58 protein-coding genes, 4 pseudogenes and 2 riboswitches are annotated in these 54587 nt (G+C 39.2%); of the genes and pseudogenes, 28 read left to right on the forward strand and 34 right to left on the reverse strand.

Annotation, left to right across the window (positions count from 1 at the left end):
* Positions 1-184 precede the first annotated feature (184 nt).
* From V757_RS19375 to gcvP, 6 genes are all read left to right on the forward strand, one after another.
* Entirely contained in the window at positions 185-703 is a 519-nt protein-coding gene (locus tag V757_RS19375; protein ID WP_023950184.1) for an OmpA family protein, read from the forward strand.
* Positions 704-900: 197 nt separating this feature from the next.
* Positions 901-1446, forward strand: coding sequence for a Panacea domain-containing protein (locus V757_RS19380; RefSeq protein WP_023950185.1), 546 nt, complete (start codon positions 901-903; stop codon positions 1444-1446).
* 2 nt (positions 1447-1448) lie between these two features.
* Positions 1449-1820 carry a hypothetical protein gene (locus tag V757_RS19385; RefSeq protein WP_023950186.1) on the forward strand — a complete coding sequence of 124 codons (372 nt, stop codon included), beginning with the start codon at positions 1449-1451 and terminating at the stop codon, positions 1818-1820.
* Positions 1821-2097: 277 nt separating this feature from the next.
* A riboswitch (glycine riboswitch) is annotated at positions 2098-2185 on the forward strand.
* A gap of 15 nt (positions 2186-2200) precedes the next feature.
* A riboswitch (glycine riboswitch) is annotated at positions 2201-2279 on the forward strand.
* A gap of 45 nt (positions 2280-2324) precedes the next feature.
* Positions 2325-3422, forward strand: a complete 1098-nt coding sequence (gene gcvT, locus V757_RS19390) for a glycine cleavage system aminomethyltransferase GcvT (protein ID WP_031274326.1) — start codon at positions 2325-2327, stop codon at positions 3420-3422.
* Positions 3423-3492: 70 nt separating this feature from the next.
* On the forward strand, positions 3493-3864 hold the full coding sequence (gene gcvH / locus V757_RS19395) for a glycine cleavage system protein GcvH (RefSeq protein ID WP_023950188.1): 372 nt from the start codon (positions 3493-3495) through the stop codon (positions 3862-3864).
* Between the two features lie 30 nt (positions 3865-3894).
* On the forward strand, positions 3895-6768 hold the full coding sequence (gene gcvP / locus V757_RS19400; protein WP_023950189.1) for an aminomethyl-transferring glycine dehydrogenase: 2874 nt from the start codon (positions 3895-3897) through the stop codon (positions 6766-6768).
* Positions 6769-7037: 269 nt separating this feature from the next.
* On the opposite strand, the gene V757_RS27930 is transcribed toward gcvP, so the two are convergent.
* Entirely contained in the window at positions 7038-8096 is a 1059-nt protein-coding gene (locus tag V757_RS27930) for an Rpn family recombination-promoting nuclease/putative transposase (RefSeq protein WP_081710651.1), read from the reverse strand.
* Between the two features lie 1013 nt (positions 8097-9109).
* Between V757_RS27930 and V757_RS19415 the strand changes: the two genes are divergently transcribed.
* The 4 genes from V757_RS19415 (at position 9110) to V757_RS19425 (ending at position 12679) form a co-directional block, all read left to right on the forward strand.
* Positions 9110-10297, forward strand: coding sequence for a porin (locus V757_RS19415; protein ID WP_023950194.1), 1188 nt, complete (start codon positions 9110-9112; stop codon positions 10295-10297).
* 141 nt (positions 10298-10438) lie between these two features.
* The gene (gene tadA / locus V757_RS19420) at positions 10439-11032 is read left to right on the forward strand and encodes a tRNA adenosine(34) deaminase TadA (RefSeq protein WP_342664077.1); all 594 of its coding nucleotides are present in this window, start codon (positions 10439-10441) and stop codon (positions 11030-11032) included.
* Positions 11010-12260 (forward strand): LD-carboxypeptidase, encoded by a 1251-nt coding sequence (locus tag V757_RS0113715; protein WP_023950196.1) that lies wholly within the window; start codon positions 11010-11012, stop codon positions 12258-12260. The genes tadA and V757_RS0113715 overlap by 23 nt, the downstream gene beginning before the upstream one ends.
* A gap of 62 nt (positions 12261-12322) precedes the next feature.
* A complete protein-coding gene (locus tag V757_RS19425; protein WP_023950197.1) occupies positions 12323-12679 on the forward strand; it encodes a hypothetical protein in 357 nt (118 codons plus the stop codon).
* 64 nt (positions 12680-12743) lie between these two features.
* Here V757_RS19425 and V757_RS19430 read toward each other — a convergent pair whose 3' ends face one another.
* The 6 genes and pseudogenes from V757_RS19430 to tnpA all read right to left on the reverse strand — a co-directional run bounded on the left by V757_RS19430 (position 12744) and on the right by tnpA (position 15661).
* Positions 12744-12998 (reverse strand): YfhL family 4Fe-4S dicluster ferredoxin, encoded by a 255-nt coding sequence (locus V757_RS19430; RefSeq protein WP_023950198.1) that lies wholly within the window; start codon positions 12996-12998, stop codon positions 12744-12746.
* A 15-nt stretch (positions 12999-13013) separates the two neighbouring features.
* Positions 13014-13517, reverse strand: coding sequence for a pantetheine-phosphate adenylyltransferase (coaD, locus tag V757_RS19435; protein WP_023950199.1), 504 nt, complete (start codon positions 13515-13517; stop codon positions 13014-13016).
* Between the two features lie 42 nt (positions 13518-13559).
* Complete coding sequence (rsmD, locus tag V757_RS19440) at positions 13560-14162, reverse strand: 16S rRNA (guanine(966)-N(2))-methyltransferase RsmD (RefSeq protein WP_023950200.1); 603 nt, start codon at positions 14160-14162, stop codon at positions 13560-13562.
* A gap of 246 nt (positions 14163-14408) precedes the next feature.
* Positions 14409-14792, reverse strand: coding sequence for a HepT-like ribonuclease domain-containing protein (locus V757_RS19445; RefSeq protein ID WP_023950201.1), 384 nt, complete (start codon positions 14790-14792; stop codon positions 14409-14411).
* Positions 14789-15085: a nucleotidyltransferase family protein gene (locus tag V757_RS19450; protein WP_023950202.1), complete on the reverse strand. Its 297-nt coding sequence runs from the start codon at positions 15083-15085 to the stop codon at positions 14789-14791. The genes V757_RS19445 and V757_RS19450 overlap by 4 nt, the downstream gene beginning before the upstream one ends.
* A gap of 158 nt (positions 15086-15243) precedes the next feature.
* Positions 15244-15661: pseudogene (gene tnpA / locus V757_RS19455) on the reverse strand (IS200/IS605 family transposase).
* Between the two features lie 81 nt (positions 15662-15742).
* Between tnpA and V757_RS29175 the strand changes: the two are divergent.
* From V757_RS29175 to ftsY, 3 genes are all read left to right on the forward strand, one after another.
* On the forward strand, positions 15743-15955 hold the full coding sequence (locus V757_RS29175) for a helix-turn-helix domain-containing protein (RefSeq protein WP_245586967.1): 213 nt from the start codon (positions 15743-15745) through the stop codon (positions 15953-15955).
* Positions 15883-17013 carry an RNA-guided endonuclease InsQ/TnpB family protein gene (locus V757_RS19460; RefSeq protein WP_245586970.1) on the forward strand — a complete coding sequence of 377 codons (1131 nt, stop codon included), beginning with the start codon at positions 15883-15885 and terminating at the stop codon, positions 17011-17013. Before V757_RS29175 ends, V757_RS19460 begins: the two co-directional genes overlap by 73 nt.
* A gap of 150 nt (positions 17014-17163) precedes the next feature.
* Complete coding sequence (gene ftsY / locus V757_RS29180) at positions 17164-18813, forward strand: signal recognition particle-docking protein FtsY (RefSeq protein ID WP_023950205.1); 1650 nt, start codon at positions 17164-17166, stop codon at positions 18811-18813.
* A gap of 146 nt (positions 18814-18959) precedes the next feature.
* Here the strand turns inward: ftsY and V757_RS19465 are convergent, their stop codons facing one another.
* From V757_RS19465 to V757_RS19475, 3 genes are all read right to left on the reverse strand, one after another.
* Positions 18960-20738: a CYTH and CHAD domain-containing protein gene (locus tag V757_RS19465; protein ID WP_023950206.1), complete on the reverse strand. Its 1779-nt coding sequence runs from the start codon at positions 20736-20738 to the stop codon at positions 18960-18962.
* Positions 20739-20992: 254 nt separating this feature from the next.
* On the reverse strand, positions 20993-22516 hold the full coding sequence (gene glpD / locus V757_RS19470) for a glycerol-3-phosphate dehydrogenase (RefSeq protein WP_023950207.1): 1524 nt from the start codon (positions 22514-22516) through the stop codon (positions 20993-20995).
* Positions 22517-22539: 23 nt separating this feature from the next.
* Positions 22540-23013 (reverse strand): MarR family winged helix-turn-helix transcriptional regulator, encoded by a 474-nt coding sequence (locus tag V757_RS19475; protein WP_023950208.1) that lies wholly within the window; start codon positions 23011-23013, stop codon positions 22540-22542.
* Between the two features lie 274 nt (positions 23014-23287).
* Between V757_RS19475 and ribBA the strand changes: the two genes are divergently transcribed.
* From ribBA to V757_RS19505, 7 genes and pseudogenes are all read left to right on the forward strand, one after another.
* On the forward strand, positions 23288-24265 hold the full coding sequence (gene ribBA / locus V757_RS19480) for a bifunctional 3,4-dihydroxy-2-butanone-4-phosphate synthase/GTP cyclohydrolase II (protein WP_390621558.1): 978 nt from the start codon (positions 23288-23290) through the stop codon (positions 24263-24265).
* 13 nt (positions 24266-24278) lie between these two features.
* Positions 24279-24431 (forward strand): annotated as a pseudogene (locus V757_RS29920) (bifunctional 3,4-dihydroxy-2-butanone-4-phosphate synthase/GTP cyclohydrolase II); the annotation flags it as partial.
* Between the two features lie 69 nt (positions 24432-24500).
* A complete protein-coding gene (gene ribH, locus V757_RS19485; protein ID WP_023950209.1) occupies positions 24501-25022 on the forward strand; it encodes a 6,7-dimethyl-8-ribityllumazine synthase in 522 nt (173 codons plus the stop codon).
* 15 nt (positions 25023-25037) lie between these two features.
* Entirely contained in the window at positions 25038-25487 is a 450-nt protein-coding gene (nusB, locus tag V757_RS19490) for a transcription antitermination factor NusB (RefSeq protein WP_023950210.1), read from the forward strand.
* Positions 25488-25501: 14 nt separating this feature from the next.
* The gene (gene thiL, locus V757_RS19495) at positions 25502-26512 is read left to right on the forward strand and encodes a thiamine-phosphate kinase (RefSeq protein ID WP_023950211.1); all 1011 of its coding nucleotides are present in this window, start codon (positions 25502-25504) and stop codon (positions 26510-26512) included.
* A 30-nt stretch (positions 26513-26542) separates the two neighbouring features.
* On the forward strand, positions 26543-27076 hold the full coding sequence (locus V757_RS19500) for a phosphatidylglycerophosphatase A family protein (RefSeq protein WP_023950212.1): 534 nt from the start codon (positions 26543-26545) through the stop codon (positions 27074-27076).
* Between the two features lie 98 nt (positions 27077-27174).
* A complete protein-coding gene (locus V757_RS19505; protein ID WP_023950213.1) occupies positions 27175-27711 on the forward strand; it encodes a CinA family protein in 537 nt (178 codons plus the stop codon).
* Here the strand turns inward: V757_RS19505 and pyrF are convergent.
* The 12 genes and pseudogenes from pyrF to V757_RS19555 form a co-directional block, all read right to left on the reverse strand.
* The gene (gene pyrF / locus V757_RS19510; RefSeq protein WP_023950214.1) at positions 27659-28513 is read right to left on the reverse strand and encodes an orotidine-5'-phosphate decarboxylase; all 855 of its coding nucleotides are present in this window, start codon (positions 28511-28513) and stop codon (positions 27659-27661) included. The genes V757_RS19505 and pyrF overlap by 53 nt on opposite strands.
* Positions 28514-28516: 3 nt before the next feature.
* Positions 28517-28903: a diacylglycerol kinase gene (locus tag V757_RS0113735; RefSeq protein ID WP_031274349.1), complete on the reverse strand. Its 387-nt coding sequence runs from the start codon at positions 28901-28903 to the stop codon at positions 28517-28519.
* 367 nt (positions 28904-29270) lie between these two features.
* Complete coding sequence (gene groL, locus V757_RS19515) at positions 29271-30914, reverse strand: chaperonin GroEL (RefSeq protein WP_023950216.1); 1644 nt, start codon at positions 30912-30914, stop codon at positions 29271-29273.
* 68 nt (positions 30915-30982) lie between these two features.
* Positions 30983-31271 (reverse strand): annotated as a pseudogene (locus tag V757_RS19520) (co-chaperone GroES).
* Positions 31272-31506: 235 nt separating this feature from the next.
* Positions 31507-32523 carry an amino acid ABC transporter substrate-binding protein gene (locus V757_RS19525; RefSeq protein ID WP_023950217.1) on the reverse strand — a complete coding sequence of 339 codons (1017 nt, stop codon included), beginning with the start codon at positions 32521-32523 and terminating at the stop codon, positions 31507-31509.
* Positions 32524-32739: 216 nt separating this feature from the next.
* Positions 32740-32904: an AbrB family transcriptional regulator gene (locus V757_RS29185; RefSeq protein ID WP_245586968.1), complete on the reverse strand. Its 165-nt coding sequence runs from the start codon at positions 32902-32904 to the stop codon at positions 32740-32742.
* Positions 32905-32908: 4 nt separating this feature from the next.
* Positions 32909-33793 carry an AbrB family transcriptional regulator gene (locus V757_RS19530; protein WP_245586969.1) on the reverse strand — a complete coding sequence of 295 codons (885 nt, stop codon included), beginning with the start codon at positions 33791-33793 and terminating at the stop codon, positions 32909-32911.
* A 30-nt stretch (positions 33794-33823) separates the two neighbouring features.
* A complete protein-coding gene (locus tag V757_RS19535) occupies positions 33824-35347 on the reverse strand; it encodes a tripartite tricarboxylate transporter permease (RefSeq protein ID WP_023950218.1) in 1524 nt (507 codons plus the stop codon).
* Positions 35344-35787, reverse strand: coding sequence for a tripartite tricarboxylate transporter TctB family protein (locus V757_RS19540; protein WP_023950220.1), 444 nt, complete (start codon positions 35785-35787; stop codon positions 35344-35346). The genes V757_RS19535 and V757_RS19540 overlap by 4 nt, the downstream gene beginning before the upstream one ends.
* Before the next feature lie 86 nt (positions 35788-35873).
* Positions 35874-36881, reverse strand: coding sequence for a Bug family tripartite tricarboxylate transporter substrate binding protein (locus V757_RS19545; RefSeq protein WP_031274352.1), 1008 nt, complete (start codon positions 36879-36881; stop codon positions 35874-35876).
* Positions 36882-36979: 98 nt separating this feature from the next.
* Positions 36980-38389 carry a sensor histidine kinase gene (locus tag V757_RS19550; protein ID WP_023950224.1) on the reverse strand — a complete coding sequence of 470 codons (1410 nt, stop codon included), beginning with the start codon at positions 38387-38389 and terminating at the stop codon, positions 36980-36982.
* A complete protein-coding gene (locus V757_RS19555; protein WP_023950226.1) occupies positions 38382-39068 on the reverse strand; it encodes a response regulator in 687 nt (228 codons plus the stop codon). Before V757_RS19555 ends, V757_RS19550 begins: the two co-directional genes overlap by 8 nt.
* Positions 39069-39450: 382 nt before the next feature.
* On the opposite strand from V757_RS19555, the gene V757_RS27460 reads away from it, so the two are divergent.
* On the forward strand, positions 39451-39972 hold the full coding sequence (locus V757_RS27460; protein ID WP_023950228.1) for a copper chaperone PCu(A)C: 522 nt from the start codon (positions 39451-39453) through the stop codon (positions 39970-39972).
* A gap of 89 nt (positions 39973-40061) precedes the next feature.
* On the opposite strand, the gene V757_RS19560 is transcribed toward V757_RS27460, so the two are convergent.
* The 10 genes and pseudogenes from V757_RS19560 to V757_RS19605 form a co-directional block, all read right to left on the reverse strand.
* A complete protein-coding gene (locus tag V757_RS19560; RefSeq protein ID WP_023950230.1) occupies positions 40062-40886 on the reverse strand; it encodes an alpha/beta fold hydrolase in 825 nt (274 codons plus the stop codon).
* A 52-nt stretch (positions 40887-40938) separates the two neighbouring features.
* On the reverse strand, positions 40939-41550 hold the full coding sequence (gene ybgF / locus V757_RS19565) for a tol-pal system protein YbgF (protein WP_023950232.1): 612 nt from the start codon (positions 41548-41550) through the stop codon (positions 40939-40941).
* Positions 41551-41691: 141 nt separating this feature from the next.
* A complete protein-coding gene (gene pal / locus V757_RS19570) occupies positions 41692-42180 on the reverse strand; it encodes a peptidoglycan-associated lipoprotein Pal (protein ID WP_023950235.1) in 489 nt (162 codons plus the stop codon).
* A gap of 39 nt (positions 42181-42219) precedes the next feature.
* A complete protein-coding gene (tolB, locus tag V757_RS19575; RefSeq protein WP_023950236.1) occupies positions 42220-43485 on the reverse strand; it encodes a Tol-Pal system beta propeller repeat protein TolB in 1266 nt (421 codons plus the stop codon).
* 107 nt (positions 43486-43592) lie between these two features.
* Positions 43593-44066 (reverse strand): annotated as a pseudogene (tolA, locus tag V757_RS28885) (cell envelope integrity protein TolA); the annotation flags it as partial.
* Between the two features lie 202 nt (positions 44067-44268).
* Entirely contained in the window at positions 44269-44619 is a 351-nt protein-coding gene (locus V757_RS28890) for a hypothetical protein (RefSeq protein WP_023950242.1), read from the reverse strand.
* 196 nt (positions 44620-44815) lie between these two features.
* Entirely contained in the window at positions 44816-45259 is a 444-nt protein-coding gene (locus V757_RS19590) for an ExbD/TolR family protein (RefSeq protein WP_023950244.1), read from the reverse strand.
* Between the two features lie 5 nt (positions 45260-45264).
* Positions 45265-45954, reverse strand: a complete 690-nt coding sequence (tolQ, locus tag V757_RS19595; RefSeq protein WP_023950247.1) for a protein TolQ — start codon at positions 45952-45954, stop codon at positions 45265-45267.
* Between the two features lie 5 nt (positions 45955-45959).
* Complete coding sequence (gene ybgC, locus V757_RS19600; RefSeq protein ID WP_023950249.1) at positions 45960-46385, reverse strand: tol-pal system-associated acyl-CoA thioesterase; 426 nt, start codon at positions 46383-46385, stop codon at positions 45960-45962.
* 39 nt (positions 46386-46424) lie between these two features.
* Entirely contained in the window at positions 46425-48167 is a 1743-nt protein-coding gene (locus V757_RS19605; protein ID WP_023950251.1) for a proline--tRNA ligase, read from the reverse strand.
* 63 nt (positions 48168-48230) lie between these two features.
* Here V757_RS19605 and V757_RS19610 point away from each other — a divergent pair, with 63 nt between their 5' ends.
* From V757_RS19610 to V757_RS19630, 5 genes are all read left to right on the forward strand, one after another.
* Positions 48231-48833 (forward strand): RNA pyrophosphohydrolase, encoded by a 603-nt coding sequence (locus V757_RS19610; RefSeq protein ID WP_023950253.1) that lies wholly within the window; start codon positions 48231-48233, stop codon positions 48831-48833.
* A 5-nt stretch (positions 48834-48838) separates the two neighbouring features.
* On the forward strand, positions 48839-50215 hold the full coding sequence (mnmE, locus tag V757_RS19615) for a tRNA uridine-5-carboxymethylaminomethyl(34) synthesis GTPase MnmE (protein ID WP_023950255.1): 1377 nt from the start codon (positions 48839-48841) through the stop codon (positions 50213-50215).
* Positions 50216-50378: 163 nt separating this feature from the next.
* Positions 50379-50759 (forward strand): hypothetical protein, encoded by a 381-nt coding sequence (locus tag V757_RS27470; protein WP_023950257.1) that lies wholly within the window; start codon positions 50379-50381, stop codon positions 50757-50759.
* 12 nt (positions 50760-50771) lie between these two features.
* Complete coding sequence (locus V757_RS19625) at positions 50772-51080, forward strand: cell division protein ZapA (protein ID WP_023950259.1); 309 nt, start codon at positions 50772-50774, stop codon at positions 51078-51080.
* Between the two features lie 342 nt (positions 51081-51422).
* Positions 51423-52145 (forward strand): SIMPL domain-containing protein, encoded by a 723-nt coding sequence (locus V757_RS19630; RefSeq protein WP_023950261.1) that lies wholly within the window; start codon positions 51423-51425, stop codon positions 52143-52145.
* Here the strand turns inward: V757_RS19630 and lgt are convergent.
* A complete protein-coding gene (gene lgt, locus V757_RS19635; protein ID WP_023950263.1) occupies positions 52108-52902 on the reverse strand; it encodes a prolipoprotein diacylglyceryl transferase in 795 nt (264 codons plus the stop codon). The two genes, V757_RS19630 and lgt, sit on opposite strands and share 38 nt — an antisense overlap.
* A gap of 110 nt (positions 52903-53012) precedes the next feature.
* Here lgt and V757_RS19640 point away from each other — a divergent pair, with 110 nt between their 5' ends.
* Positions 53013-53351, forward strand: a complete 339-nt coding sequence (locus tag V757_RS19640; RefSeq protein ID WP_031274368.1) for a c-type cytochrome — start codon at positions 53013-53015, stop codon at positions 53349-53351.
* A gap of 104 nt (positions 53352-53455) precedes the next feature.
* A complete protein-coding gene (msrA, locus tag V757_RS19645; protein WP_023950267.1) occupies positions 53456-53983 on the forward strand; it encodes a peptide-methionine (S)-S-oxide reductase MsrA in 528 nt (175 codons plus the stop codon).
* 289 nt (positions 53984-54272) lie between these two features.
* Here msrA and V757_RS27935 read toward each other — a convergent pair whose 3' ends face one another.
* Positions 54273-54536, reverse strand: coding sequence for a LysE/ArgO family amino acid transporter (locus V757_RS27935; protein ID WP_147628851.1), 264 nt, complete (start codon positions 54534-54536; stop codon positions 54273-54275).
* Between the last annotated feature and the right edge of the window lie 51 nt (positions 54537-54587).

Here is a 54587-nt window from a genome sequence, read left to right on the forward strand (position 1 = left end):
GAGGTGGGATAGCGAAGCGGAGAATCTGACCAGCAACAGTCCCTGCGGACTGTTGAGCGCAGATTATTTCTGAGCCACTTACTAGTGGCGAAGTGGGGTAGCGAAGCGGAGAATCTGACCAGCAACAGTCCCTGCGGACTGTTGTTTATTAAACCTAATTTAATTTTTTTCAAGGAATTGGCCTATGAAATTATCTAGACTAGCAATTAGCTTAGTAACAGTGAGTGCATTATCAGCGTGTGTTAATTTAAAAGATGTTGATAATGATTGGTGTGGACCAGAATCGCAGCCAGTAAAACAAGAACAAGTAACATTAGCGGCAGATGCCTTATTCCAATTTGATAAATCAAACCCAAGTGATTTATTAGCAGAGGGGAAGAAGACCTTAGATGAGTTAGTGACGAAGATTACAGAAGGTTATGCGACAGTAGATCGAATTGATTTAGTGGGGCATACCGATAGATTAGGTACAGAGGCGTATAACTATAACTTAGGGTTAAATCGAGCCAAGACAGTGAAAGCGTACTTAGAGCAAGGAGGTATTAGTGCCCCGATTTCTGTGGCGAGTGCAGGCGAGAGTCAGCCGGTGACCAAAGACTGTGTGGGAGAGAGAGCAACACCAGCCTTAACAGCATGTTTACAACCTGATCGCCGTGTGACGGTGGCTATTACGGGTATTCGTAAACCAACAGCTAAAAAATAATAAAAGTAATCTTTGATATTCTCCCCATGCAGGGGCATGGGGCTTTCATCTCATAACTTTAATTTTGTATAGTTTTTTAATTCTTACTTAAAATCTACACAGCTTATTGAATACAATTATTAAATATTAATTGGATAATGAATGTTATAATTAGCTCTAATTTGGAGGTTACGTAACAATCACAGGAGCATCTATAAATGCTAAGCGTAAGAGATGTAGCTGACTTTTTTCTTTCACCTGTTGATGAAGAGGATGGAGAAGCTACCATATCTAATCTCAAACTACAAAAATTATTATATTATGCACAAGGATATTCATTAGCCTTGTTTGGTCAAAAGCTATTTGATGAAAACATATCATGTTGGACTCATGGTCCAGTAGTTGAATCTATATACCATCAATTTAAAATTTATGGGAGTAGTCCCTTACCCGTTGCTCATATAGAAATGAATAAATATAATGACGAGCATCTATATATTCTTAACCGTGTTAGGCGAGAATATGGGCAATTTACTGCTTGGAAATTGCGTGATATGACTCATGAAGAATTACCTTATCTAAGTACTCCTAACGGTGGTGTTATTAATACAGCGTGCATCAAAGAGTTTTTTATTAATAAACTTTCCAATGATAACTTTAACTTTGATTTAGAGAGAATGAAAAAGCGTGTTGAAGGAGACTTTGTCAAAATGCCAGATACACAAGATAAAGATTCATTCATGCAATGGGTTAAGAGTTTTTAATTATGTCCATTTCTGTTTTTTTTGGTACGCTCTTTTTAAAAGAAATGAAAAACTTCCCTCAAGAAGATATTATAAAGATTGGGGATTTTGCGAGGCATGTGGCTAGCAGTGGTTTTTTTGGACTTCCTGGAAAAAACAAGATGTCTGATAATGTACCCAAGAATGATCCTAATTGGTTATACAAAGTTAAATACGCTCAAGATTATAATCTTTGGCACTACCATATAGGTATTCCAAAATATAACAATGGAAACTCAGGACATCTTACATCTGAATATGTTTTGCACTATATAAAAGGCGATGGATACATTAAGATTGTTGATATGACAGCCCATCCTCCAATGATACTCCCGAAAATAGAATACTTAAAATAAATAATACTTTTAATTATTGCTTAACAAGGTGCACCAAGTGGAATAGTATCCTTCGCACGTAGACATAGTATTTAGTCAGGAAAGGATGTTATCAACAGATTATTGAGCAGGAAGAGTAATTATTGTGGTGCCTTTTCAATCCACTGAAATTTTTTGATGAAAAGATAAAAACACGCTATTATTGTGATAGAAATTTAAAAAAGACTGAGTATTTTCCCTTAACATTTTCAGCTGCAAACAAAGAAACTACCCTTTGAGTTATACTTACGCTACCTATTAAATAGTTGCAGGAGAGAGCAGTTTTTTCTGCCACCGAAGGCGCAATTCACCCAGAATCGCTCAGGTAAATGCACGGCAAACTATTTGCTTTTTTACATAGCAGTAGGTACTCTGGAGAGACTTGTTAGCAAGCGCCGAAGGTGATTTAAAACTCTCAGGCACCAGGACAGAGGGGTGAATACACACGTTTATGTGACTCCTATTCTTTTTGCTAAAGGTGCTTTATTGTCCTCTGCTTCGTTAAAACATACTGCTTTATATCAGGCACATCTCGACTTAAATGCCAAAATGGTCGATTTTGGTGGTTGGGAAATGCCTATTTCTTATGGATCTCAAATCGAAGAACATCATGCTGTGCGCAAAAATGCAGGCATTTTTGATGTATCTCATATGTTAAATGTAGACATTATTGGTGATGGTGCTTATGAGTTCTTGCGTCATCTAATTGCTAATGATGTTAGCAAAATCACTGGCACGCCAGGCAAAGCACTTTATTCTTGCATGTTAAACGAGCAGGCGGGCATTATTGACGATTTAATTGTGTACTTTTTCTCTGAAAATAAGTGGCGTGTTGTCGTGAATGCGGGAACAGCAGAAAAAGATTTAGTTTGGATGAAAATGCAATCCGCCGATTACAACGTGGTCATTACCCCTCGTTTTGATTTATCTATGGTAGCGGTACAAGGTCCAAAAGCAAGAGAGATTCTTTGGCAAGTACGTCCCGAATGGAAAGCATCCGCAGAAAATTTAAGCCCTTTTGTAGCGGCATTAATTAATGACGATACGATGGTGGCACGTACTGGTTATACGGGTGAAGATGGTGTAGAGATCGTGTTGCCAAGTCATGACGTGGTTAAATTATGGGAAGATTTGATTGCGGCAGGTGTCCAAGCTAGTGGTCTAGGCGCTCGAGATACTTTACGTCTTGAAGCGGGTATGAACCTATATGGTCAAGATATGAATGAAGATACACAGCCATATCAAGCGGGATTAGCATGGACGGTCAGTTTAAAGGATGAATCGCGTCAATTCGTTGGTCGTAAAATTTTAGAAGAGTTGCCTGTACGTAACGCTTTCTTAGGTATTAAATTACTTGATCGTGGTGTGATGAGAGCTCATATGAAAGTGCGAGGTGAGAGTGGTGAAGGCGAGATTACAAGTGGAACTATGTCACCGTCTCTAGGTTTTTCAGTGGGATTTGTTCGTATGCCAGAAGGTGCTAAGGCAGGAGATTCAGTCGAAGTAGAAATTCGTGGAAAATGGATTCCTGCGGTTTTAACCACATTACCTTTTGTCCGTAATGGCAAAGCATTAATTGCGTAAAGAATTTTATTATTAATTTAAATTTGAAATATGTCGCGTGTGCAACGTGGCTAAATCTTAGGAGTTAAAAATGAGTTTACCTGAAGATCGTAAATATACAGCATCACATGAATGGGTTTTAAAAGAGGGTGATGTATTCTTAGTTGGAATTACTTTCAATGCCCAAGATCAATTAGGCGATTTAGTATTTGTAGGTGATGCACAAGTTGGATCAACATTAGCGGCAGGTGAAACGGCTGCTGTTGTTGAATCTGTAAAAGCAGCGTCTGATATTTATGCACCAATTGCTGGTGAAATTACTGAATTCAATACTGCATTAGAAGATAATCCTGCACTGATTAATGAAGATCCTTATGCTAACTGGATTTTTAAAATCAAACCAAGTAATCCTGCAGATGTAGATGGTTTATTAAGTGCTGCTGATTATGCTGCTCAAGCCTAATTAATTTAAGTATAAAATTTTGGAATAATCATGTTGCACACACATATTGAACAAACAGAAGAATTTATTGGTCGCCATATTGGTCCTAATGAGGCTGAACAGGCAAAAATGCTAGAAGTGGTTGGTGCGGACTCTCTTGATGCATTAGTCAAAGAGATTGTGCCTAATAATATTCTGCTTAATGAGGAATTAGATTTAGATCCTCCGGCCTCAGAAGCTGAAATTCTAGCTGAACTACGTGAAGTAGCTAGTCAAAATCAGGTATATAGAAATTTTATCGGCCAAGGTTATTACGGCACTTATACACCGAATGTCATTTTACGTAATATTTTGGAAAATCCAGCGTGGTATACCGCGTATACACCATATCAACCTGAGATTTCTCAAGGGCGCTTAGAGGCATTGTTAAATTTCCAAACAATGGTGACAGATTTAACCGCATTAGAAGTGGCTAATGCTTCTTTATTGGATGAGGGAACGGCGGCTGCAGAGGCAATGACATTAGCTCGTCGTGCATCTAAATCTAAAAGTAATGTATTCTTTGTATCTAAAAATATTCATCCGCAAACATGGGAAGTAGTGCGTACCCGTGCTGAGCCGTTAGGTATTGAGGTAGTACAAGGTGATGAAGCAGAGGGTCTGCCAGAGTGCTTTGGTGTTCTTTTACAATATCCTCATAGTTTAGGTGGTGTGGTTGATTATACTGAGTTGGCTGAACAGGCTCATGCTCAACAAGCTATTGTTGCGGTAGCAACGGATTTATTGGCTCTAGCTGTACTTAAAGCACCGGGTGAGTGGGGAGCTGATATTGCGATTGGTACGACACAACGGTTTGGGGTACCATTTGGTTTTGGTGGTCCTCATGCAGGCTTTATGGCGTGTAAAGATGCGTTAAAACGTACCATGCCAGGTCGTTTAGTGGGTGTATCTGTGGATGCACAAGGCAAAAAAGCACTACGTCTAGCACTACAAACTCGTGAACAACATATTCGCCGTGAAAAAGCAACATCTAATATTTGTACGGCTCAAGTATTGCTTGCTGTGATGGCGAGCATGTATGCTGTTTATCATGGTGCCAAAGGTATTCGTCGTATTGCAGAGCGTGTATTTTCTAGTACTTATGTATTAAATAAAGCATTAGAACAATTAGGCGTTAAGGTAGTTAATCAATCATTCTTCGATACGCTACAAATTGAGTCAGAATATGCTGACAAAATATTAGGTATTGCCCTAGAAGAAGGGATTAATTTACGTAATGTTAGTAAAAACAGTGTGTCTATTTCATTAGATGAAACAACAACCTTATTCGATGTTCAAGAGCTAGTCGATATCGTTGCAGAAGCGATTAACGCTGAAACAATTGATATTAATGACTTAGCTGAACAATTAGTTGATATTGTTGTGCCAGCAGAGTTTGCACGTAAGAGTGACATCTTAGTTCATCCTATTTTCTCAAGCGTAAGTTCTGAAACAGATATGTTGCGTTATCTTCGTCGCTTATCAGACAAAGATTTGGCACTAGATCGCTCAATGATTCCATTGGGCTCTTGCACAATGAAGTTAAATGCAACGGCAGAGATGATCCCAATTACATGGCCAGAATTTGCTAATATCCATCCTTTTGCACCTGATGATCAGGCAACAGGTTATGAAGTATTGTTTGAGCGCTTAAGTGAAGCATTATGCGAGATCTCTGGTTATGATGCGGTGAGTTTACAACCTAACTCAGGTGCTCAAGGAGAATATGCTGGTTTGCTAGCTATCCGTGCGTATCACAAAGCAAATGGTCAGGAGCAACGTAATATATGTTTAATCCCATCATCAGCGCATGGCACTAACCCAGCATCTGCAGCATTAGCAGGTATGGATGTTGTGATTGTTGCTTCAGATGACCATGGTAATGTGGATGTTGAGGACTTAAAGGCCAAGATTACTCAAGTAGGCGATTGTTTGGCGGCATTGATGATTACTTACCCATCAACACATGGGGTATTTGAGGAACGTATCGTTGAGATTTGTGACTTGATTCACCAAGCTGGTGGACAAGTGTACTTAGACGGTGCCAATATGAATGCTATGGTAGGCTTAGCTAAACCAGGCGTATTTGGATCTGACGTATCACATTTCAACTTGCATAAAACATTTAGTATTCCTCATGGTGGCGGTGGTCCTGGTGTTGGTCCTATCGGTGTACGTGAACATTTAGCACCCTATTTACCGGGTATTGTGGACGAACAAGGTCAGTTAGATAAAGACTCTGTAGGACCTGTTGCCTCAGCACCGTTCGGCTCAGCAGGTGTATTACCTATTTCCTATGTTTATATTGCGTTAATGGGAGCTGAAGGTCTTAAAAAAGCAACACAGATGGCATTATTAAATGCTAACTATATCGCAACACGTTTAGCACCATATTATCCAATTCTATACAGTGGTCGTAATGGTCGTGTGGCTCATGAATGTATTCTTGACTTGCGAGCTATTAAAGATACCTCTGGTATTACAGTTGATGATGTGGCAAAACGCTTAATGGATTTTGGTTTCCATGCTCCTACAATGAGCTTCCCGGTTGCTGGCACATTAATGGTCGAACCTACTGAATCAGAAAGCTTACAAGAGCTTGATCGTTTCGTTGAAGCAATGATCACTATTCGCAAAGAAATTGAACAAGTAGAAAAAGGTGAAGTGGATGCTCAGGATAATGTGCTGAAAAATGCACCACATACAGCAGAAACATTGTTAGCTACAGAGTGGACTCATGGCTATAGCAGAACAGATGCAGCTTATCCAGCAGGAGTCAATCCCGCTACAAAATATTGGCCACCAGTATCTCGTGTTGATAATGCTTATGGTGATCGCAATCTGGTTTGTACATGCCCTCCAATTGAGTCATATCAATCAGAGTAGAATTATCATACGTTATTGGGAATGATGAAAAATGGGTTAGTGAGGACTAACCCATTTTGTTTGAGAGGTAGAGGAATAGTGGTACTTTCGGCGTGCAGGCGTTTATTTATTGGTCATATGATGAGAAGGAAAAGCCTGCACGTCAAAATAAAAAACGAGATGATGGCAATAGGCTGAATAGGTGCTATGAATAAGCAAATGGGTTAGTGAGGACTAACCCATTTTGTTTGAGAGGTAGAGGAATAGTGGTACTTTCGGCGTGCAGGCTTTTATAGCTTATCAATAATTTCTAGGGGTAAGCCAGTGACATCGTGGATAAGAGCAATATCTGTACCACGGGCTTTTAGTTTTTTAGCGGTAGAGATCATAGCCTCATGCGAACCTTCTTCTCTGCCTAGTGCTAAGCCTTCTTCTTTCCCAATATTAATCCCTTCCTGAATCCCTTTTTCTTTGCCTTCATTATATTTAACATCAAGGGAAATCATATGATTCCAATGGTATTTATTCTGGCGAATAAAGTCCTCCACTTGTTGAGCAGTCATGTTGGCGACATTGGCTTTGCGAAAGATTTCTCTAAAGGTATCGTCAGTAATAAATTGATGTGGCATGGTTTTCATCTCTCCAAGGAATTTAATGAAATATAGCCAAGTGTGTAGGCGACTGTTCTGATAGTCTAGCGTATTTTTCTGGATTTTGGGTAGTTCCAGAAAAATTAAGTTGAGTTTATGACTAATTGGGTGATGGGTCTCGGTATCGATGAGGGAAGCATGGGTAAAAAAGGGTTCTTTAGGAAACTGAATAAAATTAATAAAGGAGATGACGTAGACGGGATCAAAAGGGTGATGCCAATTCTCACCGACTTTGATTTGTTTATTTAAGGCAGTGACGGCATAGGCTAAGGTACGATCAATATAGTGGGGGTGGTCGATATTCTGCACTTCGATAATGAGGTGAGTGTTATCAGAGGTGGTGCAGTAGATATCGAAGATGACGTTGCGGTTATCGAGGGATTCACCGATTTGTTCGGTGTTGTTGAGGTGCAGATCAATAATCGGGGGTTCTTTATCGGCGAGGATGGTGTTGAGAAGGTCGATGAGGAGGTGCTTATGGTCGAGCTGACCGAACATCCATTTAAAGACCCAGTCTTGAGTGAGGTCAAGGTGGGTAAAGGGGAGGGAAGAGGCGTCAGCGGTGCTCGCAGTTGGATTGGCGGTAGAAGAGGCGAACGCTGAGGAGGGAGGTGCTGTAGGGTCAGATGTGACGGTAGCAGCTGGAGATGGTGGCGTAGAGTTAGTAGAGGAAGGGGAAGGTTTTTTTCGAGAGGTCATGATGAAATCCTACTAGGTTTAGTGAGAAAGATTTCATGCTAAAGGGAGCGGACGTAATGTCCTATTGGACAAAACTATTCTGTCATACTAGACAAATAACAAAAGTTAAGATCTATATTCCATTCATCGTTATATTCTTTATAGTGGAATAATTTAAATAGTCATTGCTAGTGTTACTGTTAAAAGTTAACAGCGAGGGCAGTTTAAAGCGAGCGGATAGTGAATCATGAATCGTTATATATTATCTATAAAGATTTATGATGCATATGCATAGATAAGGATAGCTTTGATAGGACATCAAACACTAAATGTATAAAACGATAAAAATCTAAAATGCTAAAAATCTAAAATGCTAAAAATGATGTCGCTACAATCACAACAACACAAAGAGTTAGTTTATATCTAAGATAAGTGAGCATAAGTAAATTGGATTCTGTGGCACCTACATATGACTAGTGGCTAAAATGCTTTAATTTAACCTACTAATTAAGCTTGAATAAACTAAGCTTGAATAAACTAAGCTTGAATAAACGCTATATGACTCTAGTGGACTAAAGGGCTAAGGTACAAAGGCAGTTAAGCACTAAGGGCACTAAGGATCCACAATTTAACTCAGCCACTTACGTCATACTGTCGTACATAAACGACACACTATCAACTAAATGCTTCAATAACATAATTGATGACTATTTCTTGCGTATAATGAATTTATAAGAAATCAAACTTAAAGTGATTTCTTAAGAATTTGAGCAAACAAACAGGCGAAAGCTACTGTTGGAAACAAGCATCAAATTATGAGTTTTTGTAGTATAAAAACATCAAAAAGTGGTTTTAAAGCGACAAAATTAGGCAAAAAAACCACAGAATGCAAACTTTCTTAACGTTGGTGCTAGTCAGTTGCTCAAAAATTTGATGCAATAACCATAACTTCCCTTTGTGGAAAATTTTCGAGAAAGGTTGATTTACTTCTTAATCACTTTTCAGATTAATCAAAAATCTTACGGAGATTTCAAATGAAAAAGACATTATTAGCTGCTGCTTTAGTTGCTGGTTTTGCTGGTGTAGCTCAAGCTGAGTCATCAGTTACATTATACGGTTTAGTTGACGCTGGTTTAGGTTACAGCGAGAAAAAAACAACTACTGAAGGTAGTTCTACAAAATTACGTGAAATTGGTGCAGTAACCAACATTAAAAATGGTAGCCGTTGGGGTTTAAAAGGTACTGAAGACTTAGGTAACGGTACTGCTGCTATCTTCCAATTAGAATCTGGCTTCGATCCAGCAACTGGTCACTCTGAACAAGCTGAAACATCAACACTAACAGTAAAAGATAAAGCAGGAAACGAAGTTGGTACAACAAAAGTTAAACAAGGTCGTTTATTCGGTCGTAAAGCTATCATCGGTTTAACTGGTGAAAGCTGGGGTACATTCACAGTAGGTCGTCAATACAACGTAGCTGACGATTTAGTATCTGGTATTGATCCATTTGGTACAGGTTGGGGTAATGCTGGTGCTGGTTCTACTTTTGGTGATTCAATCTCTGCTCGCCAAAGCCCAACATTCAAATACTTATCTCCAAACTATGACGGTTTCAAATTCGGTGTAGGTTTTGGCTATAACGACGAAAAAGAAAGTGCAAATGGCAATCAAACTGGTAAAAAATCTTCTAAAATTGCAACAGCTGGTGTTGGTTATAACAACGGTGGTTTAGAAGTTGGTGCTTCTTTTGACTACGACAGACAAAAAGCTGAAGGTGATTTAGGTGAGCAAGATCGTACAGCTAAAGCATGGACAGTAGCTGCTGCTTATGACTTTAACCCAGTTAAAGTAGCTTTGGGTTATGGTCAACAACGTGACGGCGTAATCAATGGTAAATTTGGTTTAGCTGATTCTGCTTACGGATTGAAAGCTTGGGATACGCGAGGTCTTCGTGCTCAATCTTGGTTCGGTGGTTTAACTTTCAAAGCTAGCGAAACTAGCAAAATCATCGCTGGTTACCAAGGTGGTCGTATCAAACATAACGACTTCGACGGTGTGCGTATCAATACACACGTATGGAGCTTAGGTTACCAACAAGACCTATCTAAACGTACTCACGTTTATGTGTTAGGTTCTTATGGTCAATCTAAATGGAAACAAGAAAACAATGACCAAAAAGTTCGCTTCACTCAAGCAGTTGTTGGTTTACAACACCGCTTCTAATTGTTTCGCATGACATAGTGCATGCTTAACAATTGCCGAAAGGCTACACAGCCCCCTAGCTTAGGCTAGGGGGTTTTGCTTTGTTTGTAGTAAAATAACAGTATTTTCTAGCGTAGCTAGGGTACGAATGTTAGTCATGATATGGATTATAGTTGTCAATCTTCTGGAATAAACACTTCTTGTACGATGGTTAGTGCTAACGACACTGTTAACATTGCTTATGCTAATAATGATGGTAGTAATGATAACGGCAGCAGTAACCATTACTATATGCGTCAGGCGTTAGAGCAAGCTTATCTTGCTTATCAGCAAGGAGAGATTCCTGTGGGTGCCGTTGTGGTTTCTGCTAATGGTGAAATCATTGGAAAAGGGTATAATCGTACTATTATGGATGCTGATCCTACAGCACATGCCGAAATCATGGCATTACGTATGGCTGCCAAGGCAATGGGTAATTATCGCTTAACGGGCTGTAAGCTGTATGTTAGCCTAGAGCCTTGCATGATGTGTCTAGGTGCCATATTGCATTCTCGTCTTAGTGAAATTGTTTTTGCAGCTAGAGATGTCAAAACAGGTGCTTGCGGTGGTGTGATTGATATACATGCTAATCATCAGTTAAATCATCAAACACGCGTGAGTATGGGAATTTTGCAAGAGGAAAGCACCGCTTTGCTACGCCAATTTTTTAAAGAACGTCGACAAGGGAAAAATCATGTCAACACCAACAAAGTCTGATGAAAAACAATTAGAGCAACGTTTGAATGATGCTCAGATTCTTTTTGATGAGGCGGATGATGTGCCGATTAGTAAACAGTATGACCATAAACTAGGTCTTTATTTGATTTCTCCCTCTGGTTATTTAGCTGAACCAGAGCGTCTTTATATTGCCAAGCGTAAACTAAACTCTTTAGGTTTCAACGTCAAAATAGACAAAGCAGCAGATGGGCAGTTTTCACGTTTTGCCGCTCCAGATGAGGAGCGTGTGAAAGCATTTAATCGTGCGGCTAAAAGTAAATGTGAGATCGTGATGGCAACGCGTGGTGGTTATGGTCTCACTCGTATTTTGCACAAGATTGATTGGAAATTTCTTGAGGCAAATCCTAAGACTTATGTTGGTTATAGTGACTTTACTGCCTTTAATTTGGCACTCTTAGCGAAGACAGGCTTGCCAAGCTTTACAGGACCGAATGCTGTGGGTGATTTTGGTGGTAATGAGGTCAATGACTTAATCGCTGATATTTTTGTCGAGGTAATGCGTGGTGAGCTAGAGGTATTAAGCTTTATTTCACCTGATTCAGACCCTGTGGATGCAGAGGGCATTTTATGGGGAGGTAATCTGGCTATGGTTGCCTCTTTGGTGGGGACCCCCTATTTGCCGGCTATTAAAAAAGGGATTTTATTTTTAGAAGATGTGAGTGAGCATCCTTATCGGATTGAGAGATTATTGACTCAATTACTGCATGCAGGCATTCTAGAAAAGCAGAAAGCGATTGTATTAGGTGATTTTACAGATTACAAAATCACTAAAACGGACCATGGATTTGATATGCCAGATGTCATTAAATGGTTGCGTAGCCAGATTAATATACCAATTATCACAGGATTACCTTATGGGCATGGCGAGATGCGTGTGACCCTTCCTATAGGGAAAAAAGTAGGTATTGCAACAGAAGATGGGATGGCATATCTAGTTATTGATAAGCACGATCATGAGCATGAAGTATATGAGGGTAATTATGCTCAAACAACAGAGGCATCATCTATAGATGAAGATTATCCTATCTCTGATAATGAGGTTGAAGAGGCAGAGACACAGCCTGTAGGTAAAAAATCTAAAAAAAGTGATAAAAAATCAGCTATGGCTACTGATGATACACGTAATGAATCGGAAGAGTTTATCAAAGAGAAAAGCAAAAAAGATAAATCATCAAAGCAGCACAAAAAGTCTAAGAAGAATAAGTGAGGATGTGACAAGGTATAGATAGGCGTAGGGAAGGTGGTAAAGACAACTATAGGAGAGACTTAATGAAGCAACACAGTCAAAAGCTCTTAACATTGTTATTGGTGACAAGCTTAGTCACCGCTATGCCGTCTGCTCATGCTATTAAGTTATATGGTCAGTTTGATCAAGGGCTTAGCTACCAACATCAGAGTAGACAAGGGCAAGTGAATGGCATTCCCTTTTCTACTAATCAGCATAGCATTGGCGTACAGTCTTTCAAAGACCAAAGTTATGTCGGTATTTATGCCGAAGAGCCACTTGGCAAGGGAAATAAAGTCTTTATCCAATTAGAGCATGAACTTGGTGACTTTACGCCGTCAGGGCTTTCACCTAAAGGCGGCGAGGTCTTTGATAAAGCTGTGATTGGTATAGGTGGATAGTTCTCTTTCTATTACTGTAATCACATAGTCAATGTTAGAGAATTTTTCTCAGGACAAGGGGAAGTTATTTTTTCTGTTGCTGTAATAGCTTAAACTTTTCCATTAATTGCTCTGGTGTTTCATTCCACTCAGGGTGGGGTGAAATACAGTCTACAGGACAAACTGCCATACACTGTGGCTCGTCATGATGCCCTACACACTCAGTGCATTTTTCTGGTTCAATGATATAAATTTCTGGTCCCATGTAAATGGCATCATTGGGGCATTGCGGTTCACAAACATCACAGTTGATACATTCTTCACTAATAGTTAATGCCATGGTACTACCTTAAGATTACTTAGAAGCTTCTTGTTGTTTACGGGCAGCAACTTTTTCATTGAGCCAACGTTCAACAGAAGGGAATACAAATTTACTGACGTCCCCACCCAAAAGTGCAATCTCTCGCACAAACGTGCCAGAAATAAATTGGTATTGGTCTGAGGGTGTCATAAAGAGAGTTTCAACATCGGGTAATTGGTAACGGTTCATTCCAGCCATTTGAAATTCATATTCAAAGTCTGATACGGCACGTAGCCCACGAATAATCACACGTGCATTTTCTTGGCGCACAAAGTCTTTTAATAAACCGTCAAACGTTTTAATGACAACGTTAGGATAGTGTCCTAACACTTCATTAGCAATTTTTAAGCGTTCATCAAGAGAGAAGAAAGGGTTTTTTCCTCGACTTGCCGCTACACCTACAACGACTTGATCAAAGATACCAGATGCTCGGCGAACAAGGTCTTCATGACCACGTGTAATTGGGTCAAAGGTTCCAGGGTAAACAGCAGTTAACATAGGGTTTCTCTCTTAAGCTTTGTTAATACTTTATTATAAACCTTATTCAGATGTTTCATATTGAAATAGATGAAAATAAACCATACCCGCTTTAGAAGAACGAATACAAGTAAAAGGAGCTTCAAGGGTTTGTGCCTTTTCTGATTCAATATAGACTAATCCATTAGGTTTAAGAATCTGTGGTAAAAAAGGTTTGACTTGCTCAAGTAAAGTCGTGTTAAAGGGAGGGTCTAATAAGACTAAGTCAAAACGCGATGCATCCATACGATTAAGAACAAGCATGGCATCATGACTATGAATACGCACAGTGGTTAAATTATATTTATCGCGAATAGTACGCAAGTGTCGCAATGCCTCAGGATTAGACTCTACCATTTGAACATGACCAACACCTCGAGATGCCGCTTCAAAGCCTAATGCCCCAGACCCTGCGAATAAATCTAATACCGATTTATCGTGATATTGTCCTTGCCAGAGGTGATGTATCCAGTTGTATAAGGTTTCACGGACACGATCAGGTGTTGGGCGTAAACCGGGGACATTAGCTACAGGAATAAGCGTGCGTTTTAACTCTCCTCCAATAATACGCACTTTGGTAGTGGGATTGTTGGGGGAAGGTTTGCTAGAGGGGTGGTGTTGCTTCATACTTAATAAAATTTTATAGATAAGGTATTATAATCCCTCAATCTGAGAATAAGCTCTTTTTTGATGTTGTGACGAGTAGTCTTTCAGAGTAATTGTTACTTAGTTAGTTAAGTAGTTAATATTCGACTAAATCCTTGCAGACAGAAAACTTTAGAGCTTTACTTTATTGGCGATGTGATGGATACCACGGGGGAGTTAGTAGGCTAGAAGTATTATCATCAGTGCATAGGTATGGCAATTTTATACTTATATTTCCATTTCTGGATCTGGCGGAGTTTGATGTAGCGACTTAACTAGCTTATTAATGACAATTTGTAAATCGGGAATATCTGTTTTAGCAGTAGCATAAATTAATGTTAAGCTGACATCTTCATATTGATGAGTAATAAAATTTCTCATGGTTTTTGATAGTTTAAAAATCTCTTCAATATCTTTAAATTTATCCTTTTGATTTAGAAGTCTACCTGCATTTTCACCAAGAATAATAAAATTTAGCTGGGTTGCTTGTCGTTTAGCTTTATCTTTAACAAATGCTTCATAGGTTAAATTATGAGTATGTTCTAAAATATCATTTATAGCTTGTTGCATATACTGTAAATAGATTAAGCTTTTATCATTATCTAAACTCATAGCAATATCGTCTCATTATTGATTTTTTCACTAAGCTTTCCTTTAAAGCTATGGGAGTCAATTAAATCAATTTTGAGTTGTGGAAACAACTCTTCTAAATCATTTTGCAAGCGAGCTATAGCAAATAGACTAGTGAAAGGTTTGATATCAACTAAAATATCTAAATCACTTCCTTCATGGTCATCACCTCGGGCAACTGAGCCAAAAATTCTAGGGTTAATTGCAAAAGGGTAACGAGAAAATATCCTTTTAAGATCTTGCATTTTCTCAGCAAGTAGAAGGGATGGTTTCATATATAGCCTCCACTTTAAGCTGTACTCGTATTAGTATACCCGAATAAAAATACTTACCAAAGCCCATATATAGTCATTTTTATCAGTCCGTGCCGTAAAACCCCGTCCTTCAGGGCGGAGATATAAGGCACAAACGCCGTTAGCCGTTTCAAACCTAACTAATCAGGTGTTTGTTGTTGCTCGATATATTGACGAATAATCGAAATCGGTGCACCACCGCAACTGCCTGCAAAATAAGATGGTGACCAAAGCTGATTACCCCAGAGTTTTTTGCGGATGCTCAGGTAGTTTTTCTTTCTAATCATTCGGCTTGACACACCTTTTAAGCTGTTCGTCAGCGTAGATACCACCACTTTAGGTGGGTATTCAACAAGTAAATGAACGTGATCGTCTTCACCATCAAACTCGACGAGTTTCGCTTCAAAATCATTGCAGACACTTTCAAAAATCAATCTAAGATTGTCTAAGATCGCTTTTGTGAAAACATTACGGCGGTATTTTGTTACAAAGACTAAGTGAACGTGCATATTAAAACACACAATGTCCTCCGTGTCTAATTTCAGTTTCTTTTTTCATAGACTAAGTGTAGAATGTAGGAAAAAAATCACATTCTAAACCTTGTCAATGCAGTTACGCAAAGCCTTTAAGTTCGAGATAATGCCAAATGGCGAGCAAATCCGCAGCATTAAACAGTTCTGTGGTTGTTCTCGTTTTGTATTTAATCGGGCGTTGGCTTGGCAAAATGAGCAGTACGAGCAAGATAACAACTTCAGTTTAGTTACACTAAAATCGCTAATCTGCTTCCCCAATGGAAAAAAGAGCTACAGTGGCTCAAAGAATGCCATTCCCAAGTGCTTCAACAGTCGTTAAAAGACTTGGAAAGTGCGTTTAAAAACTTTTTTCAACAGTGTGCCGATTTCCCAAAATTCAAGAAAAAAGGCTTAAAAGAGAGCTTTCGCTTTCCGCAAGGTTGCAAACTTGAGCAACAAAATAACCGCTTGTATCTGCCCAAAATTGGCTGGGTTCGCTATCGTAATAGTCGTGATGTCGTGGGTGAAATCAAAAACGTCACCGTTAGCCAAAAGTGTGGTCGCTTTTTTGTGAGTATTCAAACCGAATTTGAATATAAAATACCGACACATAAAGGCGGTGAAATCGGCATAGATATGGGTATTATTCGTTTCGCCACGCTTTCAAGCGGAGAGTTTTTTGAACCATTAAATGCGTTTAAAACCTATAAAGGTAAGTTAGCAAAACTTCAACGCCAACTTAAAAACAAGGTTAAATTTAGCCGAAATTGGCAGAAATTAAAGGCGAAAATTGCCAACTTACACCATAAAATCGCAAACTGCCGTAAAGACTTTTTGCACCAAACTTCAAGCAAAATCAGCAAAAACCACGCTATGATCTATGTTGAAGATTTACAGGTGTCGACTATGTCAACATCAGCCAAAGGCGATGCTGAACAACCTGGCAAAAATGTCAAACAAAAATCAGGTTTAAACCGAGCGATACTCGATCAATCTTGGTTTGAGTTCCGCCGTCAGTTAGACTACAAAACGCAATGGCAGGGTGGTTTTTTAGTAGCTGTTCCACCGCAAAACACAAGCCGAACTTGTCCTTGTTGTGGTCATATAGCCAAAGAAAATCGCCAAACGCAAGCCAGTTTTGAATGCGTAGAATGTGGCTACACAGAAAATGTCGATGTGGTTGGGGCATTAAATGTATTAGAGCGTGGACGAGCAATCGTTCACGCATCAACTATCAGGGCAGGACATGTCCGCAGAGCTTGTGAAGTGAACTTCATTGGAGGTCAGCAACAAGAACCCACCGAAAGTAGCTCATTGCTTGCAATGGGAGCTAGTAGGAATCCCCGTCCTTTGGTGCGGGGAGGATGTCAACCTATCAGCAGGCTTCTGTTAGTGTAAGTATAGTAATCTCATAATTACTCCTCCAGCTCAGGAGATTCTTGATTTAACAATAATCTAACGTATTATAATAATCAGCATATCTGATTCCTTATGAAGTAAGGTTAAAATACTGGTTATTAGTAAAGTTTTTGAGAGAGAGTAAACACTATGTTTGGTTTTTTTAAGCGTTGGCGTTCAGGTGATAAGGATAAAGAAAAACTTGAGCACCAGCAAAATGCTGAGCTGGAGGCGGTAGAGTCAGTACCTGTTGAACAGGAAGAGGTAGCAACGGCAACGGTAATTACACAAGAAACGCCTATTAGCCAAACGGTAGAAACATCTCCCTCTACGATATTGGAGGTAACGCCTGATCCTATTGAGATACCTTCACCAACGCTAATTCCTGAGCCTACTATCAATACTGTGACTAATTTACCTACGGTGGATAGTCAATTACAAGAAGAACAGGACGGGAAAGTACATATACATGTCACACTCAATGAGATGGCGGGTACGATTAGTGATGAGGAATTGGAAGCGGCTGCTCTAGCAGAGATTCCTGAAGATAGTCCGTTGCGATATGAGTCAACTAATCATACTGAGACGGATGAAGATCAAGATGACAATGAGAATACGGGCATCGCTAAACATAGTGAGCCGCAATCTGACGTAGCCATACAATCTGATGTAGCACAAATACCAGTAGAGGTGACTCAAACCACAGAAGTAGTAGAACCTGTAGCAGATGTTATTCAGACTCAAGAAGTCGTATCAGAGATAGAATCTCCTCAAGCGACTGAAGTAGAGCAACAAGCAATAAGCATACTTGATCATGGTGATGAGTCTGTTAGCGGTGGTGAGGAAGTCATTGAAGAGGTCATTCACAGTGCTACGCCTGTGGCAGAAAAAGCATCTTGGTTAAGCCGTCTTAAAAAAGGGTTATCAAGAACAGGGTCTAGCATCAGTGCGATTTTTGTGGGCGTTAAAGTTGATGAAAATCTTTTCGAGGAATTGGAAACGGCGTTAATTATGTCGGATGCTGGACTTGAAGCGACACAATCATTACTGAGCAAATTACGTAGCAAGGTCAAAAAAGAACGCTTGGATAATGCAGCAGATGTGAAAAAAGCCTTGCATCAGTTATTGACGGAACATTTAAAACCACTAGAGAAGCGTTTTATGCTTGACCAGGATATTACTAATGTAGTGATGATTGCAGGGGTTAATGGTGCAGGTAAAACAACATCGATTGGTAAATTAGCGCATCATTTTCAAGAGAGTGGGGCGAGTGTGTTATTGGCGGCTGGTGATACATTCCGTGCTGCCGCAAGAGAGCAGTTAATGGAATGGGGGTCACGAAACAATGTTCACGTGATTTCTCAAGACGGAGGTGATCCAGCTGCCGTGGCATTTGATGCGGTCAATGCAGGTAAGGCACGCAAAATGAATGTTGTGATGGTGGATACAGCAGGACGCTTACCTACCCAAACTCATCTCATGGAAGAGCTCAAGAAAATTAAACGTGTAATTAGTAAAGCAGATAGTAGCGCTCCCCATGAGGTACTCTTAGTGGTTGATGGTAATACAGGACAAAATGCTTTAGCACAAATTCGTGCTTTTGATGCTGTATTAGGCTTGACGGGACTAGTAGTTACCAAACTAGATGGAACAGCCAAAGGTGGAACATTAGCTGCTGTAGCGGCAGGAAGCCAAGGTGTAAGACCTATACCTGTTTATTGGATTGGTGTCGGTGAAAAATTACATGACTTACAACCATTTGTGGCGAGCGAGTTTGCGAGTGCGTTATTGGGTGAATAGTGTAATTTACTAGTTAATTCAAATTTATAATAGTGATATTTATCATAGTGACATCACTTGATATATCGCAAGAAGTACAAAAAGGGGAGCCATATTAAAATAATATAGCTCCCTTTTTTTTGTTGAAGTATAAATTCTTTTAACTATTAACTAAACTGAATCTTACGAGGAAGTTCTTTAAGTACCTTATCTGAGTCTTTTTTCAAACGGCTAATTTGAGCAGATAACCAACCCACGGCAAACCAAGCTTCTGGATACTTGTGCGTAATACTAGAAAAGTAACTTAATGCCGTAGAGCAGTCATTTAATTGTCCAAATACTTCCTGAGCATTCGCTAATTTTTTGACATAATTGTTTAGACTAGCATGTCCCTCTAGACCTTCATAAACATTTAGCCCATAACGCATACGTTTGATTTTTTTACGTAGATCATGATATGACTCAATGTCAGAGCGATCATTCTTTTTCCAATGATGAACAATACTGTTATTCCATTTATTTAAACGTTTTTCTAAAATTTTACGTAAAGAATACTGATTTAATTGACTAGGAACGAGAGGGATAATATCTAAAAAAGGTCTATCTAGTGTTGTTTGTGTTGGCACAGGTAGAACACTAATGTCATCATTATTCGTCGTAGAAACGGTATTGTTTTGTTCTTTATCGCTTACAATATCAGTTGTAGTAGATGAAGCTTGCTGATTTTCAAGCATCACAGATTCTGCCGATGGGCTTACTTCGGCTAAGGCAGCAGTTGATGTTGTCTCTGAGACTATTTCGTCCTCTTTTTCGTTAGATGCTTTTTCTGGTATAGGGTCAGTGTTAGGTGCAGTGGCTACCCAAGCTAATAACTTAACTAAAAAGGTTTGGAAATCTACATCACGAGCTAGTTCGGAAGCTGTTCTTCCTTGATAATGATCAAGCTCAAGATGTGGCATACCAGCTTTTTCTAGAGGTGGCATAATGGTTTCTAACATGACATCTGTATCACGTGTTGCCCCAAAGTTACCTAGAAATACCTTTAATTCTTGTCTAAGAGACTCGTCTGGTAAGTGGGCATAGCCGTCTAATAGTTTCCAATTGGAGGCTAGGCGTCGCATCCCAATGCGTAGCTGGTGTACATGTTCAGGCTTGGCAACTGTCATCACATCTCTAGTATCTACTTCAGCTAGATAAGCCGCATTAAGTGCCATTTGCTCTAGGCATTCTTCGGTTAGACGACAAAGTGCTTGAGTAGCGTTTAAATGCTTGGGTAATGTATAATTGACCGCTTTGCGCTCTGCCCAAAAACGTTGTGTTTCTTGTTGTTCAACGATTAATTGGTGCTCATTATCAGTGGTATTGATTTTGTGCATCATATTAGCGAGTGCATCGCCACGATGAGATTTACTACGTGTATCTAGTATAAGTTGATAATCATTTAACCAACGTAATCCCAAATCGAACATTGCTTCGATACTGCCAGATTTAAGCTCAAACTCTACTTCGTTAATGGGCAATTCTAGGCGTCCAGCACGAACAACACCTGTATCAAATGCAATTTCTACTGTGCCTTTTTTGGTGCGTTGTTTTTTAAACAGACGAGTAACATCTGTTTCATAACGCAACTCTAATGGTTGTGTTAGGTTGGCTAGCACGGCTTCTGCCACAGTGCCTGCGTAAAGGCTTAAATCTAGTACAGGACCTGGGCGATGATGGTTTAGCTCAACGCGGCTTAAACTATTTGCACCAGCCATTTTTAATGTTTGAACCCAATCAGTGCCTTCTTGACGTAAACGAATAGCGACCTTAGCTTTGGCTAATTGACGATCACTGGTATCAAAATACATAGCACGCAATGTAATACTTTCTGCTTTTTCAAGGGCTTTTTTAATTTTTAAGCGGCTTTGCGGAGGGATATGTAATTTAAGTTCTTGTTCAGACATGGGATATTTTCAGAAATTGACAATGGCTTAATCTTACCATTTAAACTATAACAAGGGGGTGTCAATAAGAGTTTTACTTATATTGGTAACAAACTTGTCATATTATTTGTGTAAAATATATGTCCTTTTGTAAGGGGTTTTGGTGTGAGTCCCTTATCTTGCCAAGCGTAGGATAAAAAGAAAACCTAGCTAACATAGTGTCCAATAGGCTAATGTGTTAGCTAGGCTATAACTAAGCTAATGCTTTATAGTGTTTAGTTAAGTGTATGATGTTGTGTCAAATAATTGCTTAACTCTTGGGTTTGCTCTGTGGTTAATAATAAACCCAAACGAGTGCGTCGCCATAGTATATCTTCAACCGTAGTTGCCCACTCATGGTTAATGAGGTAATTGACTTCATTTTCATATAAATCATGACCAAAATGACGTCCCATATCCTCTTTGCTTTGGCATAAAAAATCACGACTTAATGTACCATAAGCTTTGCTATAGCGTAGACTTAGTGCTTCGGATAGCCATGGGTACTCTTGTCGAAGTTGCTGTGCAAATGTTTCTGGGCTGTCAATATTTCCCCCTGGAAGCTTTTCTGTTGCTGTCCAAGCTTGTGATTTATGGGTAAAGGGAGCAAGTTTTTCTAGTGCGTGCTCGGCTAAACGGCGATAAGTGGTAATTTTGCCACCATAAATGGAGAGTAGAGGAGGTTGTTGACTACCGTTGCCACCACTTAAATCAAATACATAATCACGAGTGACCGCTGAAGCTGATCCTGTGCTGTCATTATATAAAGGTCGGACACCAGACCAAGAGGAGACAATATCAGTACGGGTTAACGGTTTATCAAAATACTCGTTAATCAATGTGAGGAGATAATCTGTTTCTTCGTCACTAATGGCTACCTTATTAACATCACCTTTATAGTCAATATCTGTTGTACCAATCATGGTGAAATGGTCTCGGTGAGGTGTTGCAAATACTATTCGATTATCTTTGTTTTGCAAAATATAGGCATGATTACCCGGGTAAAATCTTGGTACAACAATATGACTACCTTGAACAAGGCGTAATTTATTACCCTCCTGCTGTGGGCGAATTAATTGGTCTAACTGTTCTACCCAAGGACCAGCGGCATTGATTAGAATATTTGCACTAACCGTAAAATTAGGCTTGTTTTCTGGTGTGATAGTGATAGACCAGTGTTGATTAGTATGATCAACAGCCGTTACTTGGTGTCTTGTCAGTATAGTTGCACCATGTTGTTCAGCGCTTTTTGCATTCAGAATAACTAGGCGAGAATCATCTACTTGGCAGTCTGAATAAATAAATCCTTTGGTATATTTGGATTTTAAGGCTGCTCCATAATCGTTGTTCTTACTTAATGGAATGAGAGAAGAACCCGGTAATCGATCAGAACGTTTAGCTAAATGATCATATAAAAAAAGTCCACAACGGATCATCCATGCAGGACGTAAATGAGGTTCATGAGGAAGCACAAAACGTAGTGGTTGAACCAGATGAGGGGCAATATTTAATAGTGTTTCACGTTCGGAAAGTGCTTCACGAACCAATCTAAACTCATAGTGTTCTAAATAGCGTAGACCACCATGGATAAGTTTGCTACTGGCGGATGATGTAGCACTGGCTAAATCATTTTTTTCACAAACAAGGACTTTTAACCCACGACCAGCAGCATCTCTGGCAATACCGACTCCATTGATGCCACCACCGATAATACAAATATCATAGTGTTGCTGAGCATTTGGTTCTGATGTTTTTATCATATAAAACTGGTTATAAAAAAGTATTAATTAAGACTAATGGAAAGGGTCTTTTTCAAATCACTGAGTGATTTTTGTAGTTTTTTAGTATTGGTTTCCGAAAACTGGCTGAAGGCTTCTTGGATATATGCATCATAGGCTTTTTGCATTTTGTTAAATGCTTTTGTTCCTTTGGGAGTTAAGCGAACAAATGTGCTACGACGATCTTCTGTACTAAGAATGCGTTCAATCAGCTCTTCTTTTTCCAGTTGTGTTGTGATTGTCGTAATATTGCCATTGCTTACCATTAGGCGAGAAGAAAGTTCTCCCATTTTTAAGCCATTTTTTTGTCCAGCCAACTGTGCCATTAAATCATATCTCGGTAAAGTGACATTAAATTGTTGGCGCATTTTATCGCGAACGTAATTTAGAACTAGATTGTGACAGGCTTGCAGACGCAACCAAAGCGCTAAAGATTGGTTTGATTTTTCGGTAATTCGGGTTTCTACATCAAATATCATCACATGTCTCCTTGGTAATAGGAACTAAGCCACTCTTAAGTTGTTTAATTGTATGAATAAAAGAATGTATAAAAAATCAAGCATAAAACTTTTATGCTTAAACGAGTTTGATTATAAACCTTTTTTGTGAAGTTTAAATAGCATGTTTAAGACAATCATCATAGTTAATTCCCCGATAACAAAACATTAAGGTGAAAAATCAAAGGATTATTCGCTCGAAAAGGGGTAAAATGACGGCTTATTAGTGAAAAAATATCCAATATTGGGAATTAACATGAGTTCAGCAGAAGAAATGTCTAGTGATTATCAAATTGCTAGTGTCAATGAGATTGTAGAAGAACTACGCCAAGGTCGCATGGTCATTTTAGTGGATGAGGAAAATCGCGAAAATGAGGGCGATTTATTAATGGCCGCTGATTTTATTACACCAGAAGCGATTAATTTTATGGTGACGCATGCGAGAGGGTTGGTATGTTTGACCTTGACTCATGAGCGTTGCCAGCAATTAGATTTGGCCATGATGACAAACAAAAATGGCTCTGGGTTTGGCACTAATTTTACCTTGTCAATTGAAGCTGCAGAGGGTGTGACAACGGGTATTTCTGCTGCTGATCGTGCTCATACAATTAAGGTAGCGGTAGCGGCTAATGCTAAACCAACAGATATTGTTCATCCCGGGCATATTTTCCCTGTGCGTGCCGTGCATGGTGGGGTATTAATCCGTGCAGGTCATACTGAGGCGGGTTGTGATTTAACTAAAATGGCGGGTTTAACGCCAGCAGCGGTGATTTGTGAAATCTTAAAACCTGACGGCACGATGGCTCGTTTACCAGATTTGATTGAATTTGCTAAGCAACATCAACTAAAGATAGGTACTATTGAAGACCTCATCCAATATCGCAGTGAACATGAATCTATGATTCAACGTATCTCTGAGAAATCGCTTAATACCCCTTGGGGTGAGTTTAAAGCAGTGGCTTATCGTGATAAGGCATCAGGAGCACCACATATTGCGTTAGTACATGGCGATATTAGTGCAGATAAAGAAACACTTGTACGTGTGCATGAGCCAGTTACTGCATTGGACTTCTTGGATTGTGACAGCATTGCACATAGTTGGACAATGGATAAGGCATTAAAACGCATTAAGCAAGCAGAGCGTGGTGTGGTTGTTTTATTAAATGCCCAAGGATCTGAACATCGCTTATTGTCACGCTTAGAAGCCTGGAATGATGCTCAACCAAGCACATAAAAAAGTGGCTGAACGATATGATTTGAGAACGTATGGTGTAGGCGCACAAATCCTACGAGATTTAAATGTAGGTCAAATGCGTTTATTATCAGTTCCTCGTAAAATGCCAAGTATGTCTGGTTACTCCTTAACTGTGACTGGATTTGAAACTGATGAATTAGAGTGATTTGTCATAAATTTGATGTGATAAAGCGAGTATAATAGCCACAATATTCACTTGATAAAGGAATCGACCATGAAACCATATACTTTAGAACCTAATCGCAACGGTGAGGGATTACATATCGGTATCGTATGCGGACGTTTTAACGAAGAAATCGGTTATGCAGAGCTTAACGCTTGTTTAGATGAATTAGGTGAGCTAGGGGTTGATGAAAGCCAAATTATGGTGGTCACAGTTCCTGGTGCTTTGGAGATGGGCTTAGCCTTACAACAAATGGCATTAAGCTATGAGTTTGATGCATTGATTGCATTAGGTGCGGTGATTCGTGGTGAAACTTATCATTTTGAAGTTGTGAGCAACGAGAGTGCTGCGGCGATTACACGCGTTGGTTTAGATATGAATATTCCTATCGCAAATGGCATATTAACATGTGAGACTGATGAGCAAGCCCAAGAGCGTGCCGAAACCAAAGGTCGTGATTGTGCGGTATGTGCAGTAGAAATGGCGAATCTAGTCGAAGCATTAATTCCAGAGTCTGATGATGACGAGGAATATGATGACGATGATGATTACGAAGATGAAGACGAAGAATAAATAATTAGGAAAAAAATGGCAATAAAAAGTAGAAGTGCTCGTCGTAGAGCGCGTGAGTACGCTTTACAAGGTATTTATGCGTGGATAGTAAGTGGTTGTGTGCATCAAGAGAAAGGTGCCATTGATGCACATATCCGCTCTGATGAGGAATTTGCATCAGCGGATGAGGGATGGTACAAAACGATACTTTATGGTGTGTTTGATCAAGCGGGTCAATTAAGAGAAAAGTTCTCTCGCTTTATTGATCGTCCAGTTAATGAGCTGTCACCGATTGAACATGGGGTATTGTTATTGGCAACATTTGAACTATCTGAGTCAGTGGATGTCCCTTATAAAGTTGTCATTAATGAGGCGGTAGAATTGACCAAAGAGTTTGGTGGTACCGACGGGTTTAAATTTGTTAATGGTGTTTTGGATAAATTAGCGGCCGAATTACGGCCCATTGAAGTGAATGCTAAGTCATGAGGACCACTTCAGGAATGAGTGGTGAATTTGATTTAATCAAAAAATACTTTTCACGAGTCAGTGCACAACAGGCTCACTCTAGACACCAACAAGTGTTGCTAGGAGTAGCTGATGATTGTGCACTTTTTACTTGTACAACAGGCAAAACAATAGCAACAAGTAAAGACTTATTATTAGAAGGTCGTCACTTTTTTTCTGATGTAGATCCTTATCGCTTAGGGCATAAGTCGTTAGCTGTTAATTTATCAGACTTGGCAGCTATGGGAGCAAAACCAATAGCCTGTTTATTAGGCTTAGGTTTACCTCGCCTAGATGAGGCATGGTTATCTGCCTTTGCGGATGGTTTTTATCACCTATCTGAGCAATTTGCTTGTCCCTTAATTGGTGGTGATACAACGCGCAGTGATAAGGGTATTATCATTAGCGTGACTGTTTTTGGTGAGGTGAGCCCACCCTATTTAATGCGTAGTCAAGCAAAAGAAGGGGATGTGATTTGGGTAAGTGGCGAGTTAGGTGCGGCACATATAGCGTTACAACTCTTGTCTAAGGCAGTAGAGGCACCTTTAGCTTATGATGAACAACAATTATTGAACAGTACAAGAGGGGCATTAGAGCAGCCAATGCCAAGAGTGTTGCTAGGTCAAGCGTTAAATGGTATTACCCATGCCATGATTGATATTTCAGATGGCTTAATCCAAGATTTAGGACATATGCTCCAGCAAAGTCAGGTATCAGCTTGCATTTATGAAAAACAGTTGCCCGTCAGCCCTCTGATTAAGTCCTTACCATTGGCAGTTATCCGAGAGGCGGTCTTATCAGGCGGAGATGTCTATGAGTTATGTTTTACGGCACCAGCCAGTAAGACTGATAATATTCAGCAAATAGCTAAACAATTGGCTATTCCAATCACAGCGATTGGTACAATTCTTCCAAATACTTCTAATGATAAAAATAAACTGATAGTATTAGATGAAAATAATAGTGAAATAAATATGCAGTACAAAGGGTTTGACCACTTTGCGTAATTGATTATTTAATGATTAATGAGAAAATATATGCAGCAAGACAATCAACATATAGAGACTAGTGAAACGGTGTTTACGCCTAGTTTTTCTTGGATGAAGCAATCAATAATTCGTTGTATTGGTTTTGGGTTTGGTGCAGGACTTATTAAAAAAGCCCCGGGTACATGGGGGACATTATGTGGGTGGTTGCTTTGGACCATTATTAGTTATGTGATTAGCAATGATTTTATTTTGGCATTGATTATTTGTATTGGCTTTGCGGTAGGTATTTATGTTTGCCAACGTCTTCAATTAGATATGCAAGAACATGACCACGGTGGTATTGTTTGGGATGAAATTATTGCTTTTTGGTTGGTTTTATTTGTGATGGCACCACAATTGTCTTTTGCATGGCAACTATTTGCTTTTGTAGTATTTCGTTTCTTTGATATTGTTAAGCCTTGGCCAATTAGCTATGTCGATGCTAAATATCAAAATGGATTTGGCGTGATGTGGGATGATATTGTCGCTGCCATTTATAGTCTATTCATTATTGCGATTGCTGTTCGAATTATCGGCGTATAAACGTTTTGTATAAGATAGTTTTAGTCTCTTCCTTTGTTAAGTAGGAGAGTAGGATTGTTTCGTCAGAATTTGTTTAACGTATAACAAAGGATATCGCTATGGAACACAATGTATTAAGTCACTTGTCTTTGCAAGTAGGTGACTGTTTAAAGCGCCACAACGCTATCTTATCGGTTGCTGAGTCTTGTACGGGTGGATTATTGGCATCTACTGTCATTGAAACAGCAGGATCAAGTCAGTGGTTTGATCGTGGATTTGTCACTTATACTAATCAAGCTAAGCAAGATTTATTAGATGTAAAAAGTATAACTCTTGAGACCTTTGGTGCAGTCAGTGAAAATACAGCCGCAGAGATGGTGAGAGGGGTATTAACTAATATTCAATCATCTTCTGGGTACCAAACAGGACGCTTAGATATAGCGATAAGTGTGACTGGTATTGCTGGACCAGATGGTGGTAGCCCGGCTAAACCCGTAGGAATGGTTTGTTTTGGAATTGGTATATTGTCGAATTATCAACAACTAATTCGCACTACAACCCAGTTTTTTAAGGGGAATCGTAGTGCGATTAGGCAACAATCGGTTAAGTTTGCGCTAGAGCAGGTACTAGCGATAGACTATGACGGGCTTCGTTAATAGCATCTCTTGTTGAAGAGGCTACTTTTGTCGCCGCTTCTCTCCAATCGGTTCCTGCACTTGCATAGAGAATAGCTCGTGATGAGTTAATCAATACGCCTGTTGTTTTAGAATTGCAACCTGCCAATACTGTATTTAAAATATCACCGCCTTGGGCGCCAATTCCGGGGATTAAAAGTGGCATATCATCGCCAATTACTTGACGCACTTTAGCGATTTCCTCAGGGAAGGTGGCGCCAACGACTAAGCCACATTGTCCAGTTGGGTTCCATTTCTCGGCGACTAAACGGGCAACATAGAGATAAAGAGGAGTACCGTCTTCTAGCTTAGCAAACTGTAGGTCAGACCCGCCTAAATTTGAGGTACGGCACAGGATAATAACCCCTTTGTCATCCCAAGCTAAGTAAGGCTCAATAGAATCTAAACCCATATAAGGATTTACTGTTACTGCATCTGCTTTGTATCGTAAAAAAGCCTCTTTGGCATAATGTTCTGCAGTTGTACCAATATCACCTCGTTTGGAATCTAAAACGATAGGGAGGTGAGGATAGTTTTTATTGATATATTGGCAAATACCAGCTAATTGGTCTTCAGCACTTTCAGAGGCAAAATAAGCAATTTGAGGTTTAAAGCCGCAAGCATATGGCGCTGTTGCATCAATAATATTTACGCAGAAATCATAAATTGCATGCTTATTATTTTTAACCTCTTCAGGAAAGCGATTGACATCAGGATCTAATCCTATCATCAACAAAGAGTTGTTTGTTTGCCAAGCATGATTAAGTTTGTCAGTAAATTTCATGATTTATAAGAATACTCGTTTAATAACAAAATAAGCCCAAGTAATGGCGACTAGAGATAAGCATAAAAAGATAGCAGCACTAGCCATATCTTTTGCTCGACCAATATACTCATCGTACTCATTGCTAATGCGATCTGCCAATGACTCAATAGCTGAGTTTAATAATTCAATGGCTAAGACGATAAATAACGTTGCCAAAAGAAACAAAACCTCAAGTGGTGTTTGTCCTAAAAAAAACGCAACTGGTGTTAACACAAGGCAGAGGAATAACTCTTGTCTAAAAGCCGCTTCAAGCTGAAAAGCTGCTTTGAAACCTTGAAATGAATAACGGGTTGCATTCCAAATTCGCTTTATACCCGGTTTACTTTTAAAGGGATTTTCTGTGGTCATGTATAAAAAATTATTAATATTTTTCAGTTGGCTTATTTTAAGACATTCGACTGTTAATATGGCTGAAATTAGCGCAAAACTAAAAAAAGAAAATTTATTCATAAAAAAAGACACAGATTGCAAAACAATCTGTGTCTTCTTCTATCGTTGAGGAGTGAATTTCGGCGTGCAGATTTTTTTATGTATGATGAGTGAGTGATTTTTTCCTGCTTAAAAAAAATCTGCACGTCAAAACTAAAAATATAGATTGGAAAATCTAATCTATATCGTGTGCAAAAAATTTATCGAAAAAAGACACAGATTGCAAAACAATCTGTGTCTTCATGCTGAAGGGGGTTCAGCGGGTAAAACTAGCTAAGGCTTTGAATTAGAAGCCCATGCCGCCCATACCACCCATGCCACCCATATCTGGCATTGCAGGAGCAGGTTTGTCTTCTACAATTTCAGTAACAGCGGCTTCAGTTGTTAATAGTAAGCTTGCAACAGAAGCAGCATTTTGTAGTGCTGTACGAGTTACTTTTGTTGGGTCTAATACGCCTTGTTCAACTAAGTCACCGTATTCACCAGTCGCTGCATTGTAACCAAAGTTACCTTTACCTTTAACTACTTCATTTACCACAACACTTGGCTCTTCACCAGCGTTGGCTACGATAGTACGTAGAGGAGCTTCGATAGCACGAAGGATTAATTTGATACCTGCGTCTTGATCAGCATTTGAACCTTTAACAGCAGCAATAGCGTCTTTTGTACGTAGTAAAGCAACGCCACCACCAGGAACAATACCTTCTTCAACAGCAGCACGAGTAGCGTGTAAAGCATCTTCTACACGAGCTTTTTTCTCTTTCATTTCAACTTCAGTTGCTGCACCAACACGAATAACAGCAACACCACCAGCTAATTTAGCTACACGCTCTTGTAGTTTTTCACGGTCGTAGTCAGAAGTCGCTTCTTCGATTTGACGACGGATGTGTTTAACACGAGCCTCAATATTTTCTACAGTGCCGTAACCATCAATAATGATTGTGTTTTCTTTACCCACTTCGATACGTTTAGCTTGACCTAATTGTTCAAGAGTTGCTGTTTCTAAAGAAAGACCTGTTTCTTCAGAAATCACTGTACCGTTAGTAAGGATAGCGATATCTTCAAGCATTGCTTTACGACGATCACCAAAACCAGGTGCTTTAACAGCAGTAGTTTTTAAGATACCACGAATATTGTTTACTACTAATGTTGCTAATGCTTCACCTTCAACGTCTTCTGCAATGATTAATAGAGGACGGCTAGTTTTAGCAACTTGCTCTAATAGAGGTAATAGGTCACGGATGTTACTAATTTTTTTGTCAAAAATTAGTACGAATGGGTCATCAAGAGCAGCGATTTGTTTTTCTTGATTGTTGATGAAGTATGGAGATAGGTAACCACGGTCAAATTGCATACCTTCAACAACGTCTAATTCATTTTCTAATGATTTGCCGTCTTCAACAGTGATTACACCTTCTTTACCAACTTTATCCATTGCATTAGCGATGATTTCACCGATTGATGTATCGCTATTTGCAGAGATAGACGCAACTTGTGCAATTTCTTTAGAAGTTGAGCTTGGACGAGATAATTTGTGTAACTCTTCAACAGCTACTGCAACCGCTTTATCAATACCACGTTTTAGGTCCATTGGATTGATACCTGCAGCAACGTATTTTAAACCTTCTTCTACGATAGCTTGAGCTAATACAGTCGCTGTTGTAGTACCGTCACCAGCGTTGTCAGATGTTTTAGCCGCAACTTCTTTTACTAATTGCGCACCAATGTTTTCAAATTTGTCTTTTAATTCAATCTCTTTAGCAACAGAAACACCGTCTTTTGTTACTGTAGGAGCGCCGAAAGAACGTTCTAGTACAACGTTACGACCTTTAGGACCTAATGTTGTTTTTACAGCATTAGCTAAAATGTTTACACCACGTACGATACGTGTACGAGCATCATCACCAAAAAATACTTGCTTTGCAGCCATGTTTGATTCCTTTAAGATTGCTTTGATTGTTCAAAGCGATAAATTAATTTTTAAGTTAAAAGCAGAAATTAAGCAAATACAGCTAAGATTTCTTCTTCACGAACAACTAATAATTCTTCGCCATCAACTTTAACAGCTTGACCAGCGTATTTACCAAATAACACTTTGTCGCCAACTTTTAAGTCAACAGGGATAATTTGACCGTTATCGGCTTTTTTGCCTGGGCCAACAGCAATAACTTCACCTAAGTCTTGTTTCTCTTCTGCGCTACCTGCAAGGATAATGCCAGATTCTGTAGTTTTTTTTGTTGTCAACACGTTTGATAATAACGCGATCTTGTAATGGACGTAATGACATGGAAAGCTCCTGGTTGTCAAAAAATAAGTATAAAAAATTTTTCTGGATTAGGTTTAGCACTCTAACCCCTTGAGTGCTAATTATAGGGGTGATTTTTGACATTTCAAGGGGGTATGATTAATTTGTTACATTTTTAATACTTTTCTCTTCTTAAATAAGAAGAGTGAATATAAAAGGCTCTATCTTTATCTCAAGATAGAGCCTTACTTTTTAATAAGATACCAATCTATGAAGATTAACGTACTGGTAATCCGTAGTGTAAACCACCGTTAGTCCATAAATTATTTAGACCACGAGGGATTTTTAAAGGACTATTTTGACCTACATTGCGGTCGAAACTTTCACCATAGTTACCGACTTGCTTAATTAGGTTATAGGCCCATTTTTCATCTAAGCCTAAGTTTTTACCGGAGCCTTCAGTTACACCAAGTAAGCGTTGAATATTTGGGTTAGTACTTTTTAATTGTTCATCTACATTCGCACTAGTCAAACCAAGCTCTTCGGCATTTAGCTGTGCTTGAAGTGTCCATTTTACAATGTTGTACCATTGATCATCCCCTTGACGTACAAAAGGACCTAAAGGTTCTTTAGAAATTAACTCTGGTAATACTTCGTAATCGTCTGGATTAGAGAGGCGAGAAATACGGATAGATGCTAGACCTGATGCATCTGTGGTGTATACATCACAGCGACCAGAAGCAAAAGCATTGACGACTTCATTGAATTGATCAAAGACAACAGGGGTGTATTTGATATTGTTTGCACGAGCCCAGTCTGCCATAGTATTTTCATTAGAAGTACCTGTTTGCATACATACTGTTGCACCATCTAATTCTTTGGCACTTTTAACACCTAATTTTTTAGAGACTAGGAAGCCCTGACCGTCATAGAAATTAACACCAGGAGATTGGATGCCCAAAGCTGTATCTCGTTGTTGAGTAACTGTTGTATTGCGAGTTAATACATCAATTTCACCTGACTGTAGTGCCGTAAAACGCTGTTGAGAGTTCAAAGGTACGTTTTTAAACTTTGTGGCATCCCCAAAAACAGCTGCCGCTATTGATTTACATAAATCAATGTCTAATCCTTTCCATTCACCTTTGTCATCAGGAGCAGAAAAACCAGCAAATCCTGTTGTTGTACCACAAACTACATGCCCACGTTGTTTAACAGTGTCTAATGTTGATGCTTGAGCATGTGTGCTCGCTAAGACGAGAGCAATACTCGCTAGTGTAAAATGGATTTTTTTCATGAAAAGCCCCTATCAGTAATCGTAAGTATTAGACAATAAAGTATTCTACTTTATAACGGCAAGATTTTTTATACGAAAATTTTATATAAATATAGCAGAAAAAATAAGATATCTAAAAGAAACTTTTAGGCTAGAAGGGGGATTTTATGAGTAAAGTTTTTGGGGTTATATAAATAGACAGGATATGTTTGTTTAGGATATAAATGTTCTGTTAATCTATTCAAACCATTTAGCTAGGAACTTATACATTGGTTGGGCAACAATCAGAATAAAAACCATACGTGTGACATGGAAAGCTGCCACAATAGGTACTCCTAGCATCAATACTTTGGCGGTAATCGTCATTTCTGCAATACCACCAGGACTAACACCTAGCATCATAGTACTAAATTGAATATTGGCTAGCAAGGATAAAATATAGGCGAAAATCAGCACTCACAACTAGAGCAGCAACTGTGGTTAATGCACTAACCGTTAAATATCGGGGTGCTTTTTTAAAGAAATCAGGACCATATTTGCTACCAAGAGACCAACCAATAAATAATTGTCCAGTGCTTTGAATCATCGGGGAAAGGTGCGTTAGGTGAATTTCATTACTTGTTAACAGTAGTGATGCACCGAGTGAACCGAGTACCCAAGCATTAGGTATGTGGAATTTTGAAAAAAGGAAAATTCCTACAGAGGTAATAGCGATTAACTGTAATAGTCCCCAGATATTGAAGTGGTAACTTAGGCTAGCAGGACTGGCTATATCTCCGTGTACACCTAGCATTTTGTATATAAATGGTAAGGTTACTACAACGAGTAAAACACGAACACTATGAGATGAAGCGACACTATCTACTCTTGCGTGATAATGTTCGGCAAGATTAGACATTTCACTTGCGCCGCCAACAGCACCAGCAAACCATGCTGTTTTGAAATCCACGTGTCCCCAATGTTTTAAGCAAAAAGCATTAAACATGCTAAGTAGTAGAGCAAATAAACAGCCTAAGACTAAATAAGGCCAGAAATTAATAATAGTAGTAACTGTATGAGGGGTGAAATATAAACCTAATGAAGTACCAATAACCCATTGACCTAGCTTACGAAAAATATTGTGGGATTGGGAAGGAACCCCCATCATTGAAGTGACGGCTGTTATGAGTAAAGGACCTATAAGCCAAGGTAACGGGGCGTTAAGGAATTTAGCGAGTAAGGCTCCACCTAGTGCGATCAAAAATCCAAGCAGATAAGGAGTAATTCCTTTTAGTGTCAGATTTCTTAGCATAGAGTAGAGCCTTTTTTATTAAATAAACAACTAATTAGCGGGTGCTGTTACTACTTTTTTACGCATTTTACGCATTAAAGGAGGAACGATACCAACTAATGCCGCAGCAATCCACAAACCAATAGATAATTTACTTTCAAATAGAATACCAATATCACCATTAGTCATAGATAAGGCACGACGTAAATTTTGTTCCATCATATCACCTAAGACAACCCCCAGAACAAGAGGAGCCATCGGCACTTCAAATTTACGTAAGAAATAGCCTACAATCCCAATTACCACCATTAACACTAAATCAAAGGTTGTTCCGTTAATCGCATAAACACCAATGAAGCTGATGGCTAAAATGCCAGGGACAAGTAACCATGGTGGAACACGTAGCATTGCTGCAAATATCTGTACCATTGGCACGTTCATCAGGAAGAGCATCACGTTAGCAATAAAGAGTGAAGCAATAAGTCCCCAGACGATTTGAGGTTGTGTATCAAATAACACAGGACCAGGCGTGATATTGTATAAAGTCAATGCACCCATCATTACAGCTGTTGTACCAGATCCGGGTACACCAAGTGTTAACATAGGAATAAATGAACCTGTTGCAGCTGCATTATTGGCAGCCTCAGGTGCAGCTAAACCACGGACATCACCTTTACCGAACTTGGCTTCAGGGTCTTTACCCTCAATCATTTTTTTCTCATTTGCGTACGCTACAGCAGATGCTACACTCGCACCAGCACCGGGTAGAATACCAATAAAGAAACCTACTACACTCGCACGAATGGTTGTCCAACCAGTTTTGCAAAGTTCAGCAAAATTAAACATTTTGCGAGTGCCTTTAGGAACTTCAATTGAATTGCCTGATAAAAGGTTTTCTAGCATTTGAAGCATTTCAGCAATAGCAAAAAGCCCGATGACGACAACAACGAAATCAATACCGTCAGCAAGATTTGGTAGGTCAAATGAATAACGATAAACACCAGAGTTTGAGTCTACACCAACAGTAGAAATAGCAAGACCTAACATAGCGGCAAGAATACCTTTAACAGGTTGTTCACCTAGTAAACTGGTTAATGCAGCAAATGCGAAAACCATCAGCACAAAATATTCTGCCGGACCAAAAGCAATCGCCCACTTAGCGAGAATAGGTGCTAATGCCAGAATGCCGAAAGTGGCAATCATAGAGCCTACAAAAGAAGCCCAAGCTGATAGTGATAAGGCTACACTTGCTAAACCTTGACGTGCCATAGGGTAGCCGTCAAGTGTTGTCATCACAGCGGCAGCCTCTCCAGGAACATTTAATAAAATAGACGTAATACGTCCACCATATTCAGCACCAACATATACTGCTGCTAATAAAATCAATGCTGTTTCTGGAGGAAGTTTCATCGCAAAAGCAATGGGTACTAGCATCGCTACGGCATTAATTGGACCCAAACCAGGTAATACCCCAACAATAGTACCGATAAACGAACCAATAGCAGCTACTAATAAGTTAATCGCAGAAAAAGCAACCCCAAACCCTAATCCTAAATGATCAAAGAAGCTACTCATAGAAGATCTCCTAGAATACCTGTTGGAAGTACCACATCTAATCCTTTATCAAATAAGAAAAAGAATAAAACAGCCATACAGACAGCACCTATAATTGCTTTGCCCCATGAACCACCAAATAGGCGAGAAACAAAGACGGACATAATAGCGGTTGAGAGTACAAATCCTAACCATTGGAATAAAAAGGCATAACCAACAACATAAATCAGCATAGTGAAAATACGGAAGTTAGCACCCGCTGGATTGGGCTCAATATCTTTACCTTTTTTCAAAATAAGGAGAATGCCACAAATACCGATAATTAGCGCAATGAGAAGAGGGAATGCTTTAGGACCAACTGGCTCATAAGAGAAAGGAGGCTCTAAATCATACCCAAAGTACGTGAGAAATGCCGCAACCAATAGGGCAGCAAATCCTAGGACACGGTCATTTAAAACCATAAAGCACCTAATTTGAGAAATGTTTAAATGGATAACTCACAAAGAGGTTATCTCTTTGTGAGTTTTTTGTGAAAAATAAGAATTAATTATTTTTTGATTAAGCCAAATGAGTCGGCTAACTCTTTGTAGTTTTTAACACTTTCTTTAACATAGGCATCTAATTCAGCACCTGTTTTATTGAAAGGGAATAAGCCTTGTTGCTCTTGTAATTTTGCAAATTCAGGCGTTTTCATTAAATCATCAAATGATTTAACCCATACGTTATATTCTGCATCGCTAATTTTTGGAGGAGCGTAGAAACCACGAATGATAGGCCAGTTAATATCGTATCCTTGTTCTTTAGCTGTAGGAACATTAGCTAAGACACCAGGTAAACGTTCTGTATTGAATACTGCTAATACACGGATTGGTGTACCACCGTCAATCATTGTACGAGCTTCAGCTGCATCACCCATATAGGCTTGGATATGACCGCCACGTAGTGCTGTAATAGCTTCACCACCGCCTTCAAAGGCAACAAAGCGCATTTTTTTGTAATCAACACCAGCTGCTTTTGCTGTTAAAGCGGCTTTCATCCAGTCTTGGCTACCAACAGAACCACCAGCACCTAAAATGATTTTTGTAGGATCTTCTTTAAAGGCATCCATTAATGATTTTAGGTCTTTATATGGTGAGTCATCACGAACAACAGCAACACCGTAGTCACTACCAATAGCGGCTAACCAACGAACATCTTCAGCTGTGTATTTACCAAACTTACCTTGAGCAAGGTTAAGTAAAGAACCACTAGAGAAAGCAACGATAGCATTAGGATCATTGCTGCGTTGAGCAACGATATTGTTGTATGCTACAGCACCAATACCACCTGGCATATAGACAGTGCGCATTGGTTCTTTTAGCAATTTAGTTTGTTGAAAACCATTTACAGCAACACGACAAGTTAAATCAAAGCCGCCACCAGGCTGAGCGGGAGCAACACATTCAGGTTTTTGTGGCTGTTCTTGTGCAGAAACAGATCCTAAGAAAGAAAAGCTTAATACACTAGCAGCGAGTAAAGCTGTTGATTTTTTAGTAAATTTCATCGTCATCTCCATGTTGAAGGATTATTTTTTAATCAGTGTCATACCTTAACGAATGAAACCTTTCGATTAGCTTTCAAAATGCTTAATTTTTTTGTAATCTAGGGAAATCCCTAGCATTTTTTAGGAAAAATAAGACGTACTTTTAAGCCTGACATGAAAGAAGAGGGAAGAAATTCTAACTGTGCTTGGTTAATGTCAGCAATAGTTTGCACAATGGCTAAACCTAGTCCAGATCCTTGTTGCTCACGGCCAGCACTACCTCGTCGAAAACGTTTACCTGCTGATGCAATGTCTTCTGGGCTCATGCCGGGACCATTATCTTCCACTTGCAAAATAAGCGTATCGGGTTGTTCAATAATTGATGTAGTGATTTGAGCCCCTCTAGGACAATACTTGATGGCATTACCAATTAAGTTACTAAGAGCTTCTTGGATGAGCCAAGCTACTCCTTGTATATAAAGAGGTTTATTGGGTATGTCCATTCCGTAATCAATCTTTTTCCGTCTTGCAAAAGGTAGTAAATCATTAACTGTTTTACTTGTTAATTCACAAATATTCAATATTTCTTGTTGTTGATTAAGGGAGGCGGCATCAGTAGCATTTTGTACTTTAGCTAATGTTAGTAATTGATTAGTTAAATCAATGGTATTACTTAGCCGTAGCTGAGTAGCGGATAAGACTTCGTCCATTTCTTGATTATTGTGAGTGAGGCTACGCGCATAACTAATTTGTGTATTGAGTATGGCTAAAGGAGTCCTTAGCTGATGAGCGGCATCATCTAAGAATTGTCGCTGTAAATGAATACTTTTTGCGTAACGATCAATGTGAGTATTAATCGCTTTTACTAATGGCGTAATTTCAGATGGAAGCTCCTCTTCGACAATTGGGCGTAAATCATTATCATTGCGTTGAGCAATTCTTTGATTAAGCTGTTGTAATGGGCGTAAAGTAATCAAAATACCGACGTAGATAATAATTATTAATAGCACAATAATGAAAAGATCTTTTCCCACAGATTGCCACAGCATCACATTGAGAAAATTAGTTCTTGCCTGTGATCTTTCTGCTACTTGGATAATCAGTCGTGTATTAGGAGAGTAACTCAAAGGTGTTTTGGGATGTATAGCAATAGCGGCAATCCTAATATTCTCGCCGAAATATTGACTATCATAAAAAACAGGCTTATTACTAAGCTCCATATCTTCTGGTAAGGGAATGGAAGCATAACCAATTTCAGTTAAACCATCTTCGGTCGCCACACGGAAATAGACAGGACTTTGTGTCGTTAATTCCAGTAGCTCAAATAAATAAAAGGGTTGCTCCATAGAAAGCCCACCATTCTCTGTTTTGACATTGACTTCAATGGAACGAATAGCACCTGCTAGTGTACGGTCAAAGGCTTGTTGGACTTGTGTTTTTAATTTATGGATAGAGCTTAGCCATGAAGTAATCATCACTAAAATGACGATAGGTAGAATGAACCATAATAAGGTGCTCTTTAAACTTTGTTGTTTATGCATCTAGCGAGTCCAATATTGGTTCGAGGCAATAGCCAATTCCTCGTAAGGTGGTTATTTGGACATCACTTCCTTGTAATTTTTTGCGTAGTCTATGTACGATGACTTCTACGACATCTGGTGTAAGTTCTGTATCGGGATCAAGCATTCTATCGAGGATAAACTGCTTATTAACAGGCTCTCCACTTTTTTGGATGAGAATACGCAACACTTCATTTTCTCTTGGCGTTAGGGACAGGTGTTTTTGCTGGAGTAAGAACGATTTAGTACTGTGGTCATAGTGTAAACTAGCGCAAGACATTTGTGGTTTATCACGACCACGGCTACGACGAATGAGAGCAAATAGTCGAGCGACTAATTCCTCAGTCATAAACGGTTTGGGTAAAAAATCATCTGCCCCCATATCTAATACTTGGACACGAGAGGACAGAGAGTCATTAGCAGTGAGTACCAGAATGGGGGTGCGGTTATCATCGGCGCGTAGTCTACTTAACAAGGTACGACCATCCATACTAGGTAAGCCCAAATCCAAAATAACGGCATCAAATTCTTCGACAGATAGCCGTTTGAGAGCAATTAGTCCATCATTCGCCCACTCAATATTAAAACCTGCATTTTTATGCAAGCTTTTTACGAGCCAGTGAGCCAAATCAGGTTCATCTTCGACTAATAAGATACGCATATATTCAAATTAAAGAAGTGGTTTTCTCTATTATAGTTTGACCGCCACTATTTTTGTAGAGGTCATAAGTAATGATAGATATAGTATCTGAGTGAATGAGCGATGTATATTGGGTTGTTTAGCGTATCCAGTGATAGTGAAATGAATGAGCAGGGAGTTAGCTTGTATATGGTGTTGTTTATAGTGGCAAGTAAAAGAATATATAAGTCACAGAAAGAAGCGTAGAAGGAAGAAAATAAGTGTTGAGATGAGAGTGAAAACTATTATGTGACCCAGAACGGATAGAGTTGTATTGGCTTATGTACTATAATGACAATTCACCTTTTTCTTTGTAAGAGGCCTTAGAAATAGTGTGAACAAATCTTGTTATGGAGACTTTTAAATGTTCACTTTTCAAACGCTTTCTACAATTAGTTTATCTTTGTTTGCTGCAACAGCAGTTATGGCTCATAATCACCAACATGAGAAAATGAGTCATGATCATCAACATCATCACGCATCAGCTACTGTTTCAAAAGAGAGCGCAGAAGCTGTAGAGTTTAGTCAGTGTTGGATTCGTTTTAGCGAGCAAGGTAGTTCTGCATTGTATATGAAAGCTAAGAATAATGATGTGAATAAACCAGCTTATTTAGTGGGAGCTAAGTCTGATGCTTTTGAACATATTATGTTGCATGAAAGTTATCAGCATAATGGTATGACGGGTATGCGTCATCTTAATGAAATCGAAGTTCCTGCTGGTAAAGAAGTTGTGTTTACACCGGGTAGTTATCACCTTATGCTAATGTCGCCAAAAGCGGTAAAAGTAGGCGATAACGTCCACATTACTTTTTCTTTAAGTAATGGTCATGAACTATCAACGCAATGTTTAGTAAAACCATTAACTGCTAAATCATTTGGCAATTAATGTGTATTTATTAAATTAAATAGCAAAACTAAGGGGGTAGTAATACCCCCTTAGTTTTGTTAATACTGTACATTCTCTTATGACTATTTTTAGGCAGTTAATGACTGGTTGTAAGCATTGATATGCTCAATAATAATATGGTTAAATTCGTGTGGTAAGGCAAGGTTCATCCCATGAGAGGCAGGTGTTAGAACAAAACTCTTGGCTTGTGGCCATAAGGTTTGTAAGGTGCGATTGATCTCGGGGAAGGGGGCAGGACTATCAGAACCACCCATTAATGTGATGGGCAGCTTGAGAGATTCTAGCGTTGATGATATGAGAAAAGGTTTCTCATAGCGTTGTAGAAAAAGTGTATGGGCATTTTCTCTTACCATTTCCTTGAACCATCGTACCATTTTTTTATAAGTACCTTCGCCACTGACAGAGTCAATGAAAAGTGCGAGTCCCTCATCTAATTTTCCTGCGTGAATAAGTTGTAAGGCTTCTTTTTTAAATGCAATTCCTTCTTGTAATTGCTGATGATCACGAATACCGGGATCTGCCAGAATTAAAGAACTGATACTTTGCGGAGTGGTTAAAGCAAGATCTAGAGCAACAGCGGCACCACGGGAATGTCCTAAGATATGTGCTTTAGAAATTTCTAGCTGTTGTAATAATGCTGCAATATCTTGCGAGTGTTGCTGGTAGGAAAAGTCATCAACGCTTGTCAATGGAATAGGAGCGTAGTGTCTAAGACTAGGTGCAATTACTCGAAAGTGTTTAGCGAGTTCTGGGATTTGCCATTTCCAATAACGGTAATCACAAAGTGAACCATGAATTAAGACGATAACATCAGATCCTTGTCCATTATCTGTATAGGCAAGACGAGTATTATTTATGATGATTTCTTTTAAGTTTAAACTTTCAGTGTTCATAAAAAAAGTCGCCTTTAGAGATAAAGGCGACGTAAATTCTGTAAGTAAAACATTAGTACATTGATAAACGCTCTTTGGCTGTATCAGCGGCTGGTGTACCAGGGTATTCTTTAATCGTGCGTTGCAGAGTGGCTTTGGAACCATCAATATTATTAAGTTCTAATTGGCTTCCTGCAATCACTAATAAAGCGTCGCCAGCTTTACCGTCTTTTGGATAGGCATGAACCATTTCATTTAAAACTTTAATAGAGTTTTTGAAATCACGATTGGCATAACGGCTACTACCTTCGTAGAACATAGCACTAGGAGTGAGAGGGCTAGAAGGGTAAGCTGAAGAGAAGTTGGCTAGTGCCTGTGAAGCACCTGCGTAGTTGCCTTGTCTAAATAAGTCTAATGCCGCATCGTAAGCGCGTTGTTCAGTTGGATCACCGACCTGTGCTGATGGACCAATATCGTCATTTGCACGTGAAGCTAATGCTTGTGATTGACCAGCATTACCTAAAGATTCAATTTGTCCTCTGATTTGACGAAGTTCGTTTTGTAATTTTTGAACTTGTTGTGCCAAGTCATTACGAACCATATCACTTTGTTTAAGTTGAGAACGTAATTCTAAGATAGCACGACGTGCTTGTTCGTCTTCTTGAGCCCAAGCAGGTTGTGTCACACTGAAAAAAACTGATAGAAAGAACAAGAGCAAGAGTTGTGTTATTTAGCATCATGGATGGTCTCGTAAAATAAAACGCCGCAATAATATTAAACCATTGCGGCGTGTAGACATTTAATGTCGGTATAAAACCGCTAGAAATTAACGAATGTAGTTAATGTCAGCACGACGGTTTTGAGCATAAGCTTCTTCAGTTGTACCAGTAGCTACTGGACGCTCTTTACCAAAGCTAACTGCTTCGATTTGAGCAGCGTTAACGCCTTGTTGAGTTAATTGATTAGCAACTGCTACTGAACGACGTTGACCTAATGCTAAGTTGTACTCTGAGCTACCGCGTGCGTCAGTGTTACCTTCGATACGGATACGTTGTGCACTGTTAGCTGCTAAGTATTGAGCGTGCATTTGAACTAAAGGTTGGAATTGAGATTCAACAACATAGCTGTCAAACGCGAAGTATACTGAACGTTGTTGAGCTAATGGGCTATTTGGATTGAATGGATCCATAACAGCTGAACCGTTAGCACCAGTACCAGCACCAGTACCGTTAGCATTAGTGTCAGTAGATGTTGATGAACACGCAGCTAAAGTTGCTGCGATTGCCGCTACAGATAGAATTTTTGCTAAAGACATAGCATTTCCTTTTTAAATTATAAACAAAACAAACAAAAATTATTTCTGCTCAGTAAAGGGACCCCAAGCTGCTGCAGTGACGTTGCCTTTACTTGGTAATGTAGTGGAGAATGAACCATCTGCATTTACAAGTCCTAAACTACCACCGGCGGCATAAAGTACTTGCATACCATTAGGAGCAAAACTAGGAGATAGGTCGTTTGGTCCAGAAGTGAGTAATTGATCAGAGCCTGAACCTAGACCATTGATGGCTATCGAATAACCACCACCTCTCATGCTAGTATATACCATTTTACTACCATCCGGCGATATCTTACCAGAAAGATTTTGTGAACCATTGAAAGTAATACGACTTGCTTGACCGCCACCTAGACCGGTACGATAAATTTGTGGGCTACCACCACGGTCAGATGTAAAAATTAAACCACTACCATTAGGGAAGAAATATGGCTCAGTATCAATTTCCGGAGAATCGGTAACTTTGCGTGGAGAACCGCCATTGCTACCAATTAAATAAATATTTGAAAGACCATCCATACTTAGCGCAACAGCAAGCTGAGAGCCATTTGGTGACCATGCTGGAGCACTATTGTTCCCTTTGAAATTAGCCACAGCATTACGACCACCAGAGGCTAAATTTTGTACATAAACAACAGGTTTGCCTGATTCAAAGCTCACATAAGCAAGACGTTTACCGTCTGGAGACCATGCTGGAGAAATGATATTTGCACCAGAAGTGACTGCCTGAGCATTCTCGCCATCCGCATCAGCAACATATAATGTACTGCCTGTGACATAAGCGATTTTTGTTGTAAAAATACCACGAACACCTGTTGATTGCTCATAAGCGGCATCTGCTGCTTTATGTGCTAACTGACGCATATTAGAGGCAGAAATACTTAAAGATTGCAAGTTAGTTTGTTGGGCAGTGTCACCAAGGTTGTAGTTAATCGTATTAGACGAAACAGATCCATAGATAACATTTTTACCACCACCAGCTTCAGCTAAAGCTGCCCAGTTGGCTGTGCCACTTGAGTCAGTACTCATTACGCCAATACGGGTAACTTCAAATTGACCTGAGCGAGTTAAATCGGCGGCAATAATATCAGCAATTTCTTTTCCGTTTGTGCCTGCAAAGTCAGCAACTACAATCGGGAATTTATTACTAGCGACACCAGAACCTGAAAGATTAACATTAACCTGTGCCTGAGTAGCTGGTGTTAGGCTTAAACTAAAGCCGAGTAAAATAGCACTAAATAAGTTTGTGCTACGATGTTGAGAACGTAATTTACGTAGTAGTGACATGACGTCATTCTCCTAAAAATTTGTCTATGTTCATAGTGTATCAATTATGTACACTATGAACACATAATGCAGAGATTTCTTTTTCAAATCTTTACAAAGCAAGGCTGTTATTGTGGTCTAAACTCATAATTTCCTTCGACATAACTGTTACCAGTAGGTGGTTTCGGGAATGGATTACATTGTTTAAGTGCATTCAGCGCGGCGGTATCAAATGCTTTATTGCCAGAAGTTCTGGTGATACGGGCATTGGTTACTGTGCGACTACTATCGAATTCAACACGGTAGCGTACGCCTAAGCGTTGATTTCCACTGAAGCGTAAACGGGGTTCCACGCAAGCTTTAACTAGTCTTGCATATCCGTCGTTACCTCCACCGCCACCAATTTGGTTGCGATCGTTTTGTCCGCCTTTAATACCAGCACGGCTATTAATATCACCACGCATAGCTGCTCGTAATGCATCACCTTTTGAGTTAGCTTTGGCTTTTGCCTCAGCGGCTAATTTAGCATCTGCTTTAGCTTTTGCAGCAGCTTTGGCTTTAGCTTCTTGTTCAGCCTTTTCCTTAGCTTCTTTGGCCGCTTTTTCTTTAGCCTCTTTTAGCTTGTCCTTTCCTTAGCCTTTCTTTCTCGCTTTTTCTTTAGCCTCTTTGTTCAGCCTTTTCTTTAGCTTCTTTTTCAGCTTTTTGTTTAGCTTCTTTCAATGCTTTTTCTTTTGCTTCTTTGTCAGCTTTTTTCTTTAGCTTCTTTTTTGTGCTTTTAGTTTGGCTTCTTTTTGTGCTTTTAGTTTAGCTTCTTTTTTCAGCTTTCTCTTTAGCTTCTTGTTCAGCTAAGCGTTTGGCTTCTTTTTCGGCTTTTTCTTTGGCTCGTTTTTTCTCTAGAGCAATCTCAGGATCCTCTTCGCTCATATTACTAGCAGCAGCCGCTGCTTTGGGAGGAGGAGGGGGAGGTGCTTGTTTGGGAGGCTCTGCGGCATGGACTGGCTCAGGGTCTGGAGCGGGTGTCGGCTCTGGTTCTGGCTCAGGCTGTGGTTGATCCTCTTCTGTACGAGTATCTTCTTCGGCAGGGTCAGGCGTCCTAGTCTCAGCAGGAGGAGCTACAATTTGTTCCGTTCCTTCAGTCCATAGTTCAAGTTGCAAAGGACCTGCTGCGGAATCGGTTTTATTTAGCGCACTAATGATAATTGCTGCAAGTAGTGACAGATGCAGTATGACAGAGAAGACAAGACCTTTCTTATCATCTCTTTGCGAATAAAATCTCGGTGGGGATTTTATATTTATCTCATGTATCTGTTTTTGGCAAAGCACAGTATAAAAATGACTGGTTATGTTTTAGCTATTTTTTTGTGTTCGCTTGTTTTGTTTGGTTAACCATTAACCCCAAACGCGTTAAGCCATTTGAGCGTAGCGTATCCATAATTTTCATCACTTCTTCATAGGCAACTTTACCATCAGCAGAAATCACTACTGGCGTATCAGCTTGAGCCATAGATTGAATACGAGAAAGTACTTCTTCTTTTGGTACTTTCTCAAACTCTGCACCAGATTGGCGTAAACGAACTGATACATCGCCGTTTTCTTCTAGTTGGACTTCAACTGGTGTTGTTGGTACTTCTGCTGCTCGTCCTACAGAAGGTAGATTCACTAATCCAGGTGTAATCATAGGAGCAGTCACCATAAAAATGACGAGTAATACTAACATTACGTCAATATATGGAACGACGTTCATTTCATTTTTTAGACGGCGTGATCGACCACGCCCTTTTCTATTAGCAGCCATGGTAACTATTTAGTCTGACGTTGTAAAATATTTAAAAATTCATCCATAAAACTATCAAAGCGACTTGAGACTTTGTCGATAGAGTTGGAGAAATAGTTATAGGCAAGCACAGCGGGAATTGCCGCAAATAGACCAATTGCCGTTGCAATCAAGGCTTCGGCAATACCAGGTGCCACAGCTGCCAGAGTGGCTGTTACGTTTGTGCTTAGACCTAGGAATGAGTGCATAATCCCCCAAACTGTACCTAATAAGCCAATGTATGGACTAACTGAACCAGCAGAGGCAAGAAAGTTAAGTTTTGAGTCTAATAAATCAACTTCACGTTGATAGGTTGCACGCATAGCACGCTCAGCACCTTCAACTTGAGTTTCGGCAGACGCTTCTTTTTGACGTGCTTTTAAAAACTCTGTCATGCCTGCATCGAAAATACGACCTAGTGCACCAGCTTCATCAGGATTGCGAGAGATGTTTTGATGCAAAGAGCCTAAATCACCACCACGCCAGAATTGTTGTTCAAATTCTTTGGTTTGTTTATCTGTACGAGAAATGGTTAGGTATTTGCTGATAATGAATGCCCATGAAATGACAGAAATTGTCACTAAAATAAGCATGATAATTTGAACAGGTAAACTGGCGTCAGCAATTAAGGTAAAAACAGACATTTCTGCTGCTTCTGGTGAGACGGGGGGATTCATGGTACTTAAATATCCTGAGCTGAAATTAAAATAGAACGAATAGAGTCTGGTATAGGACTCGCTTTAAAGGTATCAAGGTTAATGCAACAAATCTGAATATTGCTGTTGACTAATATTTTTCCGTCACGTTCACAATATTGTTCAAAATCAATAGATGCATTACCAATTTTCTTTATTTTTGTTTGGATGGTTAATAAATCATCTAAACGAGCTGGGCTTTTATAGTTAACTTGTGTGCCTACAACGACAAAAATAATGCCTTCAGTTTGAGCCAGTAATGATTGGTTAAAACCTAAACGTCTTAACCATTCAGTTCTAGCACGTTCGAAAAATTTTAGATAATTGGCGTAAAAGACAACGCCTCCTGCGTCAGTATCTTCGTAGTAAACACGGACGGGGAAGGCGAAGTCTGAAGTGTTATTTGTAGACATAACAAGCTTATGTAAAAGTAATATTACTTAAACAGCAAATTATACCGTACTTTTAAGTTGTTGATATAGATTAAAGAGATAAGAATTTACTTCAGATGGTGACAATTTTTGGGATTCTTTATCACGTCTGGCTTGTACTTCAATAATACCTTCTTTAAGACCCTTCTCTCCGACAGTTACACGAATAGGTACACCAATGAGCTCCCATTCTGAAAACATGACACCGGGACGAGCATCTCTATCATCTAGAATAACATCAATGCCTTGATCTTTGAGGTAGTTGTAAATACTAGTAGCTTGTTGGCGAACTTCCTCACTTTTACCCCAACCAATAGGGCAAATAACAACTTCAAATGGAGCGATAGGTAAAGGCCAAATAATTCCTTTGTCGTCATTATTTTGCTCAATAGCAGCAGCCATAATTCGGCTAACACCGATGCCATAACAACCCATTTGGATGACTTCTGGCTTACCTTGTTCATTGAGGTAAGTCGCTTTTAGTTTTTCAGAATATTTATCCCCTAAGAAGAAAACGTGGCCTACTTCGATACCATGTTCAATAGCTAATGTACCTGGCTCATCAACGGCAGGATCACCAGCGACAACATTACGTATATCTTCAATCATAGGCTCTGGCAAGTCGCGTCCCCAGTTAACACCCACCCAGTGAGTATTTTCTTGGTTTCCACCACAAACAAAGTCACTCATATTGCCTACTGTTTTGTCTGCAATGATGTGAATAGGTTTAACAGTATTAACAGGGCCTAAATAACCCGGTTTAGAACCAAAATGCTCAATGATTTCCTCTTCGGAGGCTAGTTCGAAGCCATGTTTGAAAGCGGCTAATTTACCAATTTTTACTTCGTTAACTTCATGGTCACCACGCACCAATAAAAGGTAAATAGATTTTTTGCCTTCCTCGTCTTGTACACTGTACACAACTGATTTAACAGTTTGTTGTAGAGGAATATTGAGTAACTCAGCCACCAATTCACACTTATTCGCCTCAGGTGTAGGCACAAGTTCAAGTGCTTTGCTAGGGAGGGCTCTTTCTGCAATTAAACAAGGAGCTTCGGCTAGTTCAATATTAGCAGCATATTCAGAATCTGGGTTGTAAACAATTAAATCTTCACCAGTATCTGCAATTACTTGGAATTCATGACTGCGTGATCCACCAATAGATCCTGTATCTGCATTGACGGCACGGAACTTTAGCCCTAGGTTAGTGAAGATCTTTTTGTAAGCATTAAACATAATGTCATAGCTTTTGAGCGCACCAGCTTCATCACGATCGAATGAATAAGCATCTTTCATCGTGAATTCTCTGCCACGCATAAGACCAAAACGTGGACGACGCTCATCACGGAATTTAGTCTGAATATGGTATAAATTTAAAGGCAGTTGACGCCAGCTATGAATTTCATTAGCTACAATCTCAGTAACCACTTCTTCAGAAGTGGGTTGTAAGACAAAATCTCGACCATGTCTATCTTTGATACGCAATAACTCAGCGCCATAGGCATCCCAACGACCCGTTTGCATCCATAGTTCAGCAGGTTGTACAACAGGCATTAAAATTTCTAGTGCACCTGCATTGTTCATCTCAGTGCGGATAATGTTTTCAATTTTGCGTAAAACCTTTAGAGCAAGGGGCATGTATGTATAAATTCCCCCTGCATGTTTACGAATCATGCCCGCACGCATCATTAATTGATGGCTGATGACTTCGGCATCAGCAGGGGCTTCTTTTGAAGTATTTAAGTGAAAATGTGACGCTAACATGGTTACTTTTAAAATAGAAACGTATAATCAAACTTAATTATATTTGAATTTAAGGGGCGGTGCATGCTTGATCGCGAAGGTTACCGTCCTAATGTTGGTATTATCCTTTTAAATCAAAAGAATGAAGTGTTTTGGGGTAAAAGAATACGAGAAAAGTCATGGCAATTTCCTCAAGGAGGTATAAAGTATGGCGAAAATCCTACACAAGCGATGTATCGCGAATTGTATGAAGAGCTCGGTCTTAAACCTGAACATGTCCAAATATTAGGGCGAACGCGAAACTGGATACGCTATAACGTACCAGAACATTTTGTGCGACGAGAGTCGCGAGGACACTATAAAGGACAAAAACAGATTTGGTTTTTATTAAAGTTAGTAGGTAAAGATAAAAACATTAGCTTGCGAGCGACCAATCATCCAGAGTTTGATGCTTGGCGTTGGAGTAAGTATTGGGTGCAGCTTGAACAGGTGATTGAGTTTAAGCGGGGAGTTTATCTTGAAGCACTTAAAGAATTGTCTGTATTTACTGATGAAAACAAAACCTCAGAAACGAGGTTTTTACGTAAACGCCAATTCAAACATAAGTCCAAAAAAAGTGTAAAAACAAATTCAGAAATTATTTCTGTCGAACAAGAAGTAATGGTTGAAGTTAAAGATATTTTATAAAGTAAATGATGGAATATATAGCGACTATTGCTGCTATTGCTACAGCTCCCGGAAGAGGAGGAGTTGGGGTAATACGGTTATCAGGTAAAAATTTACTTCCTATCGCTCAAAGCATTAGTGGGGGTAAAACGCCTGAACCTCGAAAAGCACTCTACACTGATTTTGTAGATGCCAATAATCAAGCCATAGATAATGGTCTAATGCTTTATTTTGCTGCTCCTGCTAGTTTTACTGGTGAAGATGTGATTGAGTTACAAGGTCATGGCGGACCTGTAGTCATGAATATGTTATTAGAGCGTTGTTTGCAATTGGGTGCTAGATTAGCCGAACCTGGTGAATTTACTAAACGTGCTTTTTTAAATAATAAATTGGATTTGGCACAGGCAGAAAGTGTTGCTGATTTAATTGATGCCTCTAGTCAATCTGCTGCTCGTATGGCATTGCGGAGTTTAAAGGGAAGTTTCTCAACGCATATCCATGCATTAGTGGATAACTTGATTAATTTACGTATGCTTGTAGAGGCAACTTTGGACTTTCCTGAGGAAGAAATTGATTTTCTAGAAGCCGCTGATGCTAGGGGAAAGTTGGCGCGATTACAGGATGAATTAGACAATGTGTTAGCACAAGCAACGCAGGGTGCTATTTTGCGTGAAGGAATGAATGTCGTTCTGGTAGGTGCTCCTAATGTCGGCAAATCTTCTTTATTGAATGCTTTAGCTGGTGATGATATTGCCATTGTGACAGATATAGCAGGAACAACACGTGACACGGTACGCGAGCAGATAGTGTTAGATGGTGTGCCTATTCATATTATTGATACAGCAGGACTTCGTGAAACTAGCGATATTGTTGAGCAGATGGGTATTGAGCGGAGTTATAAAGCCTTACAAAACGCAGATGTAGCCTTAATTTTGATTGATCCAATTGAAGGGATTAATGCAAAGACAGCATCTATTTTGTCCATGGTGCCACCCTCATTAAAACGAATCGAGGTGCAGAATAAGATTGATTTGCGAGGAGAGTCGGCAGGAGTTTTCTATGAAGGTGAAGCAGAGCGTGCGAGTGTCACACAGGCGTCAACATTGATTAAGCTGTCAGCAAAAAGTGGGGAAGGGCTCTCATTGCTCAGGGAAGAATTGTTAGCTATTATCGGTTGGCAAGGAGAAAGTGAAGGTTTATTTTTGGCGAGAACGAGACATTTAAATGCGTTGAAAATGGCTAAGACTGAATTAGAAAATGCCTCAATTAATGGTTATGATAATATTGAACTATTAGCGGAGCATTTGCGACTAGCCCAAGAAGCTTTAAATGAAATTACCGGTGAGTTTACGGCAGATGACTTGCTAGGAGTGATTTTTAGCCGGTTTTGTATTGGGAAATAGTCATTTATCGCTAAAATAGTGATGAGAATTTGTTCTTTTTACCTTGTAAAATGACAATTAAATCTAAAAAACATACTTTTAAGTGGGTAGTTAATAGAATTTACAGTTAAAATTAACCTTTACCATATTTGTTGTTATCAACTTTATTTTAAGAACGAAGCTTATGTTACAAGAACTAGATCAAGTAGCTATTCGCATTGGGCAGATTGTAGAGATGAGTCGTCGCCTATTGGCAGAGCGTAATGAGTTGCTCAGCCGGTTAGATGCATCAACACAAGAAGGCTCTACATTGCGTCAGCAATTAACGTCTCAAGAAGCGAAAGTGGCTGAATTAACGACTAGCTTATCTACGCAAACTGAAGGGGTTAAGGTAGAAAATGATAACTTACGTCAACAAGTAGAAGAGTTAACAAGCAGAGTTAATACGCTAGAGGCACAATTAAATAAGGCTCAACAAGAGTTATCTTTGTGGCGTGAAAAATCTCAATCTGTGCGCAATAGAGTGGCACATATTCTTGAGAATTTACCTAATAATGCGATTTAAGGAAACGATAAGATGGAACGTGTAGAAGTAAGTATCTTGGATCGTAGCTTAACGCTAAGTGTAGATAGCTCTGAAAGAGAAAAATTAATTGCTTCAGTAAAACATGCTGATCAATTAATGCAACAAATTAAAGCAGCTTCCCCCTCGTTAAGTCCAGAAAGAATTGCTATAATGGCAAGTATAAAATTAGCATCTGATTTAATGAGTATGGAATCAGGTGATGGTCCATTTAAGGGTGTTCAGTTTGGTGAATTCCAAAGCAAAATTAATGATATTAATGCTCTTTTGGATCAAAGCATTGACGAATTGAAATCGATTTAATAGTTAATATATTTAGTCGATAATAGTTTTGCCCTGCGGTAGTCGTGACCTTGGTCATTCATCTCTTACCTATGCGTATGGCACAAGGCAGTAAATCAGTAAAGTGGGAGTGATTGTCTTTATGATGAACCCGAAGCTTTATTCCAGTCTGCCGACTTTGAACTTGAGGGTTCGAGGTGCCGACCTTGACGCTACAGGCGGGGCAACCCCCTTTTCTATATTTTCCTTTTCTTAATTTCTAGACATAAAATTTTGCAAAAATTAATGTTTTTGTAGTTACATATACATGATTAGTCGGTATCATGACCTTTGTTCCATTTTGTTTTTTAAGGATCAATGTATATGAAAACGATTACTAAAGTTTTAGCCTTAAGTACTATTGCTATGGTAGCCTGGCAGTCAGGTGTTTTGGCACAAACAGAAATGACAACTAACAAACCAGCAAATGACCAGACAGTAATTAATTTATCAGCAAGTGTGCAAGAAGAGGTGAAACCTGATGTGGTACGTTTGACCTTATCTAAGCAATTACAAGGAACAAACCAACAAGAATTAACTACTCAATTGAATAAAGCGATTAATGCTGTCTTGGAAAAAGGTAAAGCAGATCCCGATTTAACTATTAGAAATGGTGATTATGGATTTTGGAGTGTTGGTGATAAAGAGAAAGAAATCTCTTGGGTAATGCGTGGTGAAGTGATTGTCACTAGTAAGGACTTTGCTAAAGCACAAGCGTTTATTGCAATGAATAAAGACATGATGACGCTTGATAATATTCAATTTATTCTCTCTGAAGAAAGTAGAAATAAGGTCGAAGAAAAATTGATAGCAAATGTTGCTGAAGCATTTAATAAAAAAGCCAGTGCTGTTGCAAAGGCTTTTGGTTCACAAACATATCACATTAATAGTATTCAATTAAATAATAATGCAGGTCGTCAACCTAGGATGTACGCTGCAGCAGCGGCAACGACTTATTCCTCTAAGTCCGCAGACGATGCTGTGAACCTAGAGGGGGGTAAAGTTGAAGTTAATGTGACGGCTGACGGTCAGATTTCTTTGCGCTAATAATGTAGAGAATAATCCCTGCAATAATCATTGGAAGAGATAGCCATTGCCCCATGCTCAGACCAAGAGCAAGGAACCCTAAATGGCTATCAGGTTCACGGGTGTATTCTGCGATAAATCGGAATGCGCCATAGCCTATTAAGAAGACTGCACTAACTTGACCTGTTGGACGTTTTTTACGTGAAAACAGCCATAAGATAACAAATAGAGTAATACCTTCTAATGCCATTTGATAGAGTTGAGAAGGGTGGCGAACAGCGCCGTCACTATTAGGAAATACCATTCCCCAAGGAACATCTGTCGTTCTTCCCCAAAGCTCGCCATTGATAAAGTTACCTAAACGACCTGTGGCTAAGCCTAAAGGTACTAATGGTGCACCAAAATCTGAAATTTGAAAGAATGTCTTATTCTCTTTATGACCAAAATAAAGCATAGCTAATAAAACGCCAATAAGTCCTCCGTGAAATGACATCCCACCATCCCACACAGCAAAAATTTCTAGTGGATGCTGTAAGTAGTAGCTAAATTTATAAAAGATGACGTAACCAAGACGTCCACCTAAAATAACGCCAAGAATACAATAAAAAAGTAAATCTTCGAACCGTTCAACAGTGATGTCTAAAGCCCCTTTGCGGACACGATAACGACCGAGAACCCAAGCAAAAAAGAATGCTAAAAGATACATGAGCCCATACCAGTGAATTTTAATCGGTCCAAGCTCAAGTGCAACAGGGTCAATTTGTGGGTAAGTTAACATAAATCATTCCGTATTAAATAAGATAGCGTTATCCTGTCTTTTGAGAAGTAGTGATAAACTATCGAGTATTGAATTAGCTTGATTTTAACAAGTTTTTAATAAGTAAGCCTATGAAGAGATTATCCATATTATTGTTTCCATTGTTGACAATGTCGGCTGTGTATGCACAACCATCTTTAGATGCATCAACATTATTGAAAAATAAAATCTGTATGCATTGTCATCAGGTAAATGAAAGGCGAGTAGGACCTTCTTTTAAAATGGTGGCGGATAAATATCAACAAGATAAGACTGTTACCGTAGAAGAGTTAGCTAAAAGAATCGTTGAAGGAGGAATAGGGCAATGGGGACCTTTACGTATGCCTGCCCAACCTAAAGTGTCTACAGAAGAGGCGATAATCATGGCTGACTGGATTTTACATGTAAAAGGTGATGAGCAAGTAAACTAAAAATTAGGTAGTCAATTACTTCGATAATAGCTAGTGAACTATGTGATTGACAGTTATTATTCTTATCATCAATGAGACAAACATAAAGGACTTAGGAGTGAATTATGTCTATTGAAATTGCCGTATTTGGTGCAGGTTGCTTCTGGTGTGTAGAAGCGGCTTTTGAAAAATTAAAAGGTGTTGAAAAAGTATTGCCTGGTTATGCTGGGGGTGAATTAGACAATCCAAGTTATAAACAGGTTAAGACAGGAACAACAGGGCATGTGGAAGTTGTTCAAATTCATTTTAATCCTGAAATAATTTCGTACAAAGAATTGTTAGAGGTATTTTTCAGTTTGCATGATCCCACCTCGTTAAATAAACAAGGTGCTGACGAAGGTACACAATATGCTTCAGCTATTTTTGCCGTCAATGCTGCACAAAAAGAAATAGCTCAACGTGCTATTCAAGAGGCTCAGCCTCATTATGATAAACCGATTGTCACAGCACTCTATGATAATGTGCCTTTCTGGGAAGCGGAGGATTATCATCATCATTACTTTGAAAATAATCCTGATCAACCTTATTGCTCTTTAGTAGTCGCTGAAAAGGTAAATAAGTTTATGAAAAAATTTGCGCATAAGCTTAAATAACAAATAGGCAGGCGGGATTGTGTTGTCTGAGAAAAAAATTTTAGAATGTTAGGATGATTTAGTTACGTAAAGATAAATAAATTATTATGTTTTGATGTGTAGGTTTTCAAGTGTAGTACTCAAGAAAATTAATTGATGAGAAATGATGAGTCACAACGAAAATCCTACACATTGGGAGTGCCATTTTATTGATAACCTAGATCACCTAGTTCAAGAAGAATATTTTTATAATGTGCTTATTTTATAAATAAAGTAAGTTATGTCAGTACTGGTTTAGTTCATAAGAACATTATTCTATTAATAAAGAAATGGCGATATAAATCATAATAATAAAAATTATAAAATCCAAAATTTGCCAAGAGCGTGGCTTTCTAAAAATAGGTTGTAATAAACGAGCGCCATAGCCTAACGAGAAAAAGAATAAGAAAGAAGCTGTAATATTTCCTAAATAAAAAGATAACTCACGTCCATGATATTTGGTTGCTATTGAACCAATTAAGAAAACAGCATCTAAATATACATGTGGATTTAACCATGTGAGAGCGCAGAGAATTAATAGTTGTTTTTAATATTCGKTTTTTATCTGAATCGGCTTGAGCATCAA

Source organism: Pelistega indica (assembly GCF_000506865.1).
Taxonomy (GTDB): domain Bacteria; phylum Pseudomonadota; class Gammaproteobacteria; order Burkholderiales; family Burkholderiaceae_B; genus Taylorella; species Taylorella indica.

Bases quoted from the DNA above. Each gene is read 5' to 3' on its own strand.
- tadA (WP_342664077.1), top strand. From the start codon at position 10,439: ATGGATTATAGTTGTCAATCTTCTGGAATAAACACTTCTTGTACGATG.
- V757_RS19425 (WP_023950197.1), top strand. From the start codon at position 12,323: ATGAAGCAACACAGTCAAAAGCTCTTAACATTGTTATTGGTGACAAGC.
- lgt (WP_023950263.1), bottom strand. From the start codon at position 52,902: ATGTTAACTTACCCACAAATTGACCCTGTTGCACTTGAGCTTGGACCG.
- V757_RS19430 (WP_023950198.1), bottom strand. From the start codon at position 12,998: ATGGCATTAACTATTAGTGAAGAATGTATCAACTGTGATGTTTGTGAA.
- V757_RS29185 (WP_245586968.1), bottom strand. From the start codon at position 32,904: ATGATGCTAGGTGTTAGTCCTGGTGGTATTGCAGAAATGACGATTACC.
- V757_RS19610 (WP_023950253.1), top strand. From the start codon at position 48,231: ATGCTTGATCGCGAAGGTTACCGTCCTAATGTTGGTATTATCCTTTTA.
- ftsY (WP_023950205.1), top strand. From the start codon at position 17,164: ATGTTTGGTTTTTTTAAGCGTTGGCGTTCAGGTGATAAGGATAAAGAA.
- V757_RS19640 (WP_031274368.1), top strand. From the start codon at position 53,013: ATGAAGAGATTATCCATATTATTGTTTCCATTGTTGACAATGTCGGCT.
- V757_RS19415 (WP_023950194.1), top strand. From the start codon at position 9,110: ATGAAAAAGACATTATTAGCTGCTGCTTTAGTTGCTGGTTTTGCTGGT.
- V757_RS27930 (WP_081710651.1), bottom strand. From the start codon at position 8,096: ATGACCTCTCGAAAAAAACCTTCCCCTTCCTCTACTAACTCTACGCCA.
- V757_RS19605 (WP_023950251.1), bottom strand. From the start codon at position 48,167: ATGTTAGCGTCACATTTTCACTTAAATACTTCAAAAGAAGCCCCTGCT.
- V757_RS19375 (WP_023950184.1), top strand. From the start codon at position 185: ATGAAATTATCTAGACTAGCAATTAGCTTAGTAACAGTGAGTGCATTA.
- V757_RS19545 (WP_031274352.1), bottom strand. From the start codon at position 36,881: ATGGAGATGACGATGAAATTTACTAAAAAATCAACAGCTTTACTCGCT.
- V757_RS19450 (WP_023950202.1), bottom strand. From the start codon at position 15,085: ATGAAACCATCCCTTCTACTTGCTGAGAAAATGCAAGATCTTAAAAGG.
- mnmE (WP_023950255.1), top strand. From the start codon at position 48,839: ATGATGGAATATATAGCGACTATTGCTGCTATTGCTACAGCTCCCGGA.
- tolB (WP_023950236.1), bottom strand. From the start codon at position 43,485: ATGTCACTACTACGTAAATTACGTTCTCAACATCGTAGCACAAACTTA.
- V757_RS19590 (WP_023950244.1), bottom strand. From the start codon at position 45,259: ATGGCTGCTAATAGAAAAGGGCGTGGTCGATCACGCCGTCTAAAAAAT.
- V757_RS19555 (WP_023950226.1), bottom strand. From the start codon at position 39,068: ATGCGTATCTTATTAGTCGAAGATGAACCTGATTTGGCTCACTGGCTC.
- pyrF (WP_023950214.1), bottom strand. From the start codon at position 28,513: ATGAAATTTACTGACAAACTTAATCATGCTTGGCAAACAAACAACTCT.
- V757_RS0113715 (WP_023950196.1), top strand. From the start codon at position 11,010: ATGTCAACACCAACAAAGTCTGATGAAAAACAATTAGAGCAACGTTTG.
- ribH (WP_023950209.1), top strand. From the start codon at position 24,501: ATGAAACCATATACTTTAGAACCTAATCGCAACGGTGAGGGATTACAT.
- rsmD (WP_023950200.1), bottom strand. From the start codon at position 14,162: ATGAAGCAACACCACCCCTCTAGCAAACCTTCCCCCAACAATCCCACT.
- V757_RS19445 (WP_023950201.1), bottom strand. From the start codon at position 14,792: ATGAGTTTAGATAATGATAAAAGCTTAATCTATTTACAGTATATGCAA.
- V757_RS19530 (WP_245586969.1), bottom strand. From the start codon at position 33,793: ATGCTAAGAAATCTGACACTAAAAGGAATTACTCCTTATCTGCTTGGA.
- V757_RS27470 (WP_023950257.1), top strand. From the start codon at position 50,379: ATGTTACAAGAACTAGATCAAGTAGCTATTCGCATTGGGCAGATTGTA.
- gcvP (WP_023950189.1), top strand. From the start codon at position 3,895: ATGTTGCACACACATATTGAACAAACAGAAGAATTTATTGGTCGCCAT.
- V757_RS19465 (WP_023950206.1), bottom strand. From the start codon at position 20,738: ATGTCTGAACAAGAACTTAAATTACATATCCCTCCGCAAAGCCGCTTA.
- V757_RS19505 (WP_023950213.1), top strand. From the start codon at position 27,175: ATGGAACACAATGTATTAAGTCACTTGTCTTTGCAAGTAGGTGACTGT.
- pal (WP_023950235.1), bottom strand. From the start codon at position 42,180: ATGTCTTTAGCAAAAATTCTATCTGTAGCGGCAATCGCAGCAACTTTA.
- V757_RS19625 (WP_023950259.1), top strand. From the start codon at position 50,772: ATGGAACGTGTAGAAGTAAGTATCTTGGATCGTAGCTTAACGCTAAGT.
- V757_RS19535 (WP_023950218.1), bottom strand. From the start codon at position 35,347: ATGAGTAGCTTCTTTGATCATTTAGGATTAGGGTTTGGGGTTGCTTTT.
- V757_RS29175 (WP_245586967.1), top strand. From the start codon at position 15,743: ATGCCAAATGGCGAGCAAATCCGCAGCATTAAACAGTTCTGTGGTTGT.
- V757_RS19385 (WP_023950186.1), top strand. From the start codon at position 1,449: ATGTCCATTTCTGTTTTTTTTGGTACGCTCTTTTTAAAAGAAATGAAA.
- V757_RS19500 (WP_023950212.1), top strand. From the start codon at position 26,543: ATGCAGCAAGACAATCAACATATAGAGACTAGTGAAACGGTGTTTACG.
- groL (WP_023950216.1), bottom strand. From the start codon at position 30,914: ATGGCTGCAAAGCAAGTATTTTTTGGTGATGATGCTCGTACACGTATC.
- V757_RS0113735 (WP_031274349.1), bottom strand. From the start codon at position 28,903: ATGACCACAGAAAATCCCTTTAAAAGTAAACCGGGTATAAAGCGAATT.
- coaD (WP_023950199.1), bottom strand. From the start codon at position 13,517: ATGTTAACTGCTGTTTACCCTGGAACCTTTGACCCAATTACACGTGGT.
- msrA (WP_023950267.1), top strand. From the start codon at position 53,456: ATGTCTATTGAAATTGCCGTATTTGGTGCAGGTTGCTTCTGGTGTGTA.
- gcvH (WP_023950188.1), top strand. From the start codon at position 3,493: ATGAGTTTACCTGAAGATCGTAAATATACAGCATCACATGAATGGGTT.
- glpD (WP_023950207.1), bottom strand. From the start codon at position 22,516: ATGATAAAAACATCAGAACCAAATGCTCAGCAACACTATGATATTTGT.
- V757_RS19475 (WP_023950208.1), bottom strand. From the start codon at position 23,013: ATGATATTTGATGTAGAAACCCGAATTACCGAAAAATCAAACCAATCT.
- V757_RS19540 (WP_023950220.1), bottom strand. From the start codon at position 35,787: ATGGTTTTAAATGACCGTGTCCTAGGATTTGCTGCCCTATTGGTTGCG.
- V757_RS19550 (WP_023950224.1), bottom strand. From the start codon at position 38,389: ATGCATAAACAACAAAGTTTAAAGAGCACCTTATTATGGTTCATTCTA.
- ybgC (WP_023950249.1), bottom strand. From the start codon at position 46,385: ATGTCTACAAATAACACTTCAGACTTCGCCTTCCCCGTCCGTGTTTAC.
- V757_RS27460 (WP_023950228.1), top strand. From the start codon at position 39,451: ATGTTCACTTTTCAAACGCTTTCTACAATTAGTTTATCTTTGTTTGCT.
- tolQ (WP_023950247.1), bottom strand. From the start codon at position 45,954: ATGAATCCCCCCGTCTCACCAGAAGCAGCAGAAATGTCTGTTTTTACC.
- V757_RS19630 (WP_023950261.1), top strand. From the start codon at position 51,423: ATGAAAACGATTACTAAAGTTTTAGCCTTAAGTACTATTGCTATGGTA.
- V757_RS19380 (WP_023950185.1), top strand. From the start codon at position 901: ATGCTAAGCGTAAGAGATGTAGCTGACTTTTTTCTTTCACCTGTTGAT.
- V757_RS19525 (WP_023950217.1), bottom strand. From the start codon at position 32,523: ATGAAAAAAATCCATTTTACACTAGCGAGTATTGCTCTCGTCTTAGCG.
- nusB (WP_023950210.1), top strand. From the start codon at position 25,038: ATGGCAATAAAAAGTAGAAGTGCTCGTCGTAGAGCGCGTGAGTACGCT.
- ribBA (WP_390621558.1), top strand. From the start codon at position 23,288: ATGAGTTCAGCAGAAGAAATGTCTAGTGATTATCAAATTGCTAGTGTC.
- V757_RS19560 (WP_023950230.1), bottom strand. From the start codon at position 40,886: ATGAACACTGAAAGTTTAAACTTAAAAGAAATCATCATAAATAATACT.
- thiL (WP_023950211.1), top strand. From the start codon at position 25,502: ATGAGTGGTGAATTTGATTTAATCAAAAAATACTTTTCACGAGTCAGT.